Below are 57,671 nucleotides of genomic sequence, written 5' to 3' on the forward strand. Positions count from 1 at the left end.
CAAATAGATATTTTTTCATATTAATCACTCCTTGTTTTATTGCAAAACATCATTGTTTCGCAGATTTAGTTTATGGGTTAACTGGACGGCCTGTATTGCTATCTAAGCAGCGTCTTGTCTCTGATTCCCAATATGCATAGATATTGGCACTTTTCAAACATGCATCACGTTCATCAATTGCTTTATCTAGCTTATTAAATTCGATTTTTTCACGCTCATTAACTTGAGAACGAAGGTCTCGTTTTTGATCCCAATCTTCTTTTAATTGTCTTGCTTGCTCTTTATCTAAAGAGTTTTCATAGCCATTGCCATTGATGGTGACATTTGTTGAGGCAACAGAAGAAAAAGAAGACACTGATAAACCAAAGAATAAAGAGAGGAACAATAAAGTCCCAGTTACTTTTTTCTTGGTAAAAATATTTATCATGATTGATATCCTCTAAAAATAAATGCGGCTACAGTGTCAATGACTATTCTATACTAATAATTATATCTGATTTCTTAACAGAAAATGAATTTTCAGTGCGCTTAGTTTTGTCGATGAACACTTAATCCAGCAAAAGACTGGCTTACTGGCATCATTTCTAATGTATTAATATTAACATGAGCGGGTAATGTAGCAGTCCAATAAACGGCTTCTGCGATATCTTCTGGTGTTAATGCGTTTGCACCAGAATAAGTTTGCTCAACTTTATTGGCATCACCTTTAAAGCGAACTAATGAAAATTCTGTACCGCCCACAAGGCCTGGTTCAATATCAGTTACACGAACTTTCTTGCCCTGAAGATCTGCGCGCAATCCTAAGCTAAATTGTTTAACAAAAGCCTTTGTTGCACCATAAACATTCCCCCCCATATAAGGCCAAGATGCAGCGGTTGAACTAATATTAATAATATGACCTTGGTTTTTCTCTACCATTAAAGGCAAAATTGCGCGAGTGACATGAACTAGACCTTTGTTATTAGTATCGATCATGATATCCCAATCATCAAGACTGGCTTTATCAGCAGTATTTAAGCCTAACGCTAAACCCGCGTTATTAACTAATACATCTATAGATTGCCATTTTTCCGGTAGATGTGAATAGATTTCAGCCACAGCTTTTTTATCAGTAACATCGAGTTGTAAAGGATAAAATTGCTCGCCAAGCTCTTTATGCAAATGTTTTAATTTATCAAGACGACGCGCAGTACCAATGACTTTATGACCATGACTAATAAAGTGGCGAGCGATAGCTTCACCAAAACCAGCAGAAGCACCCGTAATAAATATAATCATTTAATTACCCTCAATCGTTATAATAATGAAAGTAGAAAGGTATCGATAAAAAGAGTCAAGTTGAAAAAAATGCTTTGCAATAAATCAGTCTAAAAATAGGGTTCTTTACTAATGAAAAATATTTTTATCTTCAATATTAAGATATTGATCTGTTTTTAACTGGGAAATAAATAGGTTTTTTTACTTGATATTTATGAACTCTAAATTTACTGCGTAGAAATATCATCATAATAAAGAGATAACTTATCGCGACGATAGCAATTGTAGGCGATAAAAGAAAGCAGAAGTAACATAAGAGTAATGTTGCAAAAATACGGATTAAATCACTAAATGAATTATATAGTTTCCACATCATTTAATAGTTCGATGCTGGGTTTATAGTGATATAAACCCAGCATAACACAAGAAAAATGGAAAATAGGGTTATTTTTTACCGACTTGATGACCGATAACACCACCTAATACACCACCACCGATAGTACCTAAAGCGCTACCATCAGTTAAAATAGCGCCACCCACTGCGCCTGCACCAGCACCAATTGCTGTATTACGATCACGTTTGCTCATATTAGAGCAACCGGTTATAGAGAAAAGAACTACAAAAACGACGATAAGTGAACTCAACTTTTTTGCCATGATATTCATTTTTATAAACTCCAAAACAAAGGACAATATAACGATATATCTATCGTATTATTACTGGCATCAGAATAATCGGGAAGCAAAGGGTGAAAGAATCTTAAAATGACAACAATAAACATATATTTTAAATGCACTTTATCAAAATAATTTTGATAAATTGTATTATTATTTGATATTAAATTATCTAGTAACTGCTTTTTATAATCATAATTAGGGTGAAAATAGCAATATGATCTTAATAAATAAAATAAAATCCCTTTCGGCACAATTTACCTCAAGTTATTTTGGTGTTGTGTTGGGTATGATTGGAACAGGCATGGCATGGCGATATGCGGCTCAAGAGCATGGCTATCCTTTTTATATTGGCGAAGGGTTTATTGGCATTGGCTGTGCTATTTGGCTGGCTTTAGTACTGTTTTTTCTTGTTAAATTTATCGGCAATAAACAAAGTATTATTGATGAGTTAAAACATCCTGTCGCCGGCGGATTTTTTAGTTTATTGCCTGCTACGACCGTTTTAGTTGCGATAGGATTAAATCCATATTTTTCTATTATGCCATTAATCCTTTTTAGTGTAGGGGCTATTGCACAGTTATTTTATGCCTGCTGGTTAGTTGGCTATCAGTGGAAAGGTGAATATCCTAAAGCGGCCACAACACCCGTTTTATATTTACCAACAGTCGCTAATAACTTCATCTGTGCTATGGCATGTGGTGTATTTGGTTTAAATGATTTGGGGATCCTCTTTTTTGGTGCAGGTGTGTTTTCTTGGTTAAGTTTAGAACCTGCAATATTAAAAAGAGTTACAAAAAGGTTTTGAGCGATTGCGGTAGAATAGTTTTGGGGTTTACCGCAATTATTGAAGTGATAAACGATCATAAATTTATTGAACATACCAAAGATAGTTTTTCCATTATATTTACAGTAACAGCCAAAGTGCCATATCAACGATGGGAATTTGATATGGAAAATGACAATATCAAAGGTCATTGGATTGGTGTTTTTACTTCTGATAATGGCGTCACTGAAATCGACTTTACTGAAGTTGTGGTATCTAAAAAGATTTTATTAAAACCCTTTATGAAGTGGTATTTGAAGAAAAGACAAAAAGCTTATATTCGAGATCTAGAAAAAGCATTGGCGAAAGAGCTTTAATTTAAAAAGAACTAACATAATCAACCAGCCCAAATTAGAGATTTTAGTGCTTATCTCTATTTAGATATCAAGGTTCGCATAATGTATATTATGTTAAATTGAATATGACGGAGGACTAATAAAGATGTTGTTAATCCAGTTAACTACACGATATCGAAATGCTTGGCAAATATCTTATGCCCTTTTGCACTAATCGTAATTTCTCTATGACCTGGATGCCTTATAAGCCAACCTTGTTTTTCAGCGTGCATAAAAAAAAGCACTCCAACTTGTCCACCTAAATGAAAACGGCGTTCACTCCAATCTAAACATGGACAACAAATTTTTCTTGAGTTATTGAATTCAAAATTGAGGCCCATCTTTTTAAACTCTTCTAAACCTAACACTGTAATTTCTAATCCATTTTCTGTGATCCATTTTTTTTTGCAAAGTGAATCATAAATACTAACCGCAATTTCACCGGCTAAATGGTTATAACAGGTTCTCGATTTTCTAAGATTTAATGGTGTTGTAATTTTGGCTTTTGAGATATTACTTACAGATAATCCCATAATGCTTTCAATAACACTGGCAACTCTTTCATTAGCAAGTCGAAAATAACGATACTTTCCTTGTGAAATTACGGTAATTAACTGATTGTTCACTAATTTAGTTAAATGACTACTTGTGGTTGATGCAGATATTTCCGCTACTATGCTTAGCTCAGTCGCTGTCCATGCTCTTCCGTCCATTAAAGCACATAGTATTTTAACTCTAGAACTATCAGAAATAGCTGCTCCAATAGCAGCTATATAAGATTCTAATGTAGATTCATGTGTTATTTCTAAATTTAACTTTGTCATTTATAATTCTCCATGGCTCTATACCCTATATAAATTAAATAATAGAAATATTAAGGATTTCTAGTCCATCAATTTTAACCAACTGATTGTAAAGCAATAATTGGCAGTAATATTATGTGAATATTCTTGAGTTATATTTTACCAACATGTTTTTGTTTTAAAATATTATTTCCTTGAAAATTGGACGCATAAAACACCCAAAATAACTAACCCAATACCAAAAATCTTGCTTAATGGAATTGAGCTTTGGTTCATACCAAACCAACCAAATTGCTCTATAAGCGCTGAAATAATCAATTGCCCAGCAATAACCATAACAAAAAAGGTCGTACTGCCGATTTTAGGGACTAAAATTAATGCAGAAGTAAGGTACAGCATACCAGCAATACCACCAAACCAGATCCATATTGGTTGACTAAAAATTTCTACACTAAAATTAGGTCTTGGTACTTTAAAAATAAATAGTAACGGAATTAAAACCATAATGCTGACTAATAATGATATTGCACTTGCCCATAATGGATGGCCTAATTGGCGTGCTAAGATAGCATTGCTTGCGGCTTGAATTGGAACAACTGCACCTGCAAGTAGTGCAAATATTGCGAGTAAAATCCCTGATAATGAAAGAGTTGACATAAAAACCTCACGATTAATGTTTTATCAATAATGATTTAGCATCATATTAGTGAGCGGTCTCAACATTGGGAAATGAACAATTTTATAAGGTGGTATTCGTAGCGTGAATAACTTAAGAAAATTAGATTTAAATCAAATGGTTACTTTGTTCTTTTTGTTAAGAGAACGTCATGTTAGCAGAGCTGCGGAGCTACTACATAAAAGTCAGCCAGCGGTTAGCCACTCCTTAAATCATCTTAGAGAATTGTTTCAAGACCCCCTTCTTATTCGTCATAATGGCCAATATCAATTAACAAGCAAGGCCGAATCATTATATCAGCCATTAGCTCAAGCATTAATACAGCTAGATGGCATTATTGAGCAGCAAGATTTTAAACCTATTCATTGCCAGCGACGATTTAATATTGCGATGTCAGATTATGGTGCGGCTCTTATTTCCATAAAATTAATTCATTATTTATGTACATATGCACCAGATGTGGATATTAAAATATGGCATTGCAGTCGAGAAGAAATGCAAAGTAAATTACATGAAGGAAGTTTAGACCTTGCATTTGGAGTATTTAACTCATTAGATTATACACTGCGCTCTCAGTCGATATTTACGGATAAGTTAGTCAGTGTTATGGATAAATCGGTTTATCCTAAATTAACGATTAGCTTAACTGATTGGCTTTCATACCCTCATATATTAGTTAGTATGAAACCTTTCGATGCCAATGAAATTGATCATCACCTTCAATTAATTAATCAACAGCGCCGTATCGCTATTACAGTACCTTATTGGCAGATAGCCCCTCAATTATTAGAGAAGACTAATCTTATTCTTACAATAGCGCAAAAAGCGATCCCTAAAGATATGATTGAAAATTTTTCTATTTTTAAACCTCCTTTTGATATTCCAGCCTTAGAATTTCAAATGATATGGCATCAGCGCAGTGATAATGACAGCGCATTAAACTGGTTAAGAGAAACTATTATTAACCTTTTAAAAGATGAAACTAAAGAGTAGCAATAATCTCATTATATCAATAACGATATGGGCTAATTTATCAAGCTGTATCGTTTTTAATATCTATTTCACTTCAACTACTTTCCATTACGGATCTTGCTGATTAAGCTAATTTTTAGCTCTTTAGAAATAAAACTTGCTTCAATTGCGTCTATATTACATTGTTGGAAATCCTCTTTATTCCAACCAAAAACATCATGTAGTAGTTGATATTCTTTATTTAATGTTGTATTTGCTACAGTTCTAGCATCAGTATTAATATTTAATTTAACACCCTTCTTTTTTAATTTATCGACAGAATGTTGTTCTATCGTATTGTATACATTGCAGATAATATTACAGCTAGGACAAACCTCTAATAAAATATTATTATTTTTAAGTTTTTCAATAACGGTCATATCTTCAATACTTCTTACACCATGACCAATACGCGTTACTTGCAGTTTATCTAATGTTTCACTTACGCTTTCAGCGCCTTTCGCTTCACCTGCATGAGCAATAAGGTTACTACCTGCTTTTTTTACATAATCAAAAGCGGCAATATGATTTGCTAACGAAAAATGTGCTTCGTCTGCGGCTAAATCAAGGGCAACAACACCTTTATGTTGATAATCGACCACTAATTTAGCTGTTTGCATACTTTGTGCTTTATTAAAATGGCGAAGCGTACAAAGAATCAATCTTGCTTGAATTTCTTGTTTTTGAGCAGATGCGTTCATTGCATTAATAACAATTTCAACGACCTCTTTTGCTGTTAAGCCGTTTTTTGTGTGTAATAAAGGCGCAAATCTTAATTCAGCATAAATAACGTTATCAGCTTTAAATTGATGGAAAAGATCATCAACAGCTAATGTTATTGCTGTTTTAGTTTGTAAAATATCAATTTGTGGTGTGATCTTACTTAAAAAATCACCTAAATCAAAACATTGTTCAGTAGCGACAAAGGTGCGATTAAATTCAGCTAAATCCATATCAGGATAAATCTGTTTAACATAAAAATAGCTCAAAGAAGTATCTAAATGTACATGTAGTTCAACTTTAGGCCATATAGTGGGATTAAAGGCTTCAACATCATTAAGTAAGTGTTTCATTATATTCTTCTCTAAGATGAAATTTAAATCACTCTACCAAGGTAAAAAGACTAGAAAAAGGACATATGCCCTATTATCAAAATGGTATTATCGGTAATATTTAATCTAAGATAATTGGGCATAGAGCAACAGCATGGAAATAATCAATGAGAAAAAAACACGAGATAATTTTATAAGAAAGCACGAGCTAGATTTGTGTTTTTCTGATGATCTCTTATTTTCATTAAGATTAATTAAAATTAATGCAGGAGAATATTTACTCACTCAAAATAGTCAGATGACTCATTTATATTGTCTGGTTGAAGGGAAATTACAAGTTGAGCGATATGAAATAAACGGCAACCGCATTATATTTTCATTTGAAGAGGCATTTTCTGTTATTGGTGATTTAGAATTATTTTTAGATAATCAGCAAGTAAACTTCGGTGCAGTACAAGCAATAACCCCCTGCTATTTATTAACCTTACCACTTAATATCGTGCAACAAAAAGCATTACATAACACTGAGTTTCTGACGTTTATTTGTCGCCAGCTGAGTAAAAAACTTTATCATTCATCAATATTACATTCTCAGTCACACTATTGCGTTGAATTTAAACTACGTCGATATCTACTTTTTAAAACACAGCAAAATGGATTATCTTTTCACTTAGAAAAAAGAGATGCCCTTTCTGCTATGTTAGGTGTTTCAACTAGGCAATTAAATCGAGCATTAACCTATTTAGTTTCCATAAATATTATTACGCTAAAGAACAAATCAATAACGATATTGGATAGTGAAAAACTTGCTGAAATAAAAGAATAAAATAGGTTTAATGTATTAAATAGCAATAAACCTATTTTCTAATATTGATAGATTATGCTGCTATGAATAAACAGCTTTTTTATCTAATATAGCGAGGGTTTTAATAGCTATGTGAATAGTTTTTATATCTATAACCTTGAGACTTCATACATTCTGTAATAAGCTCGTTTTTTTCGTTAGAATTTACTTTTGCAATCCCAATATCAAACTTACATTTCGCTAATGTATTTTGAGAGTCATCATAAGGCACCCCCTCTTTATACCAACCAGGGCCAACAACACAGCTGGATAATATTAATACGGCTAAAATAACAGTAAATATCTTAAAAATTTTCATTGTATACACTTAAATTAAAACGAATAAGACAAGCCGATAATAGTTATTAGGCCATATTTTTGTTGCGTAATACTGCTATTGGCGGCATCACCTAATAAATAGTAACCTCCATTTTTGAAGTTTAAATAAAAATCGTTATTTATTTTATAGTTAATAGCAAATAAAGCGCCCACATCTTTAAAACCTGCCTTAGGAATAAACTCTGTAAATTCAGTATCTAAAGATTGCTGATGACTAACACCAAAATAAGCTTGGTTATAATTTTTATTTACATAACGCGTTGAGATATTTGAATCAATTGACCAATCATTATTTAAGTCAAAATGTGAATTTATACCAAACTCAATTCGTGTTGCATTATCAACATTAATATCACCATATTCTCTATTTCCGAGTGCAGTGAGAGAGTTAATATAAACAATATTTTTATTTATTACATAATTTAACTCAATCCCAGCTGCTGCTGCGCCTTTTAAGTCTCCCATGCCTTTTAAATCTTTATTTTTATTACCGGCAAAACCTATTTCCTCTTTTCTTCCTTGCATATAACTGCCAATTATTCCGAAATTGAGGTTGTCAAAGAGATTATATTGCCACTTAGCACCTTGGGTTCCTATGCTAAAAACACCATAACTCTCTGTCGTTGCTGTATATTGCGCTATGACATCAGGAGTGACAATATACTTATTAGAACCCTCATAAGCCGAGGCCATTCCTAGACCCAATCCAAATTGAATATCACCAGCCATTAGTGGCGATGAAATAATAAGAGGCAGCGTAGCTGCAATATGTTTAAATGACATAATGTTCCTATACAGAAATAAAGAAATATAAATAGTAGTTAATAAAAATAAAAAATAATTAGGCAATATTAATAAATAAGATTTAGCGCTATTCTTCCAGCTGTTTTATTAAAGATAATTTTGATTTTTCAATATATTCTTTCAATCCCTCGCTGTCATAAAAGGCAAATTTATCTCCATTAGTTAGTTTATTCAATTTATTAACAAGATTAAATCTATCACCTTTGCTAGCAATAAATATATCAACCTTTTGATTAGCTAAAATATTTTGACTATATTTTAAATCTTCAACTATTTCAGGGTAATTTAGATTATTTTTTAAAAAATAATCGGGTGTGGCTAAGCTATCCGCATAAATCAATACATCATCATTCTTTAATGTTATTTTCCATGATGTACTTCCTGGTAAATGACCTGGCGTGAATAAAGCGGTAATAACAATATTACCCACTACAAACGACTCGTTATCTAATAATTCTATATCAGTATCAACTGGTGGAAATAATAGTGCATCACCTAATGCAAAATCTTCAGCGCCGCCTAATTTTAATTGTTGAGCATTTATTTTATTTGATACAACTTTTGCACCACTAAGTTCTTTTAGTAATGCAATTCCTCCCGCTTGATCCAATCTGGCGTGGCTATTTAAAATGTATTTAATATCTTTCACATCAAAACCAATGGTTTCTATATTTTTCTTTATTTGCAATGCGCTTTCATTAAGTCCTGCATCAATTAAAATATGGCCATGATCTGTTGTTAATAAAATAGAGGTCAGATTTTTTGTACCGACATACCAAACTTTTGGTGCGATTTCAAAAGGATCAATAGGTTTTGCCCATTCTTGAAATATACTCATGGGTGGTGCCTTTGATAATGGTTGCGCTGGATTTAAAGCTTCCACAGTGATAGGCGCAAACATTATTCCCAATGCTAATAGTGTTAGTTTTTTCATCTTTTCCGTTAATCATTTGTAATTGAAAGCTGATTTTAGTATAAAGAAAATGAATCCTGCTCATTAGTAAGCAACTAAAATGAATATTGCTCAATTTGATTTTAATCTCCTTAAAGTTTTGTATGCCCTTCTTCAAACCGGATCAACCCGAGATGCAGCACTAAAACTTGGTATATCTTCTTCTGCGGTAAGTCACGCATTAAGCCGGCTTCGTGTCGCTTTAAATGATCCGCTTTTTAAAAGAGAGAATAATTGCCAAGTGCCAACACCTTTTGCTTTAGCATTAAAAACGCGTTTGGTTCCGTTATTTATTTCGTTAAATGATGATTTATTTAAAGATACCAATGAGGAAGTAAAAGAATTCAAGATAGTTATTCCACCAGCATTAACGGGCGTGATTACTTCAACGTTAGCGAGTTTATCTTCACAACTGAATTTTTCGCTAGAGTGCATACCTTTTCAACGGCGTTCATGGAGAGAGGAAGTACTTGATGGAAGTGTCGATTTAGTTTTGGCTGTTGGTGATTATCAAAACCCAGTGTCTTCATTGCGTTTTGATGATGTAGGATGTGCAAGATTGGTCGTCATTTATGGTGAACCATTACGTGCAAACTTTAAAGGTGTTAATCAAATAAGTCTTGAGCAGCTAGTTGCTCATCAGCATGTTTATTGTTTACCTTGGGGGCAAGATGACAATGAAATAGATAGGCAATTACGTAGAAGAGGTTTAAATCGAAGTATTGGATTTAAATGTCATGATTATTCGCAGGTGATCCCTGCAATTACTGCGGCGCCTTATATTGCTATAGTGCCAAAACCGTGGCTAGATGTTTTACCAGAAAAGACAAGAATTTATGAATTACAACTTAACGATGAATTAGCTATTGGTAAATTATTTTTGATGCATAGAAAGTCGTTATCACCTTGGAAGAAAAAAACAATTTCATCTTTAAAATTAAAGCTTAAATCTTTTTATATCTGACTATTATTAATACAGATTAAAATTTCGGTGTTTTAGTCTAAAATAATTTAACTATATTATTATGAAACCTAATTCTCAACATCATGAAAAAAACACATAAACAGACGCTCTTATCTTTATTACTTCTATTAATTATTTTAGCTTTTGGGTCATTTTATTGGCTTAAGTTACCCTATTCTTTTTCCTATCAACGCCAAATTGCAACGGATTTTCTTAATAACATTAACAACCAACAGTTTGAGCAAGCATTTGAACTAACACAAAAGAATATGTATACAGGAAAAACATTAGAAGCGTTTAAAGAAAAAGTATTCAGAGAAATAAGAGGCTCTAATTATACCTTTTCTTATAGTTTTCCAAATCAAACAAACGGTAATCGGCTACGTCGTTGGTTTAATGATTCTGAAATAGAAATGCAAGATGTTAATTTAGAATTTAAAGGAGCCTCAGATCTTAGAATTACATTAAGACATATTGGTGATAATAAATGGAAAATTTATTATATGACTAGTCATGCGGGATAAATTATTTTTCATTTAAAATAAAAGATATATTTAAGTATGGTGATATCTTTATTTTTCATATGTATATCTAGCGGTATTTATTATCCATAATGAGTCATCCACCTTTATAAAAATAATGTTAAATCAACACATTAGATTGGTCATTCAAATGACCGATTTAAGTTATTCATTTTTTTTGAGTTCTTAAAACAAATGTTTTAAATGGTAATGATACAAAGTTACGCTACAATTTTAATTAATCTATTGAAATAAATATCAGTAAAATTATTAGTTTAATTATTAATTAGTTACGCTTAAAAATCATTATCTATATTGTTTATATTCTAGTGATTTACCTCTTTTCCATTTAAGAAAGGGGTAATTCCGCTACAATAGGAAATCAAAAATCATGAATAAATCTTTCGCGTCAGAAATATTTATCAATGGTGATATTCACACGCTTGATAGAGAGGATCCTATCGTTGAAGCTGTTGCTATCGCAAAAGGTAAATTTCTTTTTGTTGGCTCAAATGATGAAGCCATGCAGTTTAAAAATGATGAAACAAAAATAATCGACCTTAAAAATCACGTTATTATTCCGGGATTAAATGACTCACACCTTCACCTTATTCGTGGTGGATTAAATTACAATCTTGAATTGCGCTGGGAAGGCGTACCTTCTCTCTCTATTGCCCTTGAGATGCTAAAAGCACAAGCACAAGTGACACCCTCACCTCAATGGGTACGCGTTGTTGGCGGTTGGAGTGAATTTCAATTTGCTGAAAGACGTATGCCCACGTTAGATGAGATTAATGCGGTTTCCCCTGATACCCCTGTATTTGTGCTTCACTTATATGATAGTGCGTTACTAAATAAAGCTGCATTACGGGCTATTGGTTATACCAAAGATACCCCTAATCCCCCTGGTGGTGAAATTCAACGTGATGAACACGGTGTTCCAACGGGTTTATTAATCGCTAAACCCAATGCAATGTTGCTTTATTCCGCCTTAGCTAAAAGCCCAACGTTACCTCTTGATTATCAAGTCAATTCTACTCGTCAATTTATGCGTGAGCTTAATCGCCTTGGCGTAACTAGTGCAATAGACGCTGGCGGTGGATTTCAAAACTATCCTGAAGATTATGAAGTCATTGCTGAATTAGCAAAGCACGATCAGCTTACTATTCGTATCGCTTATAATTTATTTACTCAACGACCAAAACAAGAGCTTGAAGACTTTCAGCAATGGACATCGATGGTATCTCCAGGGGAAGGCAGCGATTTTTATCGCCATAATGGTGCGGGTGAAATGTTAGTTTTCTCAGCGGCTGATTTTGAAGACTTTTTACAGCCAAGACCCGACCTACCTGAAAATATGGACGCTGAACTAGAAAAGGTGATCCGCCATTTAGTTGAACACCGTTGGCCATTTCGTTTACATGCCACTTACAACGAATCCATTAGTCGCATGTTAGATGTATTTGAAAAAGTGAATAAAGATATTCCTTTTGATGGATTACATTGGTTTTTTGATCATGCAGAAACCATCAGTGAGAAGAATATTGAACGGGTAAAAGCGTTAGGCGGTGGATTAGCGATTCAGCATCGCATGGCGTTTCAGGGGGAATATTTTGCTCAGCGTTATGGGGCTGAAGCGGTTAAACATACCCCACCTATAGCTAAAATGCTCAATGCTAATGTACCTGTTGGTTTAGGTACAGATGCCACTCGTGTTGCAAGTTATAACCCGTGGACAGCGCTTTATTGGTTAGTTTCAGGTCGTACTGTGGGTGGTATGCAAATGTATGATGCTAATAATCGTTTAGATAGAGATACTGCATTAATGCTCTGGACGATGGGAAGCTCGTGGTTCTCTAATGAGCAAGGCAAAAAAGGACAAATTAAACAAGGTCAACTTGCTGATTTTGTCGCCCTTTCTGCTAATTACTTTGCGGTACCAGAAGCAGAAATTAAAGCAATTGAATCACTGCTGACGGTTGTTGATGGCAAAATTGTTTATGCAAACGACACATTTGCACCGTTAGCACCACCTTCTATACCTGTGTTACCTGATTGGTCGCCGGTTATCAAAGTGCCAGGTCACTACTCATATCTACAGCAAGAAACTCAAAGTGCAGTATTAAATCAATTGCATCAATGCTGTGGTGCTTGTCATGTTCATGGACACCAGCACGATATTGCACGTAAATCGGGTATTCCTATTTCAGATGATAATGCTTTTTGGGGCGCTGTAGGTTGCTCTTGCTTTGCATTCTAATGTTTTATCCCTTACTTATTATGGCCAGCAATAATATTGCTGGTCAGCTAAACAGAGAGAAGTATCACTATGGCAACGCAGCGAGCTTCAGCATGGTCGCCCTTACGCAATCGTGTATTTTTTATGTTATGGATGGCGACACTATTTTCTAATATTGGTACTTGGATGAACGATGTTGGCGCTGGTTGGCTAATGACTAATTTAAGCCCTGATCCTGTGATGATAGCCGCCATTCAAGCAATGACCACGCTACCTGTGTTCTTGCTCGCACTTCCCGCGGGTGCTATTGCTGATATTTTTGATAAAAGAAAACTACTTATTATCGTTAATATTTTAATGCTAATGGCTGCCGCATTATTAGCCGTGTTAGTTTATTTCAATGTGATTAGTATTGGCTGGTTATTACTCATTACTTTTGTGCTTGGTTCTGGTGCGGCTTTTTTAGGTCCAGCATGGCAAGCTATAGTGCCAAGCATTGTTGCGCCAAATGAATTAAAAGCAGGTATTGCCTTAAACAGTATGGGAATTAACATCAGTCGTGCGATAGGACCTGCATTGGCGGGTATATTAATCTCTCAAGTAGGTTTATATCTGCCTTTCTTACTCAATGCATTAAGCTTTATCGCCATTATTTTCGCTGTTTGGTGGTGGGGTGGCGAGAAAAAATCGGATGATAAACTGCCAGCAGAATCGGTTGTTGCTGCGATGATCTCTGGCCTGCGTTATGCCCGTTATAGTCCAGCTTTAATTAAAACTATCATTCGTGCAGCAAGCTTTTTTGTTTTTGCTAGTGCGTACTGGGCAATGTTGCCTTTAGTTGCTCGAGTTTCACTTCAAGGTGGTGCCACATTATATGGTTTATTAACCACCAGCATTGGTATTGGTGCAGTTTGTGGCGCATTTAGTTTATCGACACTGCGTGAGAAATTCAGTACAAATGCACTTATTGCCTTTGGCACAATAGGTACGGCTCTGGTGTTATTTATTTTTGCCAGCGCGACGTCAAAATACTTAGCAATCTTTTCTAGTCTTTTAGCCGGATTCAGTTGGATAGTTACTTTATCAACATTAATGGTATCCGCTCAAACCGCACTACCTAATTGGGTTAGAGCAAGAGAATTAGCACTCTATTTAACCGTATTTTCTGGCTCTATGGCATTAGGATCTTTAGTCTGGGGGCAAATTGCATCACACACATCCGTCACTATTGCGTTATTTTCTGCCACTGTCGGTATCATTTTAGTTTGGTTATGTGTATTAAGAGTTAAGCTTGAACATGACAACCTCAATTTACAACACTCTGATCATTTTTCTCTTGCAGATGAATTAATTGAAACAACAGGCGATAAAGATCCCGTATTAGTTTCAATTCGTTATCATGTGGAAATAGAACATCGTACGCAATTTTTAGCGTTAATGAGCCAATTAAAAATTATTCGCTTAAGAGATGGTGGCTATTCTTGGGGATTATTTACCTCTTCAGAGATCCATGAGGGATTTATTGAAACGTTTATGGTGTCTTCGTGGGCAGAGCATCGCCGCCAACACGATAGAGCGACTCTAGATGACAAGCAGTTACAGCAACAACTAGATAAGATTATTAGTAAGAAAAAAGTAACTCATTATTTTTCTGCATTTTCTCACTCAATAGATCCTTCTATAGATAAATAAGCGTCATTGATATTAGCCCTCCTTATTAAGGTAATCTGTATTAAGGTAATCTGTACTTTGATTAGGAGGGCTATATGCATTTTATTGCCTCGGCCGCTGCTTTCTTGTAACCTGCATCGCTTCTTTTACTTCTATTTCATGATGGAAAAAATAATGACAGGACATGTTTCTAAAGATCCATTACATGGCGTGACGCTTGAAATGCAGGTTAATGCCTTAGTGGCTAAACACGGCTGGACTAAATTAAGTAAGCTGATTAATATCAACTGTTTTAAAAATGATCCAAGTGTGAAATCAAGTTTAAAATTTCTTCGCAGAACGCCGTGGGCACGCGCAGAAGTTGAAGCGTTATATCTTGATTCACTAGAAGACGATATTGATGAGGTTATTGAGGTTATCGATCACCCCGATAGTGATCCTTGGGCAAATAGCCGGGGAAATAAGCGTTAATATTAATACTGACAATTTCTGTCACTCTAATGCATTAAGATAAGAATAAATACAAATCTTAAGGAGTGAGTATGTTTAAGCCAAACAGTATTATTATTTATGCTAAAGATGTTGATAAAAGTACAGATTTTTACGCGAAAATTTTAAAATCGGCACCATTAGAACGTTATCGTGAATTTTCTGTTTTTGCGTTATCTTCCGATTTTATTTTAGGTATTCAATCTAAAACCGGCATCGATCCTAAGCCCCAAGCTCAATTTGGTGGTTTTGAAATTTGTATGTCTGATATAACCTACGATGAAGTAAATAAAATTTATCAACAGTGGTGTGACCTAAAGATAGAAATAGAGATGCCACCTACACAATTAGACTTTGGCTATACTTTTGTGGCACTTGATCCTGATGGTCATCGATTACGAGTCTGCGCAACAGATACGACAAATATTGATTAAATATTGATTAGATATTATGGCCATTATTAATGCTATAAAAAGCCAATAACCAACTATATGACTTAAATAACTGACCTAATACTTAGGGGGGTATTTCCCCCTATTTGACTCACTTCAGCCTATTACCCATATTATCAATAAGCTTTTCACCCTCTTCTTTAGTAAAACTTCCTTGCTGTTTATTGGGCAGAATATCTAATACTGTTTCAGAAGGACGACATAATTTGCTACCTAACGGAGTTACCACAATAGGACGATTAATTAAAATAGGATGCTTTAACATTGCACTAATTAATTGTTCATCGGTTAAGGTCGGGTCTTCTAGTTTTAATTGTTCATAAGGTTCAACATTTTTACGTAAAAGAAAGCGCACTGTGACTTTCATCTCTGTGATTAAATTTATCAATTCTGATTTTGTGGGCGGTGTTTCTAAGTAATAAACAATAGTGGGTTCTACGCCACTATTTCGTATCATCTCTAAAGTATTACGTGATGTGCCACAGTTTGGATTATGATAAATAGTTATGTTTGTCATATCGTTATTACCATTAATTTAAAAAGACAAACGCAGTGCTAATGCGATTAATGTGACGGTTAAAACAGGAATAGTCATAATAATGCCGGTTTTAAAATAGTAGCCCCATGTAATAGTCATATTCTTTTGTGATAAAACATGTAGCCATAATAACGTCGCTAAACTACCAATTGGCGTAATTTTAGGGCCTAAATCAGCGCCAATCACATTGGCATAAATCATAGCTTGTTGGATCAACCCCGTCGCGTTACTCCCTTCTATCGATAAAGCACCAATTAACACCGTTGGCATATTGTTCATAATTGAAGATAAAAATGCAGTGATGAAACCTGTTCCTAATGTGGCAATCCAAAGTCCATTATCAGCTAGGATATTAAGAATTTCTGACAGGTAATACGTTAGACCTGCATTTCTTAAGCCATAAACCACTAAATACATGCCTAAAGAAAAAATAACAATTTGCCAAGGTGCACCTTTTAATACTTTGGTGGTGTTGATGACTTTTCCTTTGGCGGCAATAATATAAAGTACTAATGCGCCCAAAGCAGCTATCGCACTAATGGGAACACCTAGCGGTTCTAAAACAAAGAAACCCACCAATAAAAGCAATAATACAAACCAACCGGCTTTAAAGGTGGTGTTATCTTTAATAGCTGAAATTGGCGCGGCGAGTTTTAACACATCATAACTTTTAGGAATATCTTTACGGAAAAACCAATGCAGCATAATTAACGTAGCCATAATAGCCGCAATATCAACAGGTATCATAATTGAGGCGTATTCGCTGAAGCCAATATGGAAAAAATCAGCAGAAACAATATTCACCAGATTAGAAACAATAAGCGGCAAACTAGCGGTATCAGCAATAAACCCAGCAGCCATAACAAAAGCCAGTGTGGTGCCTTTACTAAAACCAAGTGCTAATAACATCGCAATAACGATAGGTGTTAAAATTAATGCGGCACCATCATTAGCAAATAAAGCTGCAACCACCGCGCCTAGTAAGATTATATAACTAAATAATAATCGCCCTTTTCCTTTCCCCCATTTGGCAACATGTAGCGCTGCCCATTTAAAAAATCCACTTTCATCAAGAAGTAAACTAATAATAATAACGGCAACAAAGGTAGCAGTTGCATTCCAAACAATATTCCACACAATGGGAATATCTTGAAAACTAATTACCCCACAACTAAGCGCTAGTATCGCTCCTAGGGTAGCGCTCCAGCCAATTCCTAATCCTTTAGGTTGCCAAATAACAAAAGTAATAGTGAGAATAAAAATAGATGCTGCAATAAGCATAATAAATCTCGATTTAAAGGTGTATTTAGATACTTAACTCACTTTTATATATGTAAAAGCATATATGTTTGGTTAAAAATTTAATTAGAGCAACTGAGCATCGAATCTTTGTTTTCTATCGCTTTTAGTAAAAGAGATACCCTACTTTTTTCTATCGTATAAGTTAGTTCAATAATATTTTTCACCCAAGGCAACAATGTTGGAGAAAGTCGATAATGAACCCATTTACCCTGTTTAGAATCTAGCAATAATCCTGAACCACGTAACATAGCAAGGTGGCGAGATGTTTTAGGTTGAGATAAATTTAACGCAGTATAAATATCACAAACACAAAGCTCGCCAGAAGCTTTTAATAGTAAAACAATATTTAGTCTTGTTTGATCACTTAATAGTTTATACAGTTGTAGTGGTTCCATTTTTAATCCTTTACTCCTTTATTACCTTACTATATAAGGTACACTTGAAAAACATATTCGTCAAAACATATATAAAGTAAAATATATTATCTGTGATTTCACTCAATTTAGATTTTAGATCACAACCAATAAAAAAAACGGAGTAATTTTTTGATTGGCTTTTAGCTAGACGTCAGGAGAGTTATAAACTGTTTTTCTGAACACTGTATTTTTTATTTATCTCTATATTCCTTTGGTGTGATACCAAATTCTTTTTTAAAAATAGAGTAAAAATATTGCAAAGAAGGATAACCACACATTACAGAGATCTCTTGTATTGCTAGCGTGGTTGTCGTTAATAAATTTTGAGCCCGCTTGAGTTTTTCTTCATAAATAACCGTATGAATCGTTTTACCCACCTCTTTTTTAAAACGTTGCTCTAAATTAGAACGCGACATATTCACAGCATCTAATACCTGTTCTGTTTTTATGCCTTTGCAGGCGTTGTAATAGATATAGTGCATGGCTTGAATAACGGTGGGATCGTTAAAAGAGTGAAAATCTGTTGAACGACGTTCTACAATTTTAACTGGAGGAACTAATATTCTTTGTCGTTTATCTATTTGTTGCCCTTCTAAAGACTGGTGTAAAAGCTTTGCTGCTAAATATCCCATTTGTCTTGAGCCTTGTACAACTGATGAAAGTGCAATTCGTGATAAATAACGCGTCATATCTTCATCATCAATACCAATAATGCTGATCTCTTCTGGTACATTAATATTTAAGTTGTCGCAAACTTGTAGTAAATGACGGGCTCTTGCATCTGTTACGGCAATAATGCCCGTTTGTGGTGGCAGAGTTTGTATCCAATCAGATAAACGATTTTGGGCGTGTTGCCAGTTCTCTTGCGTAATATCCATTCCGTTATAAACAATACCAGGGTATTTTTCTGATGTGACCAATTGGCGAAAAGCATATTCTCTTTCATTCGACCAATGAGAATAATTCTTTGCCGGTAATCCATAAAAGGCAAAGTGCTTTAATCCTTTTTGTTTTAAATGCAAAAAGGCTTGATAAACTAATGCGTAATTATCAGTAGCAATATAAGGAACGGGGGGATAATTTTCTTCTTGATGATAAGAGCCGCCAACACCAATAACAGATAGCGGTGACTGACTTAAATGTTTAGCAATTATCGGATCATCAAAGTCAGCAATAATACCATCGCACACCCAATGATTAATATTATCAAGCCGAGTACGAAAATCCTCTTCAATAAATACATCCCAATGACATTGCGATGCTTGAAGGTATTCTCCAACACCCTCAACCACTTGGCGGTCATAAACTTTATTAGCATTGAATAACAATACAATCCGATAGTATTTATCTTTTCTCATTTTCTTTACCTAATTCCCCTGTTTGGCATTAAACCATAGCTTTGATTTGGCAAAAACTTGCTTTCATTGCTATGTGATTGTTATCACACAAGCCAGATTTCGTAATAGCAAAGTAAAAAATAGGAATAACGAATAAGCAATACAACGCGTATTTTGTTTTAAACAACATTGCCGAGGGGATTTACATGTACCAAAATAACTTCAATAAAATAATTTCTAGGCAAAATACCTACAGCGCAAAATGGTGCCATAACAACGCAAATCTAATTCCATTATCTGTTGCTGATATGGATATTTCTGCACCTGATTTTATTATTAACAAACTGACTGAATTTAATCATCTTGGGATCTATGGCTATACTGACCTTAGTCATGACTGGAATAGCGTTGCTGCTAATTGGTTTAAAACGCAATATCAATGGACAGTAAATCCAGAAAATATTGTTTTTTGTCCTCGCATTATTCAGGCTGTTTCTCTTTATATTCAAAATTTTACTCAAGTGGGTGATAAAGTCACAACACTGTCTCCGGCTTACCATCCTATTAGTAATGCAGTTAGTGTAAATCAGCGCGAATTATTAGAATGTACACTTATTTATCGTGATAAACAGTACCAAATTGATTTTGATGATTTAGAAAATAAATTTAAACAATCTGTCTGCTTTATTTTATTATCGCCGCATAATCCGACGGGTACAGTGTGGCAACGTGATGATTTATTAAAAATTGCTGCACTAGCTGAAAAATATCGAGTCTTTATTATTTCTGATGATGTTCATGCTGATTTTATTTTTAATGACTCGGTTTACTACCCTATTTCATCGCTAAGTTCTTATGTGGAACAACACTCCTTTATTTGTACCTCGCCCGCTAAAACCTTCAATTTAGCCGGTTTAGAAATTGCCAATATTGTTATTGGTAATACTCAATATCGTGAAAAATTCAAACACTGTTTAATTGCTGCGGGTATTCATAATCCGGGCTACTTTTCAGTGCCAGCCTTTTTACAAGCTTATACCTTTCAAGGTCAGCAATGGGTTTTAGAGTTAAAAAATTATCTTGCTGATAACCGCCGTTGGGTAAAAGAACAATGTGAACGTTATTTTCCTGATTGGGTTATCACTCAAAGCTATGGCACCTACATGCTATGGATTAATTATCAACAAATGCAATTAAGCGAAAAAAAATTAAAACAATGGTTTATTTCATTAGCCGAAGTAGAAATGAGTTGGGGAAGTGGATTTGGTGCTGCTGGGGATGGTTTTTTTCGTATTAATATTGCGACCCCTCGCTCTACTTTAGAAAACGTTTTTACTCGGCTTATTCGTACCTTACCTCACGCCAGTTTGGAATAAATAAAAATGAAAACGCAAACGATAAACAGCCCGAGAACACCTACTCTACTTGAATCTCTCTTTCCTATTCTCACTATGGTGGTGTTATTAGGGGGTGGCTACGCTGCTTTCGATTTACCACCTGAGCCATTAATGGTGCTATCTACCGTTGTCGCAGCTTTATTAGTAAAACGACTTGGTTATCGCTATGACGAAATCTTAACCGCCATCTCACAAAAAATTGCTAAGACCATGCCTGCATTACTGATTTTAATCAGTGTCGGTTTGCTCATCGGTACGTGGATGATTGGCGGAACTATTCCGCTCATGATCTACTACGGTTTAAAGATGATTAGCCCAGAGATGCTTTATGTTACTGCATTATTGGTCACATCATTAGTTTCTGTTTGTACCGGAACTTCGTGGGGCTCTGCGGGTACTATTGGTGTCGCTTTTATGGGGGTTGCTGTTGGTATGGATGCCAACCTCGCTGCAACCGCGGGAGCTGTAGTTGCTGGAGCCTATTTTGGTGACAAACTTTCACCGTTATCTGGGGATACTAATCTTGCTGCCATGGCCGCAAGAATCGACTTATATCAACATATTTGGCATTTACTCTACACCACTTTACCTTCGCTGATTTTAACTGCGATAGTGATGACGGTCTATGGTTTGAATGGTGATTTAGCGGGTCAAGGTATACCTGAAAAAGTCACTTTAATTACCGATGGGCTTGAGGCGGTTTATAACTTTAACCTTATCTTGCTTATTCCTGTATTAGTCATTTTATATGGTTCAATTACCAAGAAACCAACAATTCCGGTGATGTTAGCATCCGCAGCTATTGCCATGTTCAATGCTTATCTTATTCAGGGATTTGGTTTACACGATATCGTAAAAAGTGCAGTCGATGGCTTTAATGTCTCAATGATCCAAGGTAAAGAAGTCCCTGAATTACTAGGTAATTTGCTTAATCGTGGCGGAATGAACTCGATGATGAGCACCCTACTTATCTGTTTCTGTGCCCTCTCTTTTGCGGGAACATTATCGCTAAGCGGTGCATTAGAGGTGATTGTTCATGCGCTGTTAAAAATGGTTCATTCCACAGGTTCTATGATTGCAGCAACTATCGTTTGTGGGTTAACCATGATTGGTGTGACTTGTAATGGCCAAATCTCCATTCTTATACCCATCGAAATGTTACGTGGCGCTTATATAGAGCGCGGCTTACATCCTAAAAACCTTGCTCGTACCGTAGAAGACTCTGCCACTATTTTTGAACCGATTTTACCTTGGACTGCTGCCGGTGCTTACATGGCAGGTACGTTAGGTGTTGCAACCTTAAGCTACTTACCTTGGGCCGTTCTGTGTTGGAGTGGCATCTTCTTTGCCTTGCTATGGGGCTTTACCGGAATTGGCATTGCTAAATTAACACCAGAAGAGCAGCAAGAAATGACTGCTGAGCTTGAATCACATTCAGAATTACAACTTGAAACTAAATAAGGACGGTCTTCATGTCTTACTTCGATAAAATTGATCAAATTCAATATGAAGGTACTACCAGTAATAACCCTTTAGCGTTTCGTTACTATAATCCAGACGAGGTTATTTTAGGTAAACGTATGGAAGACCATCTGAGATTTGCCGCCTGCTATTGGCATAATTTCTGCTGGAATGGCGCAGATATGTTTGGTATTGGTACTTTTGACCGACCTTGGCAAACACCCGGTGAAGCATTAGAACAAGCGAAACGAAAAGCAGATGTCGCCTTTGAATTTTTCCATAAATTAAATGTGCCTTTTTACTGTTTCCATGATGTTGATGTTATTTCTGAAGGAAATAGTATTAATGAATATACCTCTAACATGGCAGCTATCACTGAGGTATTAGCGAAAAAACAAGAAGAAAACAACATTAAACTGTTATGGGGAACAGCAAACTGTTTTACAAATCCACGCTATGGTGCTGGTGCGGCAACCAATCCAAACCCAGAGGTTTTTGCATGGGCGGCGACACAAGTGTGTGAAGCGATGAAAGCGACAAAAACGTTAGGAGGTGAAAACTATGTACTTTGGGGGGGACGCGAAGGCTATGAAACCTTACTAAATACTGATTTACGCCAAGAGAGAGAACAAATTGGTCGTTTTATGCAAATGGTGGTTGAGCATAAACACAAAATTGGTTTTCAAGGTACATTACTGATTGAGCCAAAACCACAAGAGCCAACTAAACATCAGTATGATTATGATACAGCAACAGTTTATGGTTTCTTAAAACAGTTTGGTTTAGAAAAAGAAATTAAGGTAAATATTGAAGCTAATCATGCGACTCTAGCTGGGCACAGTTTTCACCATGAAATAGCGACCGCTATTGCATTAGGTATTTTAGGTTCGGTCGATGCTAACCGTGGCGATCCACAACTAGGCTGGGATACAGACCAATTTCCTAACAGCGTAGAAGAAAACGCCTTAGTCATGTATGAAATTCTAAAATCAGGAGGATTTACTACCGGTGGCTTAAACTTTGATGCCAAAGTACGCCGTCAAAGTAACGATAAATATGACCTTTTCTATGGACATATTTCTGGTATGGATACTATGGCAATGGCATTACGGATTGCAGCGAGAATGATCCAAGATGGTGGGCTTGATAAATTTACCGCTCAGCGTTATTCAGGTTGGAGTGCTGAGTTTGGCCAACATATTCTGCAAGGCAAATTAAGCCTTGAAGAGGTGGCTAAATATGCACAAATCAACACCTTAGCACCACAACTACAAAGTGGTCGCCAAGAAATGCTCGAAAGCTTAGTTAATCGTTATATTTTTGGTTAACTATACTGCTGAATAATAAATCTAAACACAGCGGTTTTTCCGCTGTGTCTATTTAACCCTGGGTTATTAAATAGCGTGTTATGAGGTAATTTCATGTATTTAGGGCTAGATTTAGGCACATCAAGCGTTAAGGCGATCATTATGAATGAGCAAGGTGATGTGATCGCTAGCCACTCGGTTTCTTTAGTCATATCACGCCCCCAGCCTCAATGGTCTGAACAAAATCCTCAAGCCTGGTGGCAAGCGACTGAAGACGCTATTACCCATCTGAGTCAAACTTATCCAATGGAAAATATAAAAGCGATAGGTTTAAGTGGCCAAATGCATGGTGCTGTTTTGTTGGATGATCATCAAAACGTATTACGCCCTGCTATTTTATGGAACGATGGCCGCAGCTTTAAGCAATGCCAAGCCTTAGAGAAGCAATACCCTCAATTTAAAAAACTAACCGGTAATTTGCTGATGCCAGGTTTTACGGCACCCAAAATTCAGTGGATTGCTGAAAATGAACCCGATGTTTTTCAACGTATCTCTCATGTGTTGTTACCGAAAGATTTTTTACGTTGGAAAATGAGTGGTAATTTTGCCAGCGATATGTCGGATGCTGCGGGTACCCTTTGGTTAGATATGCAAAAGCGAGATTGGAGTGATGAACTACTTGCGGCAACAGGGCTCTCTCGCCGCCAAATGCCAACCTTATTTGAAGGTAATCAAATAACCGGATATCTACTACCCGAAGTCGCCAAAAAATGGCGGATGAAACAGGTACCGATTATTGCTGGTGGCGGCGATAATGCCGCAGGTGCTATAGGTGTTGGCGTTTATCAACCTGGTCAAGCGATGCTTTCATTAGGAACTTCAGGGGTTTATTTTGTTGTTAGTGAAAGATTTCTACACAATACTGATAATGCAGTACATAGCTTTTGCCATGCGCTACCTAATACGTGGCATTTAATGTCAGTAATGTTAAGTGCAGCATCTTGTCTTGATTGGGTGTGCCAATTAACAGGTATTGATAATGTGGGTGCGATGTTTGAAGAAATAGAGCAACACACCCCAGCGAGCACGCCGCTATTATTTTTACCTTACCTTTCTGGTGAACGGACACCTTATAATAATCCTAATGCAAAAGGTGTTTTTTGGGGATTAACTCATGAGCATCAACGTGCTGATTTATGTCAAGCAGTGCTAGAAGGTGTAAGTTTTGCGTTACGTCAAGGTATGGAAGTTGCTGATAATGCTGGGCAATTGGCGAACAGTATTACATTAATAGGTGGCGGGGCTAAAAGTGCCTATTGGCGACAACTGCTTGCGGATATGACAGGAAAGACACTCGACTATCGTCAAGGTGGTGAGATAGGCCCCGCGCTTGGTGCGGCAAGATTAGCGCAATTAGCAATTAACCCAGCCCATTCATCAAAAATAATTCTTTCTCAACCTAAATTAGAATCACAACATACGCCAAATCAAGAAAAACATGCAGCGTATAAAAATAAATATAAAGCCTTTCAAAAACTCTATTTGTTAATTGAAACAATGGAAATATAGCAATATTGCGTCAATATCGGGAAAATAAAAAAATAGAGCAAGATAAATTTAGTCTTGCTCTATTTTCTTTAATAATTAATGATTAAAAATAAGTAGAGTTTAATTGCTTTATTAATAATTCAAACAATCAACAACACAAAAATAAACTAAAAATAAGACCTAGCCCCGAAAAGTTTCAGGGCAAATAAATTGGTTAGCGGTATCCACGGCTATGGTTGTTAGAAGACCAGCTATAGGTTTCATCACTTGGAACAAGTTTATCTTTTTTCTTTTGGGCGCGTACTTTCTTGGTGGCTTTTTCAACTTCGAGGGAGATTTCGGTAATAATGGCGTCTTTGACTTTATTCATTTCTGAGTTAGTTAATTCACGACCTAATTTCTTTCTTTCTTGTCCTATCCTGGTTTTCACTCTCATCTGTTGGGCATCAGTCATTTCTTGCATTGTCAGTTTTTTCATTAAATTACCCTACTTATGTTGAGTTATGAATAGATAATATAACATCATTGAAATAGCTAACAATAATTAAATTTTTTAATTTAAGGTACTGAAGTTAGTATTTTTACTAACTCATTATTTAACAATAATCTTATGCACTACAAGATGAATAACGTAATGCATAAGTCATTAAAGATAAATAGATTTAACCGACTAAATTAATTGAAGAAATGTCGTTTTAAAGCTATCAATATCTTCTTGTGTTGTTGCCCATGAAGTACAAAGACGTAAACAACTTAAATTAGGATCTTCTAATAAAACGCGATGAAAAACAAATTGCTGAGTAAGCTTATCAGCAATCGCATTTGGTAAAATAACAAATACTTGGTTAGATTCAGGTGGTGCTAAGAAGTCAAACCCTTGCTCAATGAAAAAATCAGCTAGCTGAGTTGCCATCTCATTAATATGTTTGCCTAGCTTAAAATAGAGGTCATCATTAAATAACGCATAAAATTGAGCACCTAATAACCAACCTTTTGCTTGTAATCCCCCTTTTTGTTTCAAGCTAAACCGAAAGTCCGATTTTAATGCTGGATTATTGATAACTAATGCTTCAGCAGACATGGCACCTATTTTTGTTCCACCAATATAAAACGCATCGGTAAGTGCGGCGATATCCTCAATGGTGAGATCACTTTCTAATGACATCAATCCACCAGCTAAACGAGCTCCATCAAGATATAGCCATAAATTATATTCATCACAAAATTGGCGTAAAGCTTGAATTTCGGCTTTGCGATACACAGTACCAATTTCTGTTGCATTGGTAATATAAACCAGCTTGGGCTGCACCCAATGCTCATCATTATGTTCAGCAATGATTGGCTTAATAAGGTCGGGGGTTAATTTACCATCAGCAGAAAAAGTGGTAATGACTTTATGCCCTGTTGCCTCTATTGCCCCTGTTTCATGAGTAGCAATATGCCCTGTGCTTACTGAAATAACCGCCTGATGAGGGCGTAAGAAATGCGATATCGCTGTTAAATTGGTAATAGTACCGCCATTAAAAAAATGAATATCAGCATCAGCTTTTTGTATGCGTTGTTTTATTAATTCAGCAGCTTGATGACATAGTTTATCCATACCATAGCCATCGTAGCGTTGCCCCACCATATCGGTGATCACCTTCATGACCGCAGGATGTGCAATTTCGTTATAGTCATTTTGAAAGCGGTACATGTGTACTCCTGTTTTATAAAATTTTTATATGTTGTGTCGTTTTATATCTAAAATAAAAAGCGTCTATACACACTCAATATAGTATTGAATACAATAGACGCCTTAATATATTGATAAAATCAATTATCTTAAACTGCTTATTTAAAGTTACTCATTTAAAGCAAATATCACCCCAACGCGCAAGGCCCGCAGTTACAGAACCAAAATCATTGCCTTTAACTATCGGGATATTAGGTAATTGCTGCTGTATTGCTTGGCATAATACAGGTGAACGCGCTGAACCTCCGGTCATAAAAATGACATCAGGTTTTATTCCCCCTTGCTGAACAGCATTATTGACTAACTCAATCATTTTGCTTTTTGGTGATTCTATCGCATCGATCATTTGCTGATGCTCAATATTAACTTCAAGCGTTTCACTGAGTAATTTAATATTTGCTATATAGTCAGGAGAATCTGATAACGCAATTTTAGCTTCTTCAGCGCGCCGAACTAGGCTATAACCCAAGGTTTCATTATAAACTTCAATTAAACGAGCTATTTTTTCTGGCTCTTGAGCATCGCGTTTTAATTGGTTTAATACAGCCAAATTCTGACGAGAATAGAAATTTTTTTGTGCTTCAACGTTATTTATCGCAATAGGATCCCAAAAATGCATCAGTGGTAATTGAATGCCTGATAACATTGAACCGGTCATGCCAAAATGAGGCATTAATTGTTTAAATGCGAGATAAATATCAAGATCATTACCGCCAACACGCTGCCCACTATGAGCAAGTAATGTATTTGAGCGATCTGTTTTACCTCGATAACTCGGCCCCATTTGAATTAACGAACAATCTGTTGTACCACCACCAATATCTACAACCAGTACAGTTTGATCTTTTTCTAATGAGGCTTCGTATTCCAAACCCGCAGCGACAGGTTCAAATTCAAACATAACATTCTTAAAACCAGCACGTGTAGCCGCACGAATAAGAATATTTTCAGCCTGTTTATTTGAAGCCTCTCCACCTAGCCCATTAAAGTTAATAGGTTTACCAATAACGGTATCAGTAATCGTTTCTTGCGTACTTTTTTCAGCTTGATGTTTAATATTTGCCATCATGGCGCAAACTAAATCTTCGAAGAAACTAATTTGTATATCATGTAAACCCGAAGCACCTAAAAAGGACTTAGGCGATTTAACGTAATAAACATCACGGGGATCACGAAGATATAAACTAAGTGCAGACTGTCCGAACAAAATATCTTCAGGAACTAGCTCAATATCTTCATCTCGATTAAAAGCGATTGATTTTCGCAGTAATTGCTCACCTATCTCACTTGAAGGTTTGATATTTAAATGGCGAAATAAGTGCTCAGAAACAGATTCACGGGTAGGCGCACAAAGTGTTGATGGAATATAAAAATCATCACCTTCTAAAGGCAAAAGGGTTGGCTTTCCCTCTTTCATTATCGCAACAGAACAATTTGACGTTCCGTAATCAAAGCCAATAAACATTCAGCCTCCCCAGCTAGACTTAGTATGAAAAAAAAGACTGAAAACTCTACCCCATGCTTCAAACAATTACCAAGATTTTTTGCTTAAAATATTTTAAGAAAGCAATAAAAATACGGTAAGCACATTTATGCTCTATTTATTTTCGCCCCTAAAGGAAAAATGTATAAAATTACGCTATTGACTCAATAAGTGAGGACATAAAATGAATAAATTGTGGGTATATTGCTAATTATTATGGCTGTATGGATCAGGTTTACGAAAAAAATAAAACCAAAAATCATTGCAGGGGCTATTCCCTGCAAAAATCATCGAGTTAAATAAAAAAATCGGATGGTAAATACTTATGGATTGGTTTGTCACAACTCAGTGTTGTTAGTGCATTTTGTGTTAACCCTCCCAAATAGCAATCCAACGAATCAGTAAATAAATGAAATAAACACCCTACTGCAATCGCTTTAAATTTCCATGAAGGAATAAATAGTAACGCAAAATAAACTATCGCAGCCCAGATTGTATGCAAAGGATGAAACCCAACACTACAGCGATTAGGATCAAAAATAGGGGTTGCTAACAGGTGGTCGGCATCGATTACCATTGTTGATATCATTAATATCGAAGCTACCTTCCAGTTTTTGCGCCAAAATAAATAACCAAACAATATGGGCACTAAAAAATGTAGGCTGTAGTGTAAAACCGTTCTAATTATTTCAAATATCACAAAAACCTCGAAATTTAAAAATTATTTATTAATTATTACTCAGTAACTTGTAGTCTCAGCTTTTTAAACTAAATTATAAGGAGATTGTTAAATTAAGGAATATGATAATGAAGTTTAATAAAATATTAAGTTGTTTACTCCCCTCGTTACTTGCTGTTTCTTTAACAAGTGAAGCTTGCTCTAGTTTAGCTATAACGGATAAAAAAAATAATGTTTATCAAGGCAGAACATTAGAATTGTCGTCTGAGCTACCGTCATGGGTTTCTTATTATCCACAAAATACACAATTCACAAAATTAGCCCCTAATGGTGAAAAAGGTCTAAGTTATAGTGCTAAATATGACATATTAGCGATTACGACAGATATCTATTTTGATGGTGGTGACCATAATTTACTACAAGGTCTTAATAGTGCAGGACTATCATTTAGCGCCAATATGATAACAGAAGCAGAATTATCCCCTATTGAACCTAAAAATTACGATAAATCTATTCCTGTTATCTCTATTGGTGAATGGGCATTAGCTAATTTTTCAACTGTTGAAGAAGTGCAAAAAGCGGTTGAGTCTGGCTATTTTTGGGATCCTGTATTAACAAATTTTGGTAATTTAAAATCTCCTTTCCATTATGCGTTTCATGATAAAAATGGCGGTAGTATTGTTGTTGAGGCTTTAAATGGTCAATTGCACGTTTATCAAAATCCAACTCGCGCAATGACAAATGGGCCTGATTTTCCTTGGCATTTAACCAATCTGAATAATTTCAGTCAATTAACTAATATTGACAGATCATCAGCGGTTTTAGGAAATATAAAAGTTATACAACCTGATAGTGGTATTGCAGTATCAAGTTTACCTTCATCAGATACTTCTGTAGGACGTTTTGTTCGTGCTGTTTATTTCTCAACATATGCACCTAAAGCAGATTCCACACAAGAAGCGATGAATACACTCGCACATATTATGAATCGTTTTGATAGAACCAAAAATATAACAGCAGATGTGATGGGAGAGAGCCAAAGTACTAGTAAAGAGCTTCAAACGGAATATACCGTTTGGACCAGTCTATCGGATTTAACTAATGGTGTGATGCAGGTAAGAGGCTATAACGATATCAACTATGCTGAATATTCTCTTGCGCAATTTAAAAATTCAAGTAAACCTGTTTTTGAAAAGATTAATGTGAAGAAATAACGTATTTTTTATCATCGTATTAGAGGTAAAAAGCTATTTTGTTAAAAATGCCTCTAATACGATAATGTAGCAAATTGCACGCAGTGTTACACAAAAAATTAATGAGATATTGTATTAGGTAAACTATTATCAATTTCACCTAATGAAAATGCTAAATCAACCGCAGCAATTAATGAACTGGTATAGGAATCTATATTCGCTATTTGGGCATTTAATAAAGCAATTTCTGCAGTATTAATCTCTGTCACTGTCCCTAATCCATTATTATAGAAATCAACACTTGCGGTATAACTTAATTGTGTTGTATCCATTAAGTTTTTAGATGCTTTATTTGCTTCCAGCGCAGATTTTAATGTATTTTCACTAATAGTAATTTCTCTTATCGCGATATCTTGGCTTTTACGTAGATTCTCTTGTGCCAATACAATATCTGATTGTGCATTTTTCATCCGTGATTGTCGCATTCCTCCTTCATATAATGGGATGCTAACACCAATAAGAATATTGGATGATGAAGTATGTTGATTAATATCCGGTAAACCTTGTACATCCAAACTACCAGTTCCCCCTGCAATACCCCCTGCTAGGTAAATTTTAGGAAAATAATCAGATTCTACTGAGCGAGCTGTTTTAACCGCGGCTTGTGTTAATTCATAATGCGCTAAAATATCGGGACGTTGTGATAGCGCTTTTTTAATCATATCGTGAGTTAATGGTGAAATATCATCAGGTAACACATATTCGTCACTATAGTCTATATTGAACTTTTGAAAAGGCGATATACCAACAGTTGATAACAATATCTGATATTGATCTTTTTCATGCCCCTTCGCTAAGACATTTTGTAATTCAACTTGTGCAACTTGTTGTTTGGCTAATGCTACATCCAGTACAGTTGCTAATCCCCTAGCTCGTTTTTGCTCAATCGCATTCAAAATATCCTTACTTCTTTGTAGTGATTGAGATGTAATATCTATTTTTTTCTTTGCTGCACCATAGTTAAAATAAGCAACGGAAACATCGTGAATAATTTTTTGATGCATTAGATTAAAATTAAGATTTGTTGCTAAAGAAGCATGCTTTGCTGCATCTACTAATGCTGAACGTTTACCAAAATCGAAAATCAGCCATCTAAAGGTAAGCGCAGGAATAAAAGCACTGTTTGTTGTTTTTACATCATCAATAATAGGATTTTCAGGTAGGTTTATTTTTCCTCTTTGATATCCTCCTAATGCGCTTGCAGTGATAACAGGTAAATAGGTACTCTCCACCATGCCGATATCTGTTGCCGATTTTTTGGCTAACTCCCATGCGATACGTGTTTCAGGGTTATTTTGTTGCCCAAGATCAATAAGGTCAGCTAACCCGTAATTCGCTTTTAATGATGTATTTTTGTCTAAGAATTGTTCAGCAGAAGAGGACATATATTTTGCATTATCATACGGCATCGATTGTTGAGAATAGTATTTAAATGAATCACTTGTATCAATACAGCCAACAAGTAATAGGCTTAATAAAGAGGACAGTATCTGCTTTTTATTATTAATCACTGATTTTATCATCATCACTTTTCTCTTATTAAATTTTTAAATACAAGTTCTCTTTCATCAGTAGATAACATTTTCATCTCTTCATTTAAAATAGATGCTTTAAAATTATCTTTTGACTCTCTCTTTAAATTTACATCTAAATCTTCGATATTGTCTTTATCATTAAAGAAAAACCTTTGCGAATAATCATGACGACTTATATAAGAAATCTTACTTAACGCTTCTTCAAAAAACAGAATTAATTCTTTATTTTTTTCATTGTTTTCTTTTTCAAAAAGAAATAAATTAATATTGTCTTTTAACTTTGAGATTGTTTCATTGATAGATGAAACTAAATCTAACATTTCATTTTTATTAGATGAAAATTTCAAATCAGTATAATTATCTAAAACAGTAGTAAGCTGTTTATATATTGTATTAACAATACTTGTTGGCCATACTCGGGTGAAAATAATATACATCACAATATTGCCTAGTAAGATACCCAATATTCTATCTGAAACAACATCCATATCAAAACTTGGTTTAAATCCATGTAATACGGTAAGCAAAAATGCTAAACCAATTTGAACGCCAGCATAAGAGATCCGCTCATTGCCTGCTGCAATCCAAGCTGCGGGTAATATACAGAAAAAGATTAATATCATTAGCTGAAAAATATCAGATAGATTAGGGATAATATACAGTAGCGAAACCATACCAATTACCGCACCGATTAAACAACCAATAATCCGTAATGTCAGTTTGTGAACTGTTTCCCCTACAGTGGTTAAAGCGACAACATAACAAGTGATCATTGCGGTATGAATGCCCTGCCATTTAAAATAATCATAAAATAGATAGCATAAAATAGCCGCTAACGTTGTTTTAATAGCAAAGTATTTATGATTAGGGTTTGTAAACGCATCTTTCACAAAAAAATTATTTTCTTTCTTTTCCGGTTTTATCGTTCTTTTTTCGATGAGTATCTCATCAAATTTATTTAGTAAATAGAGGCTATTTTTGGATGTTAAGGCAGATATATTAGTTGTTTGCTCTATTTTTTCTAATTGATGATGAGTAAAACAATGAGCAATATATGTACTTCTTTTAGATAAAAGAATACGAATTGATGCTGGCGTGTTATCCGCTAGGCTTAATGACATGATTAATATTTGATACGAATTATCAATCATATTTTCAAGCCATTTAATATCTTCTTTTCCTTTTAAATGAAATATTTTAATAAACATTAAGTAACGTTTACATTCTGTTTGTGTACTCAGTATTTCACTTTTTTCAAATTGGTTTGCTTTCTTACCCAAAAAGAAATCACTGGCGGTTAAAAATCGAGTGGAAATTTTATTTAAGAGTAATGTATTAGGACTAATGCCTAAGAAAAAATTAAATAAAATGACTAATAACATTGGTGATACAGCCATTAATAATGCATATAACAACCCTCTTGTAGCTGCATCACCAAATGGAACGTCTTCTATTAAAGTCATTAAAAATGCGATAACAAGAGCAACTAGATTACCTATATCACCAAGACTACTGGCAGATGCTAAATACATAAATATGGCTGAGAATAAAGCCATAAAGAAAAAACGTAAAATTATATTTTGAATCGTGAGGTTAAAAAGAAAAAACACAACACAGACGACAATAGAACATAAAATAATGACGCCAAGAGAGAGTAAGATATTTTGTACGGCATCAGCTTTTATTAAATATATAATTAAATAACAGCTGATTGCAGACTCCGGAATTTCATAAATCATCGCGATGACGGCCATTAAGGCGCAAAGTAATGCAATACGCCAAGTAGTCGCAAAGCGATAATCAAATGGAAGCAAATCTTTTTTTATTTGCTTAGCTATTAGTGAAGATTTAGCAATCATCATCTTTAGATATAATATTTACAGTTGCTGTTGCACCAACACGCATAAGGTCTTCTTGCGGTTCAGTAATAACTACCTTAACTGGAAAACGCTGTTCAACACGCACCCAATTTAAAGACTTAGGAACATAAGGTAAATCTCGTGGGACATTAATAAGGTCGGTAGACATAACGCCACGGCTAATTCCCTCTACTCTCCCTTTAATTGGACGTTTATTATCAATCATGGAGTAAATAACAACACAGCTGCCAACCTGAATATTATTTAAATCTGTTTCTTTAAAATAAGCACTAGCAAACCAAGTATCAGTATCAATTAATGTAAATATAGATTGTCCTGAAATAACAAACTCACCTGGTGATAAAGTCAATCCAGCAATATAACCATTACTTGGTGCTCTGACCTCTGTATTACTCAACTCCCATTCAGCCATTTCTAATGAAATTTTTAACGATTTTACGAGAGCTTCTTCTGAATCAGTGTTATTTATTAATGCTTCTGAGGCTGTATTTTGTTTCTGTGCTTGCTTTAAACTGACTTGTGCATCGTGTTTTAATGTTCTGGCATCATCAACTTGTTGTGCAGTAACAAAACCTTTTGCTAATAAAGGCTCTAATCGATTAAGTGATTGTGTTGCAAGTGATAAGTTTACTTGTGCACGTTTTATTTGAGCCTCAGCTACTTCTGAATTTGAGGTTTCAGCTATAATAACCCGCTGTTTATTGCTGAGTGCCGCCTCTGCGATAAGCAATTGTTCTTTCGCTTGTTCGACTCTTAGTGCATACATTGTTGGGTCAATGGTAAAAAGAAGATCACCTTTATTAATATGGCTATTTTCTTTTACATAAATTGAGCTAATACGCCCAGGAACAGTGGATGATATATTAATTTTATTTGCATCAATGATAGCATCTTCACTTAGCGGATTTAGTGCGGATAATTGGAGACTTTTCCACAATAAAAGTAGCGTAATCACAAAAATAATAACGGTGATAATGCGAGCCAGGTTCTTTTTGATTTTTTTATTCATAATTTAATGAGCAAAATAAAGTAAAGAGATAGTTAAAGAAATTGATAACAATATCGCAAAATAAAATAACAAAGGCAGCGGTAATTTATCATCAATTCCACAATAGATAAGAAGTACTCGTATACCAAAAGCCCCTAATAAACCAATAAAGGTGCATAACATCCAATAGGGAAAATAAGCTCCTAACATAGCAATAAAAGGAGAATGGCTTTGAGAACAACCTGTTAATAGTAGCGTTATCATGCTTAAGCTGATAACACGATAATGTTTTCTAATTAAGTTCAAGATAATGCACCCATCACTTTATGATAAAATTTATTATTCGCTTTAAATACTATAGCGCTTTTTATTTACTGTGTGTAATTAGTTGAGCAATCTTAAAAAAATAGCATAAAATTAGAGGAATAAATATTTTTACATAAACTGATCCTTATATTTCCTTTAGATTGGGGTTTAATTTCGATAGAGTAATATCACTGAAAAATAGGCATATGAGTATTAAAACAACATATCTAATGTTCTCATTAATGTGAACATTTCGTGTCATCGCGACCTATTAAGAGTATAGTAACCAATCCTTTAGTCTGATTAGATACCACAGTTTTTATTATGGAATTAGCCTCTACTGCTCAAAATATCCGAAATATTCTTGCTAGCGAAACACCCATTATTGATGTACGTGCACCCATCGAATTTAATCAAGGCTCAATGCCAGCAGCGATTAATCTACCGTTAATGAACGACGAAGAACGAGCTGCTGTAGGGACTTGTTATAAACAACATGGTTCACAAAAGGCAGTAGAATTAGGTCATCAATTAGTTAATGGTGATATTCGCGCTAATCGATTAGCTGCATGGAAAGCAGCATGTGAGCGTTTTCCTAACGGATATATTTGTTGTGCGCGTGGAGGAATGCGTTCTCATATAGTTCAAAAATGGCTAAAAGACATAGGTATTGATTTTCCATTGATAGAAGGTGGATACAAAACGTTAAGGCAAGCCGCTATTGAGATAACGAATGAATTAGTACAACGCCCTATTGTGCTCATTGGGGGTTGTACTGGTAATGGTAAGACAACATTAGTTAGAGCCTTATCTGAAGGTATTGATTTAGAAGGATTTGCACACCACCGAGGGTCATCCTTTGGCCGAACTTTACAAGAGCAGTTTCCCCAGGCAACGTTTGAAAACCATCTTGCCGTTGAAATGCTTAAAAAATCTCAGCAAAATACCCGTTGGGTGTTAGAAGATGAAGGCCGTGCTATTGGTGCTAATGGATTGCCTGAAAGTTTACGTGTTCAGATGGCAAATGCGTCATTAGTTATTGTTGAAGATCCCTTTGAACGACGCATTGAACGATTAAAAGAAGAGTATTTTGATCGAATGACGCATGATTTCTTGGCTGCTTATGGCGAAGCTAAAGGTTGGGAAGCTTATAGCGAATATTTACATCATGGTTTATTTGCTATTCGTCGTCGATTAGGCTCTCAACGAGCGACAGAACTAACGCAATTATTAGATAATGCCTTAATAGAACAGAGAGCAAGTGGTAATACTGAAGTCCACTTTGCTTGGTTAATACCATTACTTAATGAATATTATGATCCTATGTATCGTTATCAATTAAGTAAAAAAGAAGACAAAATTATTTATCGTGGAACGTATGAAGAAGTGATGCAGTGGTTAGAAAATAAGTAATTTCTTTATTATTTTCCATTATTAATAACTAAGGTATCTGTTACGAATCGATAAAATTAATATCCACAAGCGCAATGTGCTGCACCTATTTAAGGTGCAGTTTTTATTTTAATCTTTGTTATGACGACATAACCAAATCCCTACAATTATCATCATGCCAAAGAAAAAAGGCACAGAGAGAGAAAGCTCAAGAAATATAAAACGGTTAATATTTATCCCATATCCTTTATCTGAAAATTTTAATGCTAAAGGTAATGCGCATAATCCTGAAATCCCCCCTATTCCCATTAAACGATAAAGCTTAATCCGATTTTCTTTTTTGCTTTGTAGATCTTGTTTTCGCTGATATTGGGTATATTTCCAACATAAATAGAGCAAGCCTAATACAGAACCAAGATGCTGGAGTATTTTATAAATAGCCAGTTCTTGCCCATTCGTCATTCCCTGCCAAATATGTGTTTGCAATACCGATAAAAGCCTTACAGCGGTACCTGTTTCATGTGTAAATGAATCCCATACAATATGAGTTAATGCGCCAATATATAGAGATAATAGAAAGATCCCTAGACCTCCTAGAGTAAATTGCATGGGATTATTTAATGGGATAGGTGATACACATTTTAATGGATATCGTAATAAATAATTTAGGATAAAAATCAGCAAACACAATGGTAATGCAGTATAAAACCAACCTAAAAGATGGTGAGCTGTTGCTGATGCTTGATATAAGCCAAAAGAATAAAGTAAATCAGGTGAAGTACTTCCTACAATTAAAGCAGGTAAATTGAGATTTTTTCCTATTCGAGATTGTTTCAATGGAAAAACAATAGCTGGGTGTGAAAACGTCCAAGGCATAGGAGTATCTCTAATTAAAATTTAAGGGGGTTAGTTTGGTGTCACTTTATCAGCAAATTAGCTAGGTTTTATCTGAGTTCTCTGTGGGGAGATAATAGTCATCAATAGCGCATTATTGCTGATGTTATTAACACATGTTTTTAGCTTTTGGCTTAAAAAAACATAACCCTATTTTGAGTTTTATTCCTAAAAAAGAGCAATAATTTTTTACTATTTAGTTATCACTTTTTTCCAAAATGGAAAATTGTATTTCTTTTTTTGTCATTAGGTTTCATCTATATATCCCTTTAAAATAGCGCTTAATCTTTAATAATGAGCTATTTTTTATGATGAAATATATTATTTTTAGCTTCTGTATCGTACTAATTTATCCATTAGGTGTTGATCTGCATTTAACTGGATTAACGGCTATTGCTCGGGATTTACAAGCAACAGAAGCAACTTTGCATATGGCTTTTTCTATTTATCTTATAGGTATGGCGTCAACAATGTTAATTGCTGGCTGGTGCTCCGATCACTTCGGTCGCAAACCTATTGCCCTTTTGGGAACAGTAGTATTTATGCTGGCATCATTACAGTCTGGGTTTTCGATAACAGAAAATAGCTTTTTAATAGCTCGTTTTTTTCAAGGTATTGGCGCTGGGTTTTGTTACGTTGTCACCTTTGCCATATTGAGAGACACATTAATAGAACAACAAAGAGCAAAAATACTCTCAATGCTAAATGGGATAACGTGCATTGTTCCTGTTTTAGCACCTGTTTTAGGTTATTTAATTTTACTGCGTTTTGAATGGCCAACAATGTTCTTTTTTATGGCGGGCTATGCCCTGATTAACTTTGTATTTTGTCTTTTTGGTATAAAAGAAACGAAACAGAAAATAGATCCAAATAAAAAATTTACTCCTGATTTAGTGAAAATAAGTTCAGTAAATGAATCTTTATTAAATCCTTTATTTCTGAGTCGCCTGCTTATTTCTTGTTTAGGAATGGGGGTGATCCTGACTTATGTTAATATCTCACCTATTGTTATTATGCAGCAAATGAACTACACAACAGGTCAATATTCTACTGTGATGACGCTACTTTCTCTTGTGAGTATGACAACGTCATTTTTAATGCCAAAGATATTATCTAAATTTAGTTATTCCACAATTCTGTATACCGGATTAATAATTTTTTTCTGTGCCGCTCTTTTTTTATTATTAGGATTAGTGCAAGAGAATTACTGGTTCTTTATCGCTTTTGCTTTGTGTGGTGCTGGGTTTGCTCTGTTATTTGGTATATAATGAGCCAAGCGCTTTCTCCTTTTAGCCAACGTGCTGGATTAGCAAGTTCAGTGTTAGCTATTGCTCAGTTAAGTTTTGCTTCTTTGTATATTTGGATTATGGGATGGATAGGAATTCCTGCAATTACAATGCTAATTATTATTTTACTAGCAAGTAGTGTTATTGGATTTACTTTGTTGCGCTTCTTTAGCTCGTTAAATCAATCTCAAGAGGTTGTTTCTAATGCATAAACCCTTGCACAAAATGGATTTAAATTTATTGGTGATCCTACAAATTCTTTTACAAGAAAGAAGTGTTACGCTTACTGCTAAATGGTTATCCATTTCACCATCTGCGGTGAGTAAAGCATTAGCTAAATTAAGAGCTTGGTTTGATGATCCGTTATTTTTGCGTAGTCCTCAGGGATTAATTCCAACCCCACTGACATTAAGCATTGAAGGATCTTTATCTGATTTTATTAATATTAGCCACCATATTACGGGTAAAAGTAATATTGATATTCCCCACGGTGTTAGATTCCATTTAGTTATGGAGTCGCCTTTACATCAAGTTATGCTGCCGCAGTTTCCTCAGCAAATATTAAGCTATTACCCCGAATCAACACTTCAAATTAGAAATTGGGAATATAATTCACTTGCTGGCATTATTGATGGCGATGTTGATATTGGTTTGGTCGGTCGAGAGTATTATCCACGTTCAAAGGAATTACTCGATTTATTACCTGATGTAATTGATTATGAAGTGTTATTTTCTGATACCCCATTAGTTTATGTACATAAAAATCATCCATTATTAAAAGGAACATGGGATTTAGATACTTTTTTGCGTTACCCACATGTTAGTACTGAATATGATAAAAGAAGTCATTGGGCACTGGATGATGTGCTAAGTGAACATGGGCGTTTACGAAATATTGTTGTGACTTACACTTCTTTTGAACAATCTTTATTTATGGTGGCGCAATCAGGACATTCATTAATTACCTGCGCTCCAGGATATTGTTTACATTATGTCCGAAAAGTATTGCCTGATTTAATTACTCTTCCAATTCCTCTACCTACCGCTATATCTAAGCAACTGGATTTACCTTTTATTCAGTTGTGGCATAAGCGACATTCACATAATGCAAAAATTTTATGGTTAAGAGAAACTATTAAGAATAGTGTTAATAAAATTGTAAAACAGTCAGATTAAATCAGCTATGTTTACTGATGATGTTTTGAAAAAACTTGAATTTAAAAGGTGCATTTCTGCACCTTTTAAATAATCATTAATGTTCTAAGTGATAAAGCAAAAATAGGTTATAGGCCATTAATATATTTATTTTTAGGATAAGAAAGCGTGTAATTTAATAATAATATTTTCTCTTGCTTGGGCTGTAACTCCACATTCCATTTTATTTCGCCAGTCTCTTTGTTAAGCACACCCTCTTTATATACCGCATCAGTTACATTAATACTATTTTCTTGGCTTAGTGGTAGTTGATCGTATACTATTAATTTTATTGGATTATTGTACATATTTCTTATCTTGATCTGGTAACTTTCTTTTAGCTCAATACTTGTACCAATAAAAATAGGTTCTTTTCTGGTTTTTTCGCTATTTATACGACTAATTTGAATGTTTTTATCAATACCTAATGGGATCTCTAGCTGTTCTTTTAACTCTTCAGTATTGATATAAGTGTTACCAACAAAATTATTCATATAATAGATATTGGCACTACCACTAAGTAAATTTAATGTTTCCCATTCTTTAACTCCAGCTTGTAAATAAACTTCTTCAGCTAGTTTAGGTGTCGCTAAATATTGGTAGTTTGCCGTGATATCTTTTTGATTAATAACTAATGAATTTGGCTGGGTGCTATTTTTTATCGTATAAGGTAAGTCGATAGCATGGCTGACATTAATACCATTATTATTTGTCATTACATATTGAGCGACGCCTTTATTCATTTTTCCTTCAACTGCAATAGCATCAGAACTCATTTCCGCCATCATTGGTGCCGGTGCTGCCATGCTCTTATTTCTAAATTTTGCGTTATCGTTATAAAGTGATAAGTACCAAGGTGTTAGTGTTGGTGATGCAATATTACCCGATGGGTTGGTTGAGGTAAGAACTAATTTAACTTTATCCCAATTGATCCCTGTATTTTGAATTAGGTCAGCTTTATAAGTTAGAGTAATTGGTTTATCTAAACCTTGGCTACGAATATCATAAGTTGGTGACCAACCAGCATCAGGTGTAATATAGGAAATACGCAATTTACTGGTTACATTTTTTGCTGCTCCTAAAGAAATAACAATTTGTGTTTTTTCTTGAGCAACAATAGGTGCATTAATTTCAATTTGTCTATTTAGTTCTTCATATTTTTCGGTCAACTTGGCGATTTCATCACGATTAAGTCGTTGTTGATTTAAAGTCGTCGCCATTTTTTGGCGAATAAAATCAAGCTTTTGAGCGGATTGCTCTAATGAGAGTGTATTTTGCTCACCAAAAAAATTTTTGTCCTTTAATAAGGCCAGCTGTTCATCACCAACATTGATATCGATATTAAGCTCTTCAATTTTCTTGTTAATTTCTTTTTGTTGTTCCATTAATGCAGTAATAAATGCGGGGTAAACGGGGGCAATAGGAATTTTTTTAACGTTTACGGAATTGATAATAATATCGTTATTATCAAGATTAATTGCAAGACTACGCTGATCGATATTGTTGGCTATATTGGACAACACCACTTCACTTTGCCCTGCTGCTAGATTCAGTGTTACGCTATTTTCAATTTCAGCACCACGTAAAAATACGGTAGCTTGGTTAAGTTTTACATCTTGGTAAACAATATTTAGTTCATCTGCTATTTTTTGTTCATTGGCGATAGCATTAGATGCCGTTACAAAAGAAAGTAAGAAAAGTGACTGAGTTAATTTATTTGTCTTAATCATCGCTGATATTCCATCCATAGTTGATGAGAGTGTTAGTTATTGTCAGTTTTAAAATGCCATTAAATGTCTTACTAAATAATATTTCATCTTTCGTTAACTAGATAACAGAATAAACTTAAATATAAATAGTATTTTTTTGTCCCTGAATAACCTATTGATAATTATAGTGTAAGTTAGGTGCTAGTATTTATCTGAAATAAAAAGTGAGTTCTGAATTAATTGAATTGAATTGGATTAAATAATTAAAGTATTTATCCGGTAATAGTTAAAATATTTACTATTTAAAACGGCGTATTACTTAAGTGTGACGTTTTTATTTTTACAAAGAAATTTTTTGTGATAAAAAACGGATGTAAAGTATTTACCAATACACCCGTTTAGTTTTTAGATTTAAATCTAATGCGATTTTATTTAACGATTTCACCGCTTTCAATAACAGTTTTACGTACTTGATCAGAAAATGCTTGAGCTTCTTTAATAATGGCATTTTCGTCAACAGTGAGTAATTTACGATCTTGCATTAATACTGTGCCATCAACAATTGTATGGCGAACATTACTGCCATTAGCACCGTAAACTAGTGCTGCATAAGGACTATACATTGGTACCATATTTGGTGATTTAGTATCGACAACAATAATATCAGCTAATTTACCAGGCTCTAATGAGCCTAATTTGTCTTCCATATGCAGTACTTTTGCCGACCCCATTGTTGCAAGTTCAACAACGGTTAATGGTGGCATTGCAGCACGATCTTTATTTTCTAATTTATGAATTTTGCCAACTAAATTCAGTTCGTTCATGGTGGTTAATGTATTACTCGACATTGGACCATCTGTGCCTAAACCAACACGAACGCCCTTTTCTAACATTGCAACGACAGGTGCTACGCCTTTTGCTGATTTGGTGTTTGCGCTGATATTATGTGCTACACCAACATCATATTTTTTTAGTAAATCGATATCTTTTTCATCAACCATAATGGCATGAGCGGCAATCACTTTATTATTTAATGCGCCAATATCAGCCATATATTGTACAGGGCTTTTACCACCAGTACGTTTAGCAATTTCTTCTTGTTCACGGTCTGTTTCTGCTAAATGGATCATCACAGGAACGTCGAGCTCAATAGATAACTTAGCAATTTTCTGTAAGTTCTCAGTAGTGTTAGTATAAGGAGCATGAGGAGCAAAAGCAGGCGTAATTCGCGGATGATTTTTATATTCTTTAATAAAGTTTACCGCGTACTGAATACCTTCTTCTGGTGTTTGTGCATCAGCAACAGGGAAGTTAATGACAGATTCGCCTAATACTGCACGATTCCCCATTTTATCTACCGTTTTTGCAACTTCATCTTCAAAATAATACATATCAACATAAGTGGTTACACCGCCTTTCACCATTTCAATATTGGCTAAATTAGCACCCACGCGAACCATTTCACGAGAAACCATCTTATTTTCTAGTGGAAATATATAACGATGAAGTCTATCTGGTACATCATCTGCTAATGAACGAAATACGGTCATCGAACCATGAGTATGAGTATTAATAAGACCCGGCATAACAATATCGCCATCAACATCTAATACTTTATTGGCTTGATATTCTTTAGCCAGTTCAGGGCCACCCACTGCGACAATTTTATTTTCTTTTACGACGACAGTGCCTTGTTCTATGATTTTGTTTTGTTTATTCATAGTTAGAACGGTACCATCGACTATCATCAAATCAGCCTGTTTAGCAGCATAACTAGAAAAAGAGACGGCCATAACAGCCAACGCAAGCATAGATTTAGAAAACGACATGATTACCTCTTGTCTTGATGGATGAATTTTTCAAAGAGTATAAATAAATTCATCTATTTTTGATATCAAATGAAAGTGAAAGAGATCACCGAATAAATAATTAATTAAAGTTATTATTACATACATCACATTAATTTCTTGCAGTTAGTCTTCACAATCAAGGAGTGGTTACATGAGTAAAACATTACAACCGGGTGAGAATACGTCTCTTAGTGTAAACAAAGGACAAGTTAAAGTTTCACATGCGGTAGGCGATAATCTTGATATTAATCTGACTGCATTTTTAGTGACAGGATCAGGTAAAGTTGTAAATGATGAAGATATGGTTTTCTTTAATGCCCCTCATCATATTTCGGGAGCAGCTTCTTTTATTTCTCCTGTAACACAAGGCTCAACTGTTATTCATAGTATTGATTTTGATTTCTCTTGCTTACCCGCACATGTTACTAAAATAGCGATAACCCTAACTCAGGATGGCAATGCCGGTGGTTTTTCTGCTGTTCAACAATTAAAAGCTCAAGTGTTGATAAATAATGAGGTAATTGAGTTAGCGCCAAGTCAGTTTTCACAAGAAACAGGAATTGTTGTTTTAGAGCTTTATATTAGAAATGGGCAAAATAAAGTGCGTGCAGTATGGCAAGGATTTGCTTCGGGACTTATTGGATTATGTAATCTTTATGGTATTGACGTTGAAGAGCCCGCCCCAGTTGTTACACCACCCGTAAATCCTGTAAATATTCAAAAAAGTGTGGTGAAACTGACCAAACCTGATAGTAGCCATAAAGTGTCATTACTAAAAGGTAGTGATGCACCTAAGCGTATTTTAGTGAGCGCAACATGGATAGATAATGGAGATGGTAAGGATAATGATGATTTAGACCTACGTGTAGGTATTTTGCGTCCAAATGGGCAAATGTCTATTATTCAAGCGCCAGATAAAATCGGTGCTTTTAATGTCGATCCCTTTGTCTTTCATACAGGTGATGTTGTTAGTGTTAGTCGAGATCAACCTGGTTGTGAAACCGTTGAAATTAATCCGGAAATATCACAATTGATGGGCGGTAAAGTGGCTTTAGTATGCAGTGTTTATTCTGCTGTTAGCAACGGTTGTGTTTCTGTGGCGTCATTGAAACCCACCATGAGAATGGAATATGGTAATCAAATTGTTGAATGTTCTTGTGAATATAAAAAAGGCTTTTTCAATAATATGATTTATACCTATGTGATTGGCATTATTGAAATTGATCAAGATAGCATTACATTAAAACCATCGGGTGTTACCTCTCGAGCAGGCAGTGAAGCGACACCTTGGTTAACTCGCATAGATAATGAGCTTAAATTAACGATGGATGGCCCTCATGTATTTAAAGGGAAAAAACCAAGTAGCTCAGGCAGCAAATGTTATGTGTAACATGTCATAAAATAGTAAAAATTTACAGTTTATCCTAAAGAAAACGGGCAATGATAAATAGGCCCGTTTTTATTGCAGATAATATATGCAGTAAATTTATTTAGCTTTGTTTCTTTGCTGTAAAAGCCATTTATCTAATTCATTAGCAAATAGCTGGCGATCACGCTGATTTAAACTTGCAGGCCCTCCAGTTTGAATACCACTGGCTCTCATTGTGTCCATAAAGTCACGTATATTTAAACGTTCACGTATTGTCGCTTCTGTATAGCGTTCGCCTCTTGGATTAAGTGCAGCTGCACCTTTTTCTATTACTTCAGCGGCTAACGGAATATCCGCAGTAATTATTAAATCACCACTTTCAGCTCTGCGTACAATTTCGTTATCAGCTACATCAAATCCGGCAGAAACTTGTAATGTACGTAAAAAAGGCGATGCTGGTATGGTTAATCGCTGGTTAGCCACAAAAGTGACAATCATTTTTTCTCTATCTGCTGCACGATATAACACTTCTTTTATTACTTTAGGACAAGCATCAGCATCTACCCATATAGGCATAATAACTCTCTCTTGATTATTCTTTATTTAATATTATGTTTGATGCTTTTTAAAATAACATATTAATACCTTAATGAAGAATAAGTTATTTTAGCTTTGCTAAAGTACGTTTTTCTGATTGTTGGCTAGCCCAAATGCTGATTAATATTACTGCCATACCAAAGAGTTGTAATGTGCTTAATTGTTGTTCCAATAGTATCCATCCTAAAATAACAGCACTTAGAGGGCTTAAAAAACCTAATGAAGCTACAGAACTTGGCCCTAATAAGGCTAAGCCTCTAAACCAAAGAATATAAGTAATAGCACCACCAATCAGCGCTAAATAAGCTAATCCAAGCAGATTAATAGCCGTTAATGAGGGTAATGCAGGCTCAAACCATAATGCAAAAGGCAGTAAAATTAATCCCCCTGCTGTTAATTGCCATGCAGTGAAGGTAAGTGGTGTAACGGGTGGCTGCCAGCGTCGACTTAATACAGTACCCGCCGCCATTGATAATGCGCCACATAAACCTGCAATAATTCCGAGAGGATCAAGTGCTGCATTTGGTGTGAGTAATAATATTGCAACGCCAAAAATTCCACTTAATGCAGCCGATACCGAAAGCCACGATAAACGGCTTTGTAATAACCAGCGTGATAAAAATAATACAATGAGCGGTTGTACTGCACCAACAGTTGCCGCAACACCACCGGGTAAGCGATAAGCAGAAATAAACAGTAACCACCAAAATAGGGAGAAATTTAAAATACCTAAAATGGCAACTCGTAACCACCAAATCCCTTGAGGAAGTTGTCTCATTATAATTAATAATAAAATTCCGGCAGGTAATGCACGTAATGCAGCTAGAGTCATTGGCACATTAGCGGGCAACATTTCAGTGGTAACAATATAAGTACTGCCCCACACAATGGGGGCTAAAGCAGTAAGAAAAAGAATGGTATATCGATTCATATATTTGCTCTATCAATTTATCTTGAGGTCAAGATAAATTGATAGTAGCTTGACGTCAAGATAAATAATCGTCATGATGAATGCATGGATAGAATCGATAAAATTACACAACAATGGCAGCGTGAAAGACCTGATCTTGATATTAGTCCGATGGGATTAATTGGTCGGTTAGGGAATATCACCCTGCATCTTTCTCGTGAAATGGAGAAAGTATTTAGCCAATTTGGTCTGAATACCTCTAGTTTTGATGTGCTGGCTACATTACGTCGAGCAGGAGAACCTTATACCTTATCCCCTGGTGAAATGTTATCTACTTTAATGGTGACATCTGGCACGATGACAAATCGTATTGACCAGCTAGAAAAAGCAGGATGGGTAATTCGTAAAGTAAATCCTGAAGATGGACGTAGTTTTTTAGTTTCCTTAACCCCTGAAGGACTTGAATTAATTAATCGAGTTATTGAGGCCCATGTAAAAAACCAAAAACGTTTAGTCGAAGGGTTATCTACTCAAGAGCAACAAACATTGAATCAATTACTTAAAGTTTTTCTGACCACTTTAGAATAGTCGTTAATATCAGCTTATTATTAACTGTCCTCGCCTTCTTATCGGTTCTTTTCTTTATTTAAATTTATTGAATATGACTATTTAAGTGAAAAGTAAGAATAATAAGTGCTTAATTGTTCTTATTTATCAATATTCTATTTTTGACTAAAAACCCTCCTTTTTGTGCCATTTCTGTCTGTTTAATCATCTATTCTGTATAAGATCACATTTTTATCTTGATCTACATCAAAGATGTATTCTATTTGCTATTTACTGGTTGATGAATGATAAAAGTTAAATTATAAAGCGAATGATAATAATTATTGATCTCATTAGGATTCGCAATAATGTGTGCTCAAATTAAATCTTGCTTCGTGTTATCTACACTCACTCTTGCTCTATCTCCATATGTAATGGCTAACTCCGCCTCTTCTACTTCTAACGCTTCTAATAAAGAAGAAACGATGGTTGTTACAACTACGCGTAATGAGGCTTCTTTATGGAGTAGCCCTGCAACTATTCAAGTTGTTGATAAAGAAAGTTTAATTAATTCCACTTCATCTTCTATTGCCGATCAGTTACGTGATATCCCCGGAATTGATGTTACAGATAATAGCCTTGCTGGGCGTAAGCAAATACGTATTCGGGGCGAGTCTTCCTCTCGTGTTTTGTTATTGGTTGATGGGCAAGAAGTGACTTATCAGCGAGGTGGACAAAATTATGGTGCAGGTATTTTGATTGATGAATCTGCATTAGAACGCATCGAAGTCGTTAAAGGCCCCTATTCTGTGCTTTATGGATCGCAAGCTATTGGTGGCGTGGTAAATTTAATTACGCAGAAAGGGGGTGATAAGCCTTTCGGCGGTAATGTTAAAGTTGTTTATGATTCGGCAACAATGGGATGGCGTGAGTCAGCATTACTTTCTGGTTCTGTGGGTGATTTTGAATATCGCTTAAATGGAAGTTATGCTGATCACGGTGATCGTGATACACCAGATGGTCGCTTACCTAATACACATTTTAGAAATAATGGCCAAGGTGCATGGTTAGGCTATCGATTAGATAAACACAAGTTTGGTTTGTCGCTTGATCGCTATGAGTTAAGCACACAATCTTATTATGCTGATGAAGGACAATATCAAGAGTTTAGCGTAAAAATACCAAAACTTGAGCGTGAAAAAATCGGTTTATTCTATGATTATGATGTCGAGGCCGATTATTTCAAAAAACTTCATATTGATGCTTATACACAAAAAATTGAGCGTCAATTTGAAAATCGCGTCGGAGTTGTTACTCCAACGGGTAGCCCAATGATTGGCAATTTAACAGTAAAAAATCGAACTCAGTCTGAAGATACGCAAAATACTTATGGTGTTACTGTTCAGGCTAATTTTACTTTGCCTGCGAATAATGAACTGATCCTTGGCGCGCAATATCAGCAAGATAAAGTCAAACAAACATCCGTGGGTCATACATCATCAAATAGCACGACGGCATTTCCACCAGCGGTTAATTATGACAAACAGTCGTTATTACATAATCGTAGCAAACAAACTAATGGTTCTCTTTTTGCTCAAAACGATTGGAAAATGGCGGATAACTGGTCATGGACATTGGGAGCTAGACAATATTGGCTGAAATCAGAGTTACAAGATGGCGATGAAACGATACATCACAGTAAAACAGGAACAAGTAATAAGATATTAGCTGCTGATACTGTAAGAGATAATGCATTTATTGTCTCATCGAGCGTGCGTTACTCCGGTTTTCAAGATACTGAATTACGACTCGCATTTGCTCAAGGTTATGTTTTCCCAACACTTGTTCAGCAATTTATGAATACTACAGCTGGCGGAGCGGTAACTTATGGTAATCGAGACCTTGATGCAGAACACTCTAATAACGTGGAATTAGGTGCTCGTTATAAAGGTAATAATTGGTATATCGATAGCGCACTTTATTATTCAGAGGCTAAAAATTATATCACCTCTATTGCTTGTGCTGGTGAAAGTATTTGCGAAGGTAATAGTAAAACTGGCCGAGCTGATTACTTTTATTACGACAATATTAATCGAGCAAAAACCTATGGCATGGAAATAATGGCGCAGTATCAAGGATGGTCTGTTACTCCTTATATTTCCGCTAATATTATGCGTCGCCAATATATTAATCCTAATCTAAAAACATGGAATACGGGTGAGCCTGTGGTAACCACGCGAGTGGGTGCTAAGCATTTATTAATGTTTGAAAATATGAATTTAATGTCAGATTTATATTTAAGAGCAGCAACACATGCCAAAGATGAAAGTAATGGCGATAATAAACAACAATATGCTGGTTGGGCGACAGTTAACCTCGCTTTAAGTAGTGAGTTCGGTGAAAAGGATCAATACCGTATTAACTTTGATTTAAATAATATTCTGAATAAACGTTATCAAACGGCTCATGAATCTATTCCTGAAGCAGGTATAAATGTTGCAGTTGGTCTTACATGGGTATTTTAATCATGAAAAAAATATTAATGACCTGTGTCTTGTGTTTTTTACCCTTTAGCTTAATGGCAAAAGACAATGAAAAAAATGAGCGTTGGGTTATTGCGGGTGGTTCTATTACCGAACTAATTTACGCTATGAATGCGGGTGATAAAGTTGTTGGTGTTGATGAGACGACCTCTTACCCAGAGCACACTAAATCTCTACCTCATATTGGTTACTGGAAACAACTTAGTACCGAGGGTATTTTGTCATTGCGCCCTACTACTTTTGTTACATGGGACGATGCTGAACCTAAAATGGTATTACGTCAATTAACGCAGCATCAGGTTAATGTTATTTCACTACCTCGTACACCCGCCACATTTGAACTAATGCTCGAAAATATTCGTACTTTAGCTAATTATCTTGATAAGCAGACTGAAGCGGAGGCGTTAATCGCCTCTTTACAAGCACGTTTAGCTGTGGTCGCTGAGAAGAATAAACAAGTGGAACGTCCTGTTAAAGTGATATTTTTTCTCTCACCCGGTGGGGGTATCCCACAAGTTGCCGGTAAAACCAGTGTCGCCGATGCTATTTTGACTTTAGCCGGTGGTAATAATATTGCAATGCATGAGAACTATCGCATTTATAGTGCTGAAGCAATCATTGCCGCGGATCCTGAGGTCATTGTTATCACAACACAAAGCCAAAAAAACCACACTGGGAATTTACGTGCCGCAAATGGATTAGCTTCTGTGCCAGGTGTTTCGATGACTCAAGCATGGAAAAACCAACGTATTATCGAAATTGATCAATCACTTATTTTAGGAATGGGCCCACGTATTGTGGATGCGGTTGAATTATTGCATCAGCAGTTTTATCCAACAGCCTCAGAAAATAATGAAAATAATGAAAATAATGAAAATAATGCAAAGTAAGGCAGGAATGATTTAATGAAAGTAAATGTAGTTACACAATCAATAATTTCATCTTCTGAGATTGATTTTACGCCTCACTTTGCACTTGATGGCGATTCACCTTTTCGTGATCGCCATGCAACAATGCCGTGGCGAGGATCTGCACCCATCGCGAAAGAAGATCAGCAAACGACTTGGCAAGCATTATTAAATAGCAAAACGCCAGCGTGTAAAAGACTGCTTTATATTCACATTCCTTTTTGTGCAACTCATTGTACTTTTTGTGGTTTTTATCAGAATAATTATTATGAAGAGGCTTGTGCGCGCTATACTGACGCATTATTACGTGAGATATCGGCTGAAGCTGATAGCTTACTTTATCAATCAGCACCAATACATGCTGTTTACTTTGGTGGTGGTACCCCTTCTGCTTTATCTGCCAAAGATCTTTTTCGCGTTATCACTCATTTGCGTCAATCGCTTCCTTTAGCGCCTGATTGTGAAATTACAATAGAAGGTCGTGTATTAAACTTTGACGATAATCGTATCGATGCTTGCTTAGATGCAGGCGCTAATCGATTTTCTATTGGTATTCAAACCTTTAATAGCAAAATTCGTAAACGTATGGCTCGTACTTCAACAGGTACTGAAGCTATTAAGTTTATGAAAGGATTATGCCAACGAGATAGAGCTGCTGTTGTATGTGATTTGTTATTTGGTTTGCCGAATCAAAATGCAACAAATTGGGCTGAAGATTTAGAAATAGCTAACGATATTGGTTTAGATGGTGTTGATCTTTATGCGCTTAATTTATTGCCTAACACGCCATTAGGTAAAGCAGTAGAAAATCAACGCATCACTGTGCCATCGCCAACCCAACGCCGTGATCTTTATCTGCAAGGTTGCGATTTTATGGAAAACGTTGGTTGGCGCCAAATAAGTAATAGCCATTGGGCAAGAACAACCCGCGAGCGCAATCTATATAATTTATTAATTAAACAAGGCGCAGATTGTCTTGCATTTGGCTCTGGTGCGGGGGGCTCTGTTAACGGTTATTCATGGATGATAGATCGCTCATTAGATAGTTATTACCAGAAAATTTCAGATAACCAAAAACCATTGATGATGATGAGCAAAACCACAGACAGCGGTTTTCGTTGGCGTCATGAATTACAAGCGGGCATTGAGTCTGGTCGCGTTGATTTAGCCAGACTTAGTCCACAGGCTACGCTGCTCTCTCCTTTATTAAGTCAATGGTATCAAGCGGGTCTTGTTGAAGACGATTTCCTTTGTATGAAACTCACCAACGAAGGTCGGTTTTGGGCAAGTAATTTATTGACTTCATTACAACAACTTATTTTGCAATTAAACACACCTCGATAGTGTGTGGTAACGCTTTAATTATTATATAAACCGACTAAATAAAAAATGGGAATAATAACCATGAATACAGAATTACAACAATTTTTAATTACTGAACCTGATGGAACCCTAGAAACTATTGCCACACAGTTTAATACCAGCTTATTAGAGGTTGTGAGACATTTACCCTTACGCTCAGTGATGAGTGGCACACAATTCGATACAGTATGGGATAATGTTATGCGGTGGGGAAATGTGACAACATTAGTACATACACAAGACGTTATATTAGAGTTTAGTGGTGAATTACCAAGTGGTTTTCATCGTCATGGCTATTTTAATTTGCGTGGCAAAAAAGGCATGACTGGGCATATTAAAGCCGAAAATTGTCAATATATTGCAATGGTTGAACGTAAATTTATGGGGATGGATACCGCTTCGATTCTGTTTTTTAATCAAGCAGGTGCTGCTATGTTTAAGATTTTTTTAGGGCGTGATGAACATAGACAACTATTACCTGAGCAATTATCCGCTTTTCGTCAGTTAGCAAAACAATTAAGCGAGGAATAAAGTAACGTGAAAACATGGGTTATTTTTGGTGCTGGTGGTCAAGGTGTTGGCTCACATATTGCTGATATCGGAATTGAACAGCAACGCCCTATTGTCGCTTTAGTTCGTCATGCAGCTGCTGCAAAACGGTTAACTGAAAAAGGCATCAAAACCGTTATTGGTGATGCCACAGAAATTAATGCGGTTCAACAAGTACTAAAACTTGCAGGTAATGACGCGGATATTATTTCAACTATGGGTGGCGAAAATGATTACTTAGCTCATAGAACAGTGATTGATACCGCAGAGTTAATGGGATTTAGCCGAATGTTAATGGTGTCTTCATTAGGATGTGGCGATAGCTGGACTGCATTATCAGATCGCGCCAAAGCAGCATTTGGCCAAGCGGTAAGAGAAAAATCGCTTGCTGAAGTATGGTTGCAAACGAGCCGTTTCGATTATGCGATAGTGCGCCCTGGTGGATTACTCAATGGGGAAGAAACAGGAAAAGCACAGCTTTATCAATATGAAGAAATACATGGCTTGGTGAATCGTCGTGATGTTGCTCGACTAGTTGCCAAACTATTAGATGCTGAATTATTAGATGATCAAGTCTATTCCGTCATTGAACCAGGCTTAGTACCGGCTAAAAAATAATATTTTAGAATACTAATATCACACTAATAATATAAGAAAAGAGATAGCTTATTTGAGTTATCTCTTTTTCTTATTGTGATTTATTTTAGTTATTCATTTTATGATATATTTTTGTCCCGCAAATAATTTCTTAGTAAGTCATTTATCACTTTGCTGTCTTAATGGGGGCAACTTGTGGCATAATGCCGCCCCATTACCTTTTGTCATTCACTAATAATGAGTATTCGTCTTGTTAATCAGCAATAATATCACTATGCAGTTTGGCTCTAAGCCACTGTTTGAAAACATTTCTGTCAAATTTGGTGGCGGAAACCGCTATGGTTTAATCGGTGCTAACGGCAGCGGCAAATCAACTTTTATGAAAATTCTTGGTGGCGATTTAGTCCCAAGTAGCGGCAACGTATTTCTCGATCCTAATGAGCGCCTTGGTAAATTAAAACAAGACCAATTTGCTTATGAAGAATTCACGGTGCTTGATACTGTGATTATGGGACACACTGAACTGTGGGAAGTTAAACAAGAGCGCGAGCGCATTTATAACTTACCTGAAATGAGTGAAGAAGATGGTTTACGTGTCGCTGATCTTGAAGTTAAATTCGGCGAAATGGACGGATATACAGTTGAATCTCGTGCTGGTGAGTTACTGTTAAATGTTGGCATCCCGCTAGAACAACATAACGGCCCGATGAGTGAAGTCGCACCGGGTTGGAAATTACGTGTACTTTTGGCTCAAGCCCTGTTTGCTGATCCAGATATTCTGTTACTCGACGAACCAACGAACAACTTGGATATTGATACCATTCGTTGGCTTGAGCAAACATTGAATGAACGTAACAGTACCATGATCATTATTTCCCATGACCGTCACTTCCTGAATATGGTGTGTACGCATATGGCTGATCTTGATTACGGCGCATTAGCAGTTCATCCAGGTAATTATGATGAATATATGTTTGCAGCGACTCAAGCGCGTGAGCGTTTATTAGCTGATAACGCCAAGAAAAAAGCACAAATTAACGAGTTACAATCTTTTGTTAGCCGTTTTAGTGCTAATGCATCGAAATCGCGTCAGGCGACCTCTCGTGCCAAACAAATTGAAAAAATTCAATTAGCTGAAGTTAAAGCGTCTAGTCGTCAAAACCCATTTATTCGTTTTGATCAAGAGAAAAAATTATTCCGTAATGCGCTTGAAGTGGAAAACATCTCTAAAGGCTATGATGACAACGCCCCGCTGTTTAAAAACGTCAATATGATGCTGGAAGTGGGCGAAAAAGTTGCTATTTTAGGTAATAACGGTGTTGGTAAATCAACATTAATTAAAACCTTAGTTGGTGAATTGACGCCTGATACTGGTCGTTTAAAATGGTCTGAAAACTCAAATATTGGTTATTACGCTCAGGATCATGCTACTGATTTTGAAGTCGATATGACTGTATTTGATTGGATGAGTTTATGGATGAAGCCAGAAGACGACGAACAATCCGTTCGTAGTGTGTTAGGTCGTTTACTATTTTCTCAAGATGATCTTAAAAAATCAGTCCAAGTATTATCTGGTGGTGAAAAAGGTAGAATGTTATTTGGTAAATTAATGATGCAAAAACCAAATATCTTAATTATGGATGAACCTACTAACCACTTAGATATGGAATCAATTGAGTCATTAAATATGGCGCTAGAGCTATATCAAGGCACATTAGTTTTCGTTTCTCATGACCGTGAATTTGTCAGTTCACTTGCAAATCGTATTATTGAAATCACACCAGAAAAAGTAACTAATTTCCAAGGAACTTATGATGAGTTCTTAGCGAAAAAAGGTGTTGAGGCTTAATCGCCCTGCTTATTAAAAGTAGATAAGATTAATAAAAAAGGCTTAGTAAATTTACTAGGCCTTTTTTTAAATTTGATAAATGAGTTTTTACATTCTTATTTGGTTATAGATCTATCACTGGTTTGTTTTTTTGCGTTTTCATATAGTGAAAATGAACCTTCAGGCAGCTTATAGTCATCATTTTTTATATTGGCATCCTTAATTGAAATTTTACCATTAATTTCTTTTAATAATGCTTTATCTATAATATCAGTCTCTAACATTTTTTTCTTTTTCTTTTTCTTTTTTGAGTTTTTAAGCTTATTTACCAGAAAACTCTCAGGAGTTCCCACTTTATCTTTAATCATATTAATTAAATAATTTTTGTATGTTTTTCTGATGCTTTAATTTCAATTTCATCTTTATTTTCTTTATATATTTTTAAATCAAATAAATTAGTTATATTTTTAAATTCACCTTATTTACAATAAGTAATAAATAGATTGTTTAATATAAAATATTGCTTATTTTTCTGATAATAATATTAAAAACGCATACTCCATCATTCACCAAATGAAAATGATTATTATTTATGTTGACTGACAGTCGGTCGTTGCTGTATGTTACCGACCCTGAGTCAGTCATTATCAATTTTTCATTTTCGATGGAATTATCATGTTGCTATTACCTGAAAATAATCATTGTCAAAACAAGCAATTTAAAAGTGGACATAACTACTACTCTATTGTTATTCCTACATTATTTACATTAACTGCCCTATCTCCTGTTTATGCAGAAACCACGGAAAAAATTGTGGTAACTGCGGATAGCGGTAATGAAAATGAGTCATTACCTACCGGTTATATCGCTAAAAAGCAAACAACAGCGACTAAAAGCGATGCCACTTTATTAGAAACACCACAAATGGTTTCAGTAGTTAATCGCGCTCAACTTGATAATTTACCTTCTGAATCTATTAGTCAGGCGTTGCGTTATAGCTCTGGCATTGTGAGTGAGAAGTTTGGCGCTTTTGGTAGTGGTATTGATTATTCCAAAATGCGTGGTTTCGATGCTGATTATTATCTTGATGGGTTAAGAATGCTGGGAAATAGCGGCATTTGGGCTCCACAAGTTGATAGTTGGAGCCTACAAAGTTTAGAAGCAGTGCATGGCCCTTCTTCTGCTTTATATGGTCAAGGTGGTGCTGGCGGTGTAATAAATATGATATCACGTCGCCCTTCAGCCGAAACTCAGCACCAAATTCAGTTACAAGCTGGAAATAATAAAAATCATAGCGTCAAATTTGATACTACATCTGCAATCGATGACGATGAAACTTGGCTATATCGTGTTTCAGGTTTGGCCCTTGAACAGGGATCGCAAATACCCTCTTCTCGCCAAACTCGTTTTCTTATTTCACCAGCAATCACATGGAAACCTAATGATTCATTTAATTGGACGTTATTAGGTCAATACCAGAAAGAGCCGCGTCTGGGCTATTACAATACGCTGCCTGCTCAAGCGTTAGGATTGCGGCCTAACCCTAACGGTAAGGTTGATCCTAATCGAAATTATAATAATCAAAGTCATGATAATTCTCATCGAAAACAACAATCTGTAACATCGTTACTTGAATATCAAATTAATCCTCAGTGGCAATTTAAACAAAATACCCGTTTTATGAAGGTAGATACTGAAATTAGCCGTGACTATACCCGCGGATTTCTACCAGGTGATCGTTTCTTGACTGCGGTATATCAAGAAGCACCAAGTAAATCAGAAACATGGGTAACAGATAATCAGTTAATTGGTAAGGTCGCTATGTGGGATATTGACCATACTTTAATGGCTGGATTTGATTATCAACATGGTTATATGACTAAAGATTGGTGGGGTTCTCAAACGGTGAGTTTTGACCCTTGGGCAGATAACCATAAGCCGGATTTCACGCCTTATCCAGTTTCACTCACATCTACAAAACAACAATTTGATCGATATGGCTACTATTTACAAGACCACCTACGTTGGCAACAATGGAATTTATTACTCAGTGGCCGTTACGATAGCGCTGATTTAGACACACATAATCAAATTTCAGATACGATACAAACCAGCCATAACACAGCATGGAGCCATCGTGTTGGGCTAAGTTATCAATTTAATAATGGTTTTTCACCTTGGATAAGCACATCTGATAGTTTTGATCCGGTTCTAGGAACTGATGCTGATGGAAAAGCATTTATTCCTATGAAATCAAGACAATATGAAGCAGGTATTAAATATCAAGATCCACAAGCTGCTCACTTAGTGAGTGTTGCTGTTTATGAATTAACCCAAGAAAACGTAACCACTCATAACCCTAGAAATCCAGATTATTATCAACAATCAGGTGAAATTCGCTCGCGTGGTGTGGAGTTTGAAAGCAAATTAGCATTAACACCACAAGTTAATATGATGCTGAATTATGCTTATACGCACAATATTGTTACTTCAACCAGTGATCCAACGACATTAAATAAACATCCTGTTCAAGTACCTGCTCATACAGGATCTGCATGGATAGATTACCGTTTTCGCCAGCCTTATTTTAATGGCGCGTTGTTAGGTGCTGGTGTGCGTTATTTAGGCTCTACTTATGGTGACAATACCAATACGTTTAAAGTACCCGCAGTATGGTTAGGTGATGTCAGTTTCCGTTATCAATTAGCTGCAATTAATAGTGAATTACAAGGATTAGAATTAGGATTAACGGTAAGTAATTTAACCAATAAATCCTATGTTGCCAGTTGTACCAGCTCTACTTATTGCAGCGTTGGAACTGATCGAGTGGTGCTTGGTGTATTAAATTACTATTTTTAGGATATGAACATGAATATTTATCGACGTTCATTACTAAAAGGTGCCAGTGCATTCTCATTATTATTAGCCAGTCCATTTCCTGTTTATGCTAAACAAAAACAGAAAACCATTGTTGATATTTTAAAACGAGAAGTCACATTACCCAGTAATTTAGATAAAATATATATTGCAGATAGCGGATTGTTTTTACTTTATGCCGCCGT

55 protein-coding genes and 1 pseudogene (2 of these 56 cut by a window edge) are annotated in these 57,671 nt (G+C 35.5%); 28 read left to right on the forward strand and 28 right to left on the reverse strand.

The annotated features are described in order from the left end of the window. From M997_RS09400 to osmB, 4 genes are all read right to left on the reverse strand, one after another. Positions 1-19, reverse strand: the beginning of a protein-coding gene (locus M997_RS09400; RefSeq protein WP_064719865.1) for a DUF1161 domain-containing protein. The gene continues 218 nt to the left of window position 1, outside the view; only the first 19 of its 237 coding nucleotides appear in the window; it begins with the start codon at positions 17-19; its stop codon lies off the left edge, out of view. Between the two features lie 51 nt (positions 20-70). After that, complete coding sequence (locus tag M997_RS09405; RefSeq protein ID WP_064719866.1) at positions 71-427, reverse strand: DUF1283 family protein; 357 nt, start codon at positions 425-427, stop codon at positions 71-73. Between the two features lie 101 nt (positions 428-528). After that, complete coding sequence (ydfG, locus tag M997_RS09410) at positions 529-1,278, reverse strand: bifunctional NADP-dependent 3-hydroxy acid dehydrogenase/3-hydroxypropionate dehydrogenase YdfG (protein WP_064719867.1); 750 nt, start codon at positions 1,276-1,278, stop codon at positions 529-531. A gap of 423 nt (positions 1,279-1,701) precedes the next feature. Continuing rightward, on the reverse strand, positions 1,702-1,923 hold the full coding sequence (gene osmB, locus M997_RS09415) for an osmotically-inducible lipoprotein OsmB (protein WP_064719868.1): 222 nt from the start codon (positions 1,921-1,923) through the stop codon (positions 1,702-1,704). Between the two features lie 226 nt (positions 1,924-2,149). Between osmB and M997_RS17470 the strand changes: the two genes are divergently transcribed. Together M997_RS17470 and M997_RS17475 are read left to right on the forward strand one after the other, a co-directional pair. Continuing rightward, positions 2,150-2,740 (forward strand): SLAC1 family transporter, encoded by a 591-nt coding sequence (locus tag M997_RS17470; protein WP_064719869.1) that lies wholly within the window; start codon positions 2,150-2,152, stop codon positions 2,738-2,740. Positions 2,741-2,760: 20 nt separating this feature from the next. After that, positions 2,761-3,075, forward strand: coding sequence for an SRPBCC family protein (locus M997_RS17475; protein WP_156510818.1), 315 nt, complete (start codon positions 2,761-2,763; stop codon positions 3,073-3,075). Between the two features lie 143 nt (positions 3,076-3,218). Here the strand turns inward: M997_RS17475 and M997_RS09430 are convergent, their stop codons facing one another. Both M997_RS09430 and M997_RS09435 read right to left on the reverse strand, forming a co-directional pair. After that, the gene (locus M997_RS09430; protein ID WP_064719871.1) at positions 3,219-3,917 is read right to left on the reverse strand and encodes an ArsR/SmtB family transcription factor; all 699 of its coding nucleotides are present in this window, start codon (positions 3,915-3,917) and stop codon (positions 3,219-3,221) included. 165 nt (positions 3,918-4,082) lie between these two features. After that, a complete protein-coding gene (locus M997_RS09435) occupies positions 4,083-4,553 on the reverse strand; it encodes a DMT family transporter (RefSeq protein WP_064719872.1) in 471 nt (156 codons plus the stop codon). A gap of 103 nt (positions 4,554-4,656) precedes the next feature. Here M997_RS09435 and M997_RS09440 point away from each other — a divergent pair, with 103 nt between their 5' ends. Continuing rightward, positions 4,657-5,565 carry a LysR family transcriptional regulator gene (locus M997_RS09440; protein ID WP_064719873.1) on the forward strand — a complete coding sequence of 303 codons (909 nt, stop codon included), beginning with the start codon at positions 4,657-4,659 and terminating at the stop codon, positions 5,563-5,565. Between the two features lie 77 nt (positions 5,566-5,642). Here M997_RS09440 and add read toward each other — a convergent pair whose 3' ends face one another. Next, positions 5,643-6,656: an adenosine deaminase gene (gene add / locus M997_RS09445; protein WP_064719874.1), complete on the reverse strand. Its 1,014-nt coding sequence runs from the start codon at positions 6,654-6,656 to the stop codon at positions 5,643-5,645. Positions 6,657-6,789: 133 nt separating this feature from the next. On the opposite strand from add, the gene M997_RS09450 reads away from it, so the two are divergent. Continuing rightward, positions 6,790-7,461: a Crp/Fnr family transcriptional regulator gene (locus M997_RS09450; protein ID WP_064719875.1), complete on the forward strand. Its 672-nt coding sequence runs from the start codon at positions 6,790-6,792 to the stop codon at positions 7,459-7,461. A gap of 100 nt (positions 7,462-7,561) precedes the next feature. Here M997_RS09450 and M997_RS09455 read toward each other — a convergent pair whose 3' ends face one another. The 3 genes from M997_RS09455 to M997_RS09465 form a co-directional block, all read right to left on the reverse strand. Further along, the gene (locus M997_RS09455; RefSeq protein ID WP_064719876.1) at positions 7,562-7,798 is read right to left on the reverse strand and encodes a hypothetical protein; all 237 of its coding nucleotides are present in this window, start codon (positions 7,796-7,798) and stop codon (positions 7,562-7,564) included. Positions 7,799-7,812: 14 nt separating this feature from the next. Then, positions 7,813-8,601, reverse strand: coding sequence for a MipA/OmpV family protein (locus M997_RS09460; RefSeq protein WP_064719877.1), 789 nt, complete (start codon positions 8,599-8,601; stop codon positions 7,813-7,815). Positions 8,602-8,689: 88 nt separating this feature from the next. Then, complete coding sequence (locus M997_RS09465; protein ID WP_064719878.1) at positions 8,690-9,556, reverse strand: HARLDQ motif MBL-fold protein; 867 nt, start codon at positions 9,554-9,556, stop codon at positions 8,690-8,692. Between the two features lie 79 nt (positions 9,557-9,635). Here M997_RS09465 and M997_RS09470 point away from each other — a divergent pair, with 79 nt between their 5' ends. The 6 genes from M997_RS09470 to M997_RS09495 all read left to right on the forward strand — a co-directional run bounded on the left by M997_RS09470 (position 9,636) and on the right by M997_RS09495 (position 15,892). Next, a complete protein-coding gene (locus M997_RS09470; protein WP_064719879.1) occupies positions 9,636-10,538 on the forward strand; it encodes a LysR family transcriptional regulator in 903 nt (300 codons plus the stop codon). An 83-nt stretch (positions 10,539-10,621) separates the two neighbouring features. Continuing rightward, positions 10,622-11,062: a hypothetical protein gene (locus tag M997_RS09475; RefSeq protein WP_064719880.1), complete on the forward strand. Its 441-nt coding sequence runs from the start codon at positions 10,622-10,624 to the stop codon at positions 11,060-11,062. 388 nt (positions 11,063-11,450) lie between these two features. Continuing rightward, the gene (locus M997_RS09480) at positions 11,451-13,319 is read left to right on the forward strand and encodes an amidohydrolase (protein WP_064719881.1); all 1,869 of its coding nucleotides are present in this window, start codon (positions 11,451-11,453) and stop codon (positions 13,317-13,319) included. Positions 13,320-13,388: 69 nt separating this feature from the next. Then, the gene (locus M997_RS09485) at positions 13,389-14,990 is read left to right on the forward strand and encodes an MFS transporter (protein ID WP_064719882.1); all 1,602 of its coding nucleotides are present in this window, start codon (positions 13,389-13,391) and stop codon (positions 14,988-14,990) included. Between the two features lie 153 nt (positions 14,991-15,143). After that, positions 15,144-15,440 carry a VF530 family protein gene (locus M997_RS09490; protein WP_064719883.1) on the forward strand — a complete coding sequence of 99 codons (297 nt, stop codon included), beginning with the start codon at positions 15,144-15,146 and terminating at the stop codon, positions 15,438-15,440. A 71-nt stretch (positions 15,441-15,511) separates the two neighbouring features. After that, entirely contained in the window at positions 15,512-15,892 is a 381-nt protein-coding gene (locus M997_RS09495; RefSeq protein ID WP_064719884.1) for a VOC family protein, read from the forward strand. Between the two features lie 109 nt (positions 15,893-16,001). Here the strand turns inward: M997_RS09495 and arsC are convergent, their stop codons facing one another. From arsC to M997_RS09515, 4 genes are all read right to left on the reverse strand, one after another. Continuing rightward, positions 16,002-16,427, reverse strand: a complete 426-nt coding sequence (gene arsC, locus M997_RS09500) for a glutaredoxin-dependent arsenate reductase (protein ID WP_064719885.1) — start codon at positions 16,425-16,427, stop codon at positions 16,002-16,004. An 18-nt stretch (positions 16,428-16,445) separates the two neighbouring features. Beyond that, entirely contained in the window at positions 16,446-17,729 is a 1,284-nt protein-coding gene (locus M997_RS09505) for an arsenic transporter (RefSeq protein ID WP_064719886.1), read from the reverse strand. 80 nt (positions 17,730-17,809) lie between these two features. Next, on the reverse strand, positions 17,810-18,145 hold the full coding sequence (locus M997_RS09510; RefSeq protein WP_064719887.1) for a metalloregulator ArsR/SmtB family transcription factor: 336 nt from the start codon (positions 18,143-18,145) through the stop codon (positions 17,810-17,812). 212 nt (positions 18,146-18,357) lie between these two features. Continuing rightward, positions 18,358-19,524 carry a XylR family transcriptional regulator gene (locus M997_RS09515; RefSeq protein ID WP_064719888.1) on the reverse strand — a complete coding sequence of 389 codons (1,167 nt, stop codon included), beginning with the start codon at positions 19,522-19,524 and terminating at the stop codon, positions 18,358-18,360. A gap of 185 nt (positions 19,525-19,709) precedes the next feature. Here M997_RS09515 and M997_RS09520 point away from each other — a divergent pair, with 185 nt between their 5' ends. From M997_RS09520 to xylB, 4 genes are all read left to right on the forward strand, one after another. Then, positions 19,710-20,879, forward strand: coding sequence for a MalY/PatB family protein (locus M997_RS09520; protein ID WP_064719889.1), 1,170 nt, complete (start codon positions 19,710-19,712; stop codon positions 20,877-20,879). A 6-nt stretch (positions 20,880-20,885) separates the two neighbouring features. Continuing rightward, the gene (gene nhaC / locus M997_RS09525) at positions 20,886-22,361 is read left to right on the forward strand and encodes a Na+/H+ antiporter NhaC (protein WP_064719890.1); all 1,476 of its coding nucleotides are present in this window, start codon (positions 20,886-20,888) and stop codon (positions 22,359-22,361) included. 11 nt (positions 22,362-22,372) lie between these two features. Continuing rightward, complete coding sequence (xylA, locus tag M997_RS09530) at positions 22,373-23,689, forward strand: xylose isomerase (RefSeq protein ID WP_064719891.1); 1,317 nt, start codon at positions 22,373-22,375, stop codon at positions 23,687-23,689. Between the two features lie 93 nt (positions 23,690-23,782). After that, a complete protein-coding gene (xylB, locus tag M997_RS09535) occupies positions 23,783-25,237 on the forward strand; it encodes a xylulokinase (RefSeq protein WP_064719892.1) in 1,455 nt (484 codons plus the stop codon). Between the two features lie 193 nt (positions 25,238-25,430). Here the strand turns inward: xylB and M997_RS09540 are convergent, their stop codons facing one another. From M997_RS09540 to M997_RS09555, 4 genes are all read right to left on the reverse strand, one after another. Beyond that, positions 25,431-25,694: a YjbD family protein gene (locus M997_RS09540; protein WP_064719893.1), complete on the reverse strand. Its 264-nt coding sequence runs from the start codon at positions 25,692-25,694 to the stop codon at positions 25,431-25,433. 192 nt (positions 25,695-25,886) lie between these two features. Beyond that, entirely contained in the window at positions 25,887-26,912 is a 1,026-nt protein-coding gene (locus M997_RS09545) for a threonine aldolase family protein (RefSeq protein WP_064719894.1), read from the reverse strand. 151 nt (positions 26,913-27,063) lie between these two features. Continuing rightward, complete coding sequence (gene yegD / locus M997_RS09550; protein WP_064719895.1) at positions 27,064-28,416, reverse strand: molecular chaperone; 1,353 nt, start codon at positions 28,414-28,416, stop codon at positions 27,064-27,066. A 313-nt stretch (positions 28,417-28,729) separates the two neighbouring features. Further along, on the reverse strand, positions 28,730-29,134 hold the full coding sequence (locus tag M997_RS09555; RefSeq protein ID WP_064719896.1) for a DUF6122 family protein: 405 nt from the start codon (positions 29,132-29,134) through the stop codon (positions 28,730-28,732). 104 nt (positions 29,135-29,238) lie between these two features. On the opposite strand from M997_RS09555, the gene M997_RS09560 reads away from it, so the two are divergent. After that, complete coding sequence (locus M997_RS09560) at positions 29,239-30,327, forward strand: linear amide C-N hydrolase (RefSeq protein WP_064719931.1); 1,089 nt, start codon at positions 29,239-29,241, stop codon at positions 30,325-30,327. A 98-nt stretch (positions 30,328-30,425) separates the two neighbouring features. Here M997_RS09560 and M997_RS09565 read toward each other — a convergent pair whose 3' ends face one another. From M997_RS09565 to M997_RS09580, 4 genes are read right to left on the reverse strand one after another with little or no spacing between them, the layout of a single operon-like run. After that, positions 30,426-31,892 (reverse strand): TolC family protein, encoded by a 1,467-nt coding sequence (locus tag M997_RS09565; protein WP_064719897.1) that lies wholly within the window; start codon positions 31,890-31,892, stop codon positions 30,426-30,428. Next, positions 31,892-33,763, reverse strand: a complete 1,872-nt coding sequence (locus tag M997_RS09570) for an FUSC family protein (protein WP_064719898.1) — start codon at positions 33,761-33,763, stop codon at positions 31,892-31,894. Before M997_RS09570 ends, M997_RS09565 begins: the two co-directional genes overlap by 1 nt. After that, complete coding sequence (gene mdtN, locus M997_RS09575) at positions 33,750-34,790, reverse strand: multidrug transporter subunit MdtN (protein ID WP_064719899.1); 1,041 nt, start codon at positions 34,788-34,790, stop codon at positions 33,750-33,752. The genes M997_RS09570 and mdtN overlap by 14 nt, the downstream gene beginning before the upstream one ends. Positions 34,791-34,793: 3 nt before the next feature. Further along, positions 34,794-35,075 (reverse strand): YtcA family lipoprotein, encoded by a 282-nt coding sequence (locus tag M997_RS09580; protein ID WP_064719900.1) that lies wholly within the window; start codon positions 35,073-35,075, stop codon positions 34,794-34,796. A 324-nt stretch (positions 35,076-35,399) separates the two neighbouring features. Between M997_RS09580 and mnmH the strand changes: the two genes are divergently transcribed. After that, a complete protein-coding gene (mnmH, locus tag M997_RS09585; RefSeq protein ID WP_064719901.1) occupies positions 35,400-36,488 on the forward strand; it encodes a tRNA 2-selenouridine(34) synthase MnmH in 1,089 nt (362 codons plus the stop codon). Positions 36,489-36,596: 108 nt separating this feature from the next. Here mnmH and M997_RS09590 read toward each other — a convergent pair whose 3' ends face one another. After that, on the reverse strand, positions 36,597-37,343 hold the full coding sequence (locus M997_RS09590; protein ID WP_064719902.1) for a DUF4184 family protein: 747 nt from the start codon (positions 37,341-37,343) through the stop codon (positions 36,597-36,599). Positions 37,344-37,669: 326 nt separating this feature from the next. On the opposite strand from M997_RS09590, the pseudogene M997_RS09595 reads away from it, so the two are divergent. Continuing rightward, positions 37,670-38,859, forward strand: a pseudogene (locus M997_RS09595) (MdtL family multidrug efflux MFS transporter). After that, on the forward strand, positions 38,852-39,823 hold the full coding sequence (gene yidZ / locus M997_RS09600) for an HTH-type transcriptional regulator YidZ (RefSeq protein ID WP_064719903.1): 972 nt from the start codon (positions 38,852-38,854) through the stop codon (positions 39,821-39,823). The pseudogene M997_RS09595 and the gene yidZ overlap by 8 nt, the downstream one beginning before the upstream one ends. A 107-nt stretch (positions 39,824-39,930) precedes the next feature. On the opposite strand, the gene M997_RS09605 is transcribed toward yidZ, so the two are convergent. Further along, a complete protein-coding gene (locus tag M997_RS09605) occupies positions 39,931-41,571 on the reverse strand; it encodes a DUF4139 domain-containing protein (RefSeq protein ID WP_064719904.1) in 1,641 nt (546 codons plus the stop codon). Positions 41,572-41,978: 407 nt separating this feature from the next. Beyond that, positions 41,979-43,379: an amidohydrolase gene (locus M997_RS09610; RefSeq protein WP_064719905.1), complete on the reverse strand. Its 1,401-nt coding sequence runs from the start codon at positions 43,377-43,379 to the stop codon at positions 41,979-41,981. Positions 43,380-43,551: 172 nt separating this feature from the next. On the opposite strand from M997_RS09610, the gene M997_RS09615 reads away from it, so the two are divergent. Next, positions 43,552-44,790: a TerD family protein gene (locus M997_RS09615; RefSeq protein WP_064719906.1), complete on the forward strand. Its 1,239-nt coding sequence runs from the start codon at positions 43,552-43,554 to the stop codon at positions 44,788-44,790. A 96-nt stretch (positions 44,791-44,886) separates the two neighbouring features. Here M997_RS09615 and M997_RS09620 read toward each other — a convergent pair whose 3' ends face one another. Together M997_RS09620 and M997_RS09625 are read right to left on the reverse strand one after the other, a co-directional pair. Next, positions 44,887-45,345, reverse strand: a complete 459-nt coding sequence (locus tag M997_RS09620) for a YaiI/YqxD family protein (protein ID WP_064719907.1) — start codon at positions 45,343-45,345, stop codon at positions 44,887-44,889. A gap of 85 nt (positions 45,346-45,430) precedes the next feature. Further along, a complete protein-coding gene (locus M997_RS09625; protein ID WP_064719908.1) occupies positions 45,431-46,297 on the reverse strand; it encodes an EamA family transporter in 867 nt (288 codons plus the stop codon). Positions 46,298-46,381: 84 nt separating this feature from the next. Here M997_RS09625 and M997_RS09630 point away from each other — a divergent pair, with 84 nt between their 5' ends. From M997_RS09630 to M997_RS09660, 7 genes are all read left to right on the forward strand, one after another. Then, the gene (locus tag M997_RS09630) at positions 46,382-46,864 is read left to right on the forward strand and encodes a MarR family winged helix-turn-helix transcriptional regulator (RefSeq protein ID WP_064719909.1); all 483 of its coding nucleotides are present in this window, start codon (positions 46,382-46,384) and stop codon (positions 46,862-46,864) included. 326 nt (positions 46,865-47,190) lie between these two features. Continuing rightward, positions 47,191-49,347, forward strand: coding sequence for a TonB-dependent receptor plug domain-containing protein (locus M997_RS09635; protein WP_064719910.1), 2,157 nt, complete (start codon positions 47,191-47,193; stop codon positions 49,345-49,347). 2 nt (positions 49,348-49,349) lie between these two features. Continuing rightward, positions 49,350-50,255, forward strand: coding sequence for a heme/hemin ABC transporter substrate-binding protein (locus M997_RS09640; RefSeq protein ID WP_064719932.1), 906 nt, complete (start codon positions 49,350-49,352; stop codon positions 50,253-50,255). Positions 50,256-50,270: 15 nt separating this feature from the next. Further along, positions 50,271-51,617, forward strand: a complete 1,347-nt coding sequence (gene hutW / locus M997_RS09645; RefSeq protein ID WP_064719911.1) for a heme anaerobic degradation radical SAM methyltransferase ChuW/HutW — start codon at positions 50,271-50,273, stop codon at positions 51,615-51,617. A gap of 60 nt (positions 51,618-51,677) precedes the next feature. Continuing rightward, positions 51,678-52,166, forward strand: coding sequence for a heme utilization cystosolic carrier protein HutX (gene hutX / locus M997_RS09650; RefSeq protein ID WP_109406101.1), 489 nt, complete (start codon positions 51,678-51,680; stop codon positions 52,164-52,166). Positions 52,167-52,172: 6 nt separating this feature from the next. Next, on the forward strand, positions 52,173-52,802 hold the full coding sequence (locus tag M997_RS09655; RefSeq protein ID WP_064719913.1) for an NAD(P)H-binding protein: 630 nt from the start codon (positions 52,173-52,175) through the stop codon (positions 52,800-52,802). Positions 52,803-53,031: 229 nt separating this feature from the next. After that, positions 53,032-54,630 carry an ABC-F family ATPase gene (locus M997_RS09660; RefSeq protein WP_064719914.1) on the forward strand — a complete coding sequence of 533 codons (1,599 nt, stop codon included), beginning with the start codon at positions 53,032-53,034 and terminating at the stop codon, positions 54,628-54,630. Between the two features lie 95 nt (positions 54,631-54,725). Here the strand turns inward: M997_RS09660 and M997_RS09665 are convergent, their stop codons facing one another. Next, on the reverse strand, positions 54,726-54,962 hold the full coding sequence (locus M997_RS09665) for a hypothetical protein (protein WP_156510819.1): 237 nt from the start codon (positions 54,960-54,962) through the stop codon (positions 54,726-54,728). Between the two features lie 322 nt (positions 54,963-55,284). Here M997_RS09665 and M997_RS09670 point away from each other — a divergent pair, with 322 nt between their 5' ends. Together M997_RS09670 and M997_RS09675 are read left to right on the forward strand one after the other, a co-directional pair. Further along, complete coding sequence (locus tag M997_RS09670) at positions 55,285-57,468, forward strand: TonB-dependent siderophore receptor (protein ID WP_082918409.1); 2,184 nt, start codon at positions 55,285-55,287, stop codon at positions 57,466-57,468. Between the two features lie 9 nt (positions 57,469-57,477). Further along, positions 57,478-57,671, forward strand: the 5' end (the start) of a protein-coding gene (locus M997_RS09675; RefSeq protein ID WP_157957770.1) for an ABC transporter substrate-binding protein. Its footprint extends 973 nt past the window's final position; only the first 194 of its 1,167 coding nucleotides appear in the window; it begins with the start codon at positions 57,478-57,480; its stop codon lies off the right edge, out of view.

The sequence above is a fragment of the Proteus hauseri ATCC 700826 genome, assembly GCF_001654965.1.
Lineage (GTDB): Bacteria > Pseudomonadota > Gammaproteobacteria > Enterobacterales > Enterobacteriaceae > Proteus > Proteus hauseri.

What these genes read in the sequence shown, in the direction of transcription:
- M997_RS09405 (WP_064719866.1), bottom strand. Translation starts at nt 427, where the DNA reads ATGATAAATATTTTTACCAAGAAAAAAGTAACTGGGACTTTATTGTTC.
- ydfG (WP_064719867.1), bottom strand. Translation starts at nt 1,278, where the DNA reads ATGATTATATTTATTACGGGTGCTTCTGCTGGTTTTGGTGAAGCTATC.
- osmB (WP_064719868.1), bottom strand. Translation starts at nt 1,923, where the DNA reads ATGAATATCATGGCAAAAAAGTTGAGTTCACTTATCGTCGTTTTTGTA.
- M997_RS17470 (WP_064719869.1), top strand. Translation starts at nt 2,150, where the DNA reads ATGATCTTAATAAATAAAATAAAATCCCTTTCGGCACAATTTACCTCA.
- M997_RS09430 (WP_064719871.1), bottom strand. Translation starts at nt 3,917, where the DNA reads ATGACAAAGTTAAATTTAGAAATAACACATGAATCTACATTAGAATCT.
- M997_RS09435 (WP_064719872.1), bottom strand. Translation starts at nt 4,553, where the DNA reads ATGTCAACTCTTTCATTATCAGGGATTTTACTCGCAATATTTGCACTA.
- add (WP_064719874.1), bottom strand. Translation starts at nt 6,656, where the DNA reads ATGAAACACTTACTTAATGATGTTGAAGCCTTTAATCCCACTATATGG.
- M997_RS09450 (WP_064719875.1), top strand. Translation starts at nt 6,790, where the DNA reads ATGGAAATAATCAATGAGAAAAAAACACGAGATAATTTTATAAGAAAG.
- M997_RS09455 (WP_064719876.1), bottom strand. Translation starts at nt 7,798, where the DNA reads ATGAAAATTTTTAAGATATTTACTGTTATTTTAGCCGTATTAATATTA.
- M997_RS09460 (WP_064719877.1), bottom strand. Translation starts at nt 8,601, where the DNA reads ATGTCATTTAAACATATTGCAGCTACGCTGCCTCTTATTATTTCATCG.
- M997_RS09465 (WP_064719878.1), bottom strand. Translation starts at nt 9,556, where the DNA reads ATGAAAAAACTAACACTATTAGCATTGGGAATAATGTTTGCGCCTATC.
- M997_RS09470 (WP_064719879.1), top strand. Translation starts at nt 9,636, where the DNA reads ATGAATATTGCTCAATTTGATTTTAATCTCCTTAAAGTTTTGTATGCC.
- M997_RS09475 (WP_064719880.1), top strand. Translation starts at nt 10,622, where the DNA reads ATGAAAAAAACACATAAACAGACGCTCTTATCTTTATTACTTCTATTA.
- M997_RS09480 (WP_064719881.1), top strand. Translation starts at nt 11,451, where the DNA reads ATGAATAAATCTTTCGCGTCAGAAATATTTATCAATGGTGATATTCAC.
- M997_RS09485 (WP_064719882.1), top strand. Translation starts at nt 13,389, where the DNA reads ATGGCAACGCAGCGAGCTTCAGCATGGTCGCCCTTACGCAATCGTGTA.
- M997_RS09490 (WP_064719883.1), top strand. Translation starts at nt 15,144, where the DNA reads ATGACAGGACATGTTTCTAAAGATCCATTACATGGCGTGACGCTTGAA.
- M997_RS09495 (WP_064719884.1), top strand. Translation starts at nt 15,512, where the DNA reads ATGTTTAAGCCAAACAGTATTATTATTTATGCTAAAGATGTTGATAAA.
- arsC (WP_064719885.1), bottom strand. Translation starts at nt 16,427, where the DNA reads ATGACAAACATAACTATTTATCATAATCCAAACTGTGGCACATCACGT.
- M997_RS09505 (WP_064719886.1), bottom strand. Translation starts at nt 17,729, where the DNA reads ATGCTTATTGCAGCATCTATTTTTATTCTCACTATTACTTTTGTTATT.
- M997_RS09510 (WP_064719887.1), bottom strand. Translation starts at nt 18,145, where the DNA reads ATGGAACCACTACAACTGTATAAACTATTAAGTGATCAAACAAGACTA.
- M997_RS09515 (WP_064719888.1), bottom strand. Translation starts at nt 19,524, where the DNA reads ATGAGAAAAGATAAATACTATCGGATTGTATTGTTATTCAATGCTAAT.
- M997_RS09520 (WP_064719889.1), top strand. Translation starts at nt 19,710, where the DNA reads ATGTACCAAAATAACTTCAATAAAATAATTTCTAGGCAAAATACCTAC.
- nhaC (WP_064719890.1), top strand. Translation starts at nt 20,886, where the DNA reads ATGAAAACGCAAACGATAAACAGCCCGAGAACACCTACTCTACTTGAA.
- xylA (WP_064719891.1), top strand. Translation starts at nt 22,373, where the DNA reads ATGTCTTACTTCGATAAAATTGATCAAATTCAATATGAAGGTACTACC.
- xylB (WP_064719892.1), top strand. Translation starts at nt 23,783, where the DNA reads ATGTATTTAGGGCTAGATTTAGGCACATCAAGCGTTAAGGCGATCATT.
- M997_RS09540 (WP_064719893.1), bottom strand. Translation starts at nt 25,694, where the DNA reads ATGAAAAAACTGACAATGCAAGAAATGACTGATGCCCAACAGATGAGA.
- M997_RS09545 (WP_064719894.1), bottom strand. Translation starts at nt 26,912, where the DNA reads ATGTACCGCTTTCAAAATGACTATAACGAAATTGCACATCCTGCGGTC.
- yegD (WP_064719895.1), bottom strand. Translation starts at nt 28,416, where the DNA reads ATGTTTATTGGCTTTGATTACGGAACGTCAAATTGTTCTGTTGCGATA.
- M997_RS09565 (WP_064719897.1), bottom strand. Translation starts at nt 31,892, where the DNA reads ATGATGATAAAATCAGTGATTAATAATAAAAAGCAGATACTGTCCTCT.
- M997_RS09570 (WP_064719898.1), bottom strand. Translation starts at nt 33,763, where the DNA reads ATGATGATTGCTAAATCTTCACTAATAGCTAAGCAAATAAAAAAAGAT.
- mdtN (WP_064719899.1), bottom strand. Translation starts at nt 34,790, where the DNA reads ATGAATAAAAAAATCAAAAAGAACCTGGCTCGCATTATCACCGTTATT.
- mnmH (WP_064719901.1), top strand. Translation starts at nt 35,400, where the DNA reads ATGGAATTAGCCTCTACTGCTCAAAATATCCGAAATATTCTTGCTAGC.
- M997_RS09590 (WP_064719902.1), bottom strand. Translation starts at nt 37,343, where the DNA reads ATGCCTTGGACGTTTTCACACCCAGCTATTGTTTTTCCATTGAAACAA.
- yidZ (WP_064719903.1), top strand. Translation starts at nt 38,852, where the DNA reads ATGCATAAACCCTTGCACAAAATGGATTTAAATTTATTGGTGATCCTA.
- M997_RS09605 (WP_064719904.1), bottom strand. Translation starts at nt 41,571, where the DNA reads ATGATTAAGACAAATAAATTAACTCAGTCACTTTTCTTACTTTCTTTT.
- M997_RS09610 (WP_064719905.1), bottom strand. Translation starts at nt 43,379, where the DNA reads ATGTCGTTTTCTAAATCTATGCTTGCGTTGGCTGTTATGGCCGTCTCT.
- M997_RS09615 (WP_064719906.1), top strand. Translation starts at nt 43,552, where the DNA reads ATGAGTAAAACATTACAACCGGGTGAGAATACGTCTCTTAGTGTAAAC.
- M997_RS09620 (WP_064719907.1), bottom strand. Translation starts at nt 45,345, where the DNA reads ATGCCTATATGGGTAGATGCTGATGCTTGTCCTAAAGTAATAAAAGAA.
- M997_RS09625 (WP_064719908.1), bottom strand. Translation starts at nt 46,297, where the DNA reads ATGAATCGATATACCATTCTTTTTCTTACTGCTTTAGCCCCCATTGTG.
- M997_RS09630 (WP_064719909.1), top strand. Translation starts at nt 46,382, where the DNA reads ATGGATAGAATCGATAAAATTACACAACAATGGCAGCGTGAAAGACCT.
- M997_RS09635 (WP_064719910.1), top strand. Translation starts at nt 47,191, where the DNA reads ATGTGTGCTCAAATTAAATCTTGCTTCGTGTTATCTACACTCACTCTT.
- M997_RS09640 (WP_064719932.1), top strand. Translation starts at nt 49,350, where the DNA reads ATGAAAAAAATATTAATGACCTGTGTCTTGTGTTTTTTACCCTTTAGC.
- hutW (WP_064719911.1), top strand. Translation starts at nt 50,271, where the DNA reads ATGAAAGTAAATGTAGTTACACAATCAATAATTTCATCTTCTGAGATT.
- hutX (WP_109406101.1), top strand. Translation starts at nt 51,678, where the DNA reads ATGAATACAGAATTACAACAATTTTTAATTACTGAACCTGATGGAACC.
- M997_RS09670 (WP_082918409.1), top strand. Translation starts at nt 55,285, where the DNA reads ATGTTGCTATTACCTGAAAATAATCATTGTCAAAACAAGCAATTTAAA.